This window comes from Jannaschia rubra, from assembly GCF_001403735.1.
Classification (GTDB): Bacteria; Pseudomonadota; Alphaproteobacteria; order Rhodobacterales; family Rhodobacteraceae; genus Jannaschia; species Jannaschia rubra.
The window spans coordinates 500,840-556,106 of the sequence record NZ_CXPG01000020.1; the positions used below are offsets into that span (position 1 = coordinate 500,840).

General features: G+C 68.6%; 54 protein-coding genes, 1 tRNA gene and 1 other RNA gene (2 of these 56 cut by a window edge). 28 read left to right on the forward strand and 28 right to left on the reverse strand.

Going from position 1 to position 55,267, the window contains the following annotated elements:
• Positions 1–2,236, forward strand: the 3' portion of a protein-coding gene (gene gcvP, locus JAN5088_RS12120) for an aminomethyl-transferring glycine dehydrogenase (protein WP_055683060.1). It extends 599 nt beyond the left edge of the window; 2,236 of the gene's 2,835 nt are visible here — the last part of the coding sequence; its start codon lies off the left edge, out of view; the stop codon is at positions 2,234–2,236.
• Here the strand turns inward: gcvP and JAN5088_RS12125 are convergent, their stop codons facing one another.
• Positions 2,237–3,469: a DUF2254 domain-containing protein gene (locus tag JAN5088_RS12125; RefSeq protein ID WP_055683061.1), complete on the reverse strand. Its 1,233-nt coding sequence runs from the start codon at positions 3,467–3,469 to the stop codon at positions 2,237–2,239.
• Between the two features lie 109 nt (positions 3,470–3,578).
• Here JAN5088_RS12125 and JAN5088_RS12130 point away from each other — a divergent pair.
• Together JAN5088_RS12130 and parA are read left to right on the forward strand one after the other, a co-directional pair.
• A tRNA-Ala gene (locus JAN5088_RS12130) sits at positions 3,579–3,654 on the forward strand.
• 95 nt (positions 3,655–3,749) lie between these two features.
• On the forward strand, positions 3,750–4,388 hold the full coding sequence (gene parA, locus JAN5088_RS12135) for a ParA family partition ATPase (RefSeq protein ID WP_055683062.1): 639 nt from the start codon (positions 3,750–3,752) through the stop codon (positions 4,386–4,388).
• Here the strand turns inward: parA and JAN5088_RS12140 are convergent.
• The 3 genes from JAN5088_RS12140 to JAN5088_RS12150 form a co-directional block, all read right to left on the reverse strand.
• Positions 4,385–6,460 (reverse strand): capsule polysaccharide biogenesis protein, encoded by a 2,076-nt coding sequence (locus JAN5088_RS12140; RefSeq protein WP_082429985.1) that lies wholly within the window; start codon positions 6,458–6,460, stop codon positions 4,385–4,387. The genes parA and JAN5088_RS12140 overlap by 4 nt on opposite strands.
• Positions 6,357–7,475 carry a polysaccharide biosynthesis/export family protein gene (locus JAN5088_RS12145; protein WP_055683064.1) on the reverse strand — a complete coding sequence of 373 codons (1,119 nt, stop codon included), beginning with the start codon at positions 7,473–7,475 and terminating at the stop codon, positions 6,357–6,359. Before JAN5088_RS12145 ends, JAN5088_RS12140 begins: the two co-directional genes overlap by 104 nt.
• A gap of 122 nt (positions 7,476–7,597) precedes the next feature.
• Positions 7,598–8,899 (reverse strand): capsule polysaccharide biogenesis protein, encoded by a 1,302-nt coding sequence (locus tag JAN5088_RS12150; RefSeq protein WP_055683065.1) that lies wholly within the window; start codon positions 8,897–8,899, stop codon positions 7,598–7,600.
• A gap of 118 nt (positions 8,900–9,017) precedes the next feature.
• On the opposite strand from JAN5088_RS12150, the gene JAN5088_RS12155 reads away from it, so the two are divergent.
• The 5 genes from JAN5088_RS12155 (at position 9,018) to nusB (ending at position 12,728) form a co-directional block, all read left to right on the forward strand.
• Positions 9,018–9,617 carry a riboflavin synthase gene (locus JAN5088_RS12155; protein WP_055683066.1) on the forward strand — a complete coding sequence of 200 codons (600 nt, stop codon included), beginning with the start codon at positions 9,018–9,020 and terminating at the stop codon, positions 9,615–9,617.
• A 102-nt stretch (positions 9,618–9,719) separates the two neighbouring features.
• Positions 9,720–10,523, forward strand: coding sequence for an SDR family NAD(P)-dependent oxidoreductase (locus tag JAN5088_RS12160; protein WP_055683345.1), 804 nt, complete (start codon positions 9,720–9,722; stop codon positions 10,521–10,523).
• Between the two features lie 25 nt (positions 10,524–10,548).
• Complete coding sequence (ribB, locus tag JAN5088_RS12165) at positions 10,549–11,670, forward strand: 3,4-dihydroxy-2-butanone-4-phosphate synthase (RefSeq protein WP_055683067.1); 1,122 nt, start codon at positions 10,549–10,551, stop codon at positions 11,668–11,670.
• Between the two features lies 1 nt (position 11,671).
• Positions 11,672–12,214, forward strand: a complete 543-nt coding sequence (locus JAN5088_RS12170) for a 6,7-dimethyl-8-ribityllumazine synthase (RefSeq protein ID WP_055683068.1) — start codon at positions 11,672–11,674, stop codon at positions 12,212–12,214.
• A gap of 31 nt (positions 12,215–12,245) precedes the next feature.
• Positions 12,246–12,728, forward strand: coding sequence for a transcription antitermination factor NusB (gene nusB / locus JAN5088_RS12175; RefSeq protein WP_055683069.1), 483 nt, complete (start codon positions 12,246–12,248; stop codon positions 12,726–12,728).
• On the opposite strand, the gene JAN5088_RS12180 is transcribed toward nusB, so the two are convergent.
• The 5 genes from JAN5088_RS12180 to JAN5088_RS12200 all read right to left on the reverse strand — a co-directional run bounded on the left by JAN5088_RS12180 (position 12,729) and on the right by JAN5088_RS12200 (position 19,811).
• Positions 12,729–16,091 (reverse strand): efflux RND transporter permease subunit, encoded by a 3,363-nt coding sequence (locus JAN5088_RS12180; protein ID WP_055683070.1) that lies wholly within the window; start codon positions 16,089–16,091, stop codon positions 12,729–12,731.
• Positions 16,092–16,095: 4 nt separating this feature from the next.
• Positions 16,096–17,550 carry an efflux RND transporter periplasmic adaptor subunit gene (locus tag JAN5088_RS12185; RefSeq protein ID WP_055683071.1) on the reverse strand — a complete coding sequence of 485 codons (1,455 nt, stop codon included), beginning with the start codon at positions 17,548–17,550 and terminating at the stop codon, positions 16,096–16,098.
• A gap of 70 nt (positions 17,551–17,620) precedes the next feature.
• Positions 17,621–18,151 carry a molybdenum cofactor biosynthesis protein B gene (moaB, locus tag JAN5088_RS12190; RefSeq protein WP_055683072.1) on the reverse strand — a complete coding sequence of 177 codons (531 nt, stop codon included), beginning with the start codon at positions 18,149–18,151 and terminating at the stop codon, positions 17,621–17,623.
• Positions 18,148–18,963: a glutathione-dependent disulfide-bond oxidoreductase gene (gene yghU, locus JAN5088_RS12195; RefSeq protein WP_055683073.1), complete on the reverse strand. Its 816-nt coding sequence runs from the start codon at positions 18,961–18,963 to the stop codon at positions 18,148–18,150. The genes moaB and yghU overlap by 4 nt, the downstream gene beginning before the upstream one ends.
• Positions 18,964–19,031: 68 nt before the next feature.
• A complete protein-coding gene (locus JAN5088_RS12200; protein WP_055683074.1) occupies positions 19,032–19,811 on the reverse strand; it encodes a uracil-DNA glycosylase in 780 nt (259 codons plus the stop codon).
• Positions 19,812–19,905: 94 nt separating this feature from the next.
• Here JAN5088_RS12200 and JAN5088_RS12205 point away from each other — a divergent pair, with 94 nt between their 5' ends.
• The 5 genes from JAN5088_RS12205 to JAN5088_RS12225 all read left to right on the forward strand — a co-directional run bounded on the left by JAN5088_RS12205 (position 19,906) and on the right by JAN5088_RS12225 (position 23,699).
• Entirely contained in the window at positions 19,906–20,838 is a 933-nt protein-coding gene (locus JAN5088_RS12205) for an aspartate carbamoyltransferase catalytic subunit (protein WP_055683075.1), read from the forward strand.
• A 73-nt stretch (positions 20,839–20,911) separates the two neighbouring features.
• Complete coding sequence (locus JAN5088_RS12210) at positions 20,912–21,448, forward strand: hypothetical protein (RefSeq protein WP_055683076.1); 537 nt, start codon at positions 20,912–20,914, stop codon at positions 21,446–21,448.
• A 59-nt stretch (positions 21,449–21,507) separates the two neighbouring features.
• Positions 21,508–22,791, forward strand: a complete 1,284-nt coding sequence (pyrC, locus tag JAN5088_RS12215; RefSeq protein WP_055683077.1) for a dihydroorotase — start codon at positions 21,508–21,510, stop codon at positions 22,789–22,791.
• 33 nt (positions 22,792–22,824) lie between these two features.
• Entirely contained in the window at positions 22,825–23,427 is a 603-nt protein-coding gene (gene plsY / locus JAN5088_RS12220; RefSeq protein WP_055683346.1) for a glycerol-3-phosphate 1-O-acyltransferase PlsY, read from the forward strand.
• Complete coding sequence (locus JAN5088_RS12225) at positions 23,427–23,699, forward strand: hypothetical protein (protein ID WP_055683078.1); 273 nt, start codon at positions 23,427–23,429, stop codon at positions 23,697–23,699. The genes plsY and JAN5088_RS12225 overlap by 1 nt, the downstream gene beginning before the upstream one ends.
• A gap of 2 nt (positions 23,700–23,701) precedes the next feature.
• Here JAN5088_RS12225 and JAN5088_RS12230 read toward each other — a convergent pair whose 3' ends face one another.
• The 5 genes from JAN5088_RS12230 to JAN5088_RS12250 all read right to left on the reverse strand — a co-directional run bounded on the left by JAN5088_RS12230 (position 23,702) and on the right by JAN5088_RS12250 (position 27,566).
• The gene (locus JAN5088_RS12230) at positions 23,702–23,944 is read right to left on the reverse strand and encodes a hypothetical protein (RefSeq protein WP_055683079.1); all 243 of its coding nucleotides are present in this window, start codon (positions 23,942–23,944) and stop codon (positions 23,702–23,704) included.
• A gap of 133 nt (positions 23,945–24,077) precedes the next feature.
• Positions 24,078–25,448, reverse strand: coding sequence for a glutamate--cysteine ligase (locus tag JAN5088_RS12235; RefSeq protein WP_055683080.1), 1,371 nt, complete (start codon positions 25,446–25,448; stop codon positions 24,078–24,080).
• 50 nt (positions 25,449–25,498) lie between these two features.
• Positions 25,499–26,011, reverse strand: coding sequence for a hypothetical protein (locus tag JAN5088_RS12240; RefSeq protein ID WP_055683081.1), 513 nt, complete (start codon positions 26,009–26,011; stop codon positions 25,499–25,501).
• Entirely contained in the window at positions 26,008–26,832 is an 825-nt protein-coding gene (locus JAN5088_RS12245) for a GNAT family N-acetyltransferase (protein WP_074962512.1), read from the reverse strand. The genes JAN5088_RS12240 and JAN5088_RS12245 overlap by 4 nt, the downstream gene beginning before the upstream one ends.
• A complete protein-coding gene (locus JAN5088_RS12250; protein WP_055683082.1) occupies positions 26,829–27,566 on the reverse strand; it encodes a 16S rRNA (uracil(1498)-N(3))-methyltransferase in 738 nt (245 codons plus the stop codon). Before JAN5088_RS12250 ends, JAN5088_RS12245 begins: the two co-directional genes overlap by 4 nt.
• Positions 27,567–27,579: 13 nt before the next feature.
• Between JAN5088_RS12250 and ubiA the strand changes: the two genes are divergently transcribed.
• The 4 genes from ubiA to JAN5088_RS12270 all read left to right on the forward strand — a co-directional run bounded on the left by ubiA (position 27,580) and on the right by JAN5088_RS12270 (position 31,582).
• On the forward strand, positions 27,580–28,521 hold the full coding sequence (ubiA, locus tag JAN5088_RS12255; protein ID WP_055683348.1) for a 4-hydroxybenzoate octaprenyltransferase: 942 nt from the start codon (positions 27,580–27,582) through the stop codon (positions 28,519–28,521).
• Between the two features lie 54 nt (positions 28,522–28,575).
• Positions 28,576–30,507 carry an OmpA family protein gene (locus JAN5088_RS12260; RefSeq protein WP_055683083.1) on the forward strand — a complete coding sequence of 644 codons (1,932 nt, stop codon included), beginning with the start codon at positions 28,576–28,578 and terminating at the stop codon, positions 30,505–30,507.
• On the forward strand, positions 30,504–30,827 hold the full coding sequence (locus tag JAN5088_RS12265; RefSeq protein WP_055683084.1) for a hypothetical protein: 324 nt from the start codon (positions 30,504–30,506) through the stop codon (positions 30,825–30,827). Before JAN5088_RS12260 ends, JAN5088_RS12265 begins: the two co-directional genes overlap by 4 nt.
• A 122-nt stretch (positions 30,828–30,949) precedes the next feature.
• On the forward strand, positions 30,950–31,582 hold the full coding sequence (locus JAN5088_RS12270) for a GNAT family N-acetyltransferase (protein ID WP_055683085.1): 633 nt from the start codon (positions 30,950–30,952) through the stop codon (positions 31,580–31,582).
• Positions 31,583–31,665: 83 nt separating this feature from the next.
• On the opposite strand, the gene JAN5088_RS12275 is transcribed toward JAN5088_RS12270, so the two are convergent.
• Complete coding sequence (locus tag JAN5088_RS12275) at positions 31,666–32,412, reverse strand: DUF1013 domain-containing protein (RefSeq protein WP_055683086.1); 747 nt, start codon at positions 32,410–32,412, stop codon at positions 31,666–31,668.
• A 130-nt stretch (positions 32,413–32,542) separates the two neighbouring features.
• On the opposite strand from JAN5088_RS12275, the gene JAN5088_RS12280 reads away from it, so the two are divergent.
• Complete coding sequence (locus JAN5088_RS12280; protein WP_055683087.1) at positions 32,543–33,175, forward strand: ribonuclease T2 family protein; 633 nt, start codon at positions 32,543–32,545, stop codon at positions 33,173–33,175.
• A gap of 6 nt (positions 33,176–33,181) precedes the next feature.
• Here JAN5088_RS12280 and JAN5088_RS12285 read toward each other — a convergent pair whose 3' ends face one another.
• The 7 genes from JAN5088_RS12285 to ffs form a co-directional block, all read right to left on the reverse strand.
• The gene (locus tag JAN5088_RS12285; protein WP_143114653.1) at positions 33,182–34,498 is read right to left on the reverse strand and encodes an EAL domain-containing protein; all 1,317 of its coding nucleotides are present in this window, start codon (positions 34,496–34,498) and stop codon (positions 33,182–33,184) included.
• 13 nt (positions 34,499–34,511) lie between these two features.
• On the reverse strand, positions 34,512–35,108 hold the full coding sequence (gene recR / locus JAN5088_RS12290; protein ID WP_143114655.1) for a recombination mediator RecR: 597 nt from the start codon (positions 35,106–35,108) through the stop codon (positions 34,512–34,514).
• Positions 35,109–35,453 (reverse strand): YbaB/EbfC family nucleoid-associated protein, encoded by a 345-nt coding sequence (locus JAN5088_RS12295; protein ID WP_055683089.1) that lies wholly within the window; start codon positions 35,451–35,453, stop codon positions 35,109–35,111. It abuts the gene before it with no gap.
• Between the two features lie 124 nt (positions 35,454–35,577).
• A complete protein-coding gene (gene dps / locus JAN5088_RS12300; RefSeq protein ID WP_055683090.1) occupies positions 35,578–36,057 on the reverse strand; it encodes a DNA starvation/stationary phase protection protein Dps in 480 nt (159 codons plus the stop codon).
• Between the two features lie 104 nt (positions 36,058–36,161).
• Entirely contained in the window at positions 36,162–37,862 is a 1,701-nt protein-coding gene (locus JAN5088_RS12305; RefSeq protein ID WP_055683091.1) for a DNA polymerase III subunit gamma/tau, read from the reverse strand.
• Positions 37,863–37,918: 56 nt separating this feature from the next.
• Positions 37,919–38,311 (reverse strand): DUF202 domain-containing protein, encoded by a 393-nt coding sequence (locus JAN5088_RS12310; RefSeq protein ID WP_055683092.1) that lies wholly within the window; start codon positions 38,309–38,311, stop codon positions 37,919–37,921.
• 93 nt (positions 38,312–38,404) lie between these two features.
• An RNA gene (ffs, locus tag JAN5088_RS18335) (signal recognition particle sRNA small type) lies at positions 38,405–38,503 on the reverse strand.
• A gap of 109 nt (positions 38,504–38,612) precedes the next feature.
• On the opposite strand from ffs, the gene nudC reads away from it, so the two are divergent.
• Together nudC and JAN5088_RS12320 are read left to right on the forward strand one after the other, a co-directional pair.
• Positions 38,613–39,554 carry an NAD(+) diphosphatase gene (nudC, locus tag JAN5088_RS12315; RefSeq protein WP_055683093.1) on the forward strand — a complete coding sequence of 314 codons (942 nt, stop codon included), beginning with the start codon at positions 38,613–38,615 and terminating at the stop codon, positions 39,552–39,554.
• A 57-nt stretch (positions 39,555–39,611) separates the two neighbouring features.
• Positions 39,612–40,067: an SRPBCC family protein gene (locus tag JAN5088_RS12320; protein WP_055683094.1), complete on the forward strand. Its 456-nt coding sequence runs from the start codon at positions 39,612–39,614 to the stop codon at positions 40,065–40,067.
• A gap of 4 nt (positions 40,068–40,071) precedes the next feature.
• On the opposite strand, the gene JAN5088_RS12325 is transcribed toward JAN5088_RS12320, so the two are convergent.
• Complete coding sequence (locus JAN5088_RS12325) at positions 40,072–40,920, reverse strand: prephenate dehydratase (RefSeq protein WP_055683350.1); 849 nt, start codon at positions 40,918–40,920, stop codon at positions 40,072–40,074.
• Positions 40,921–41,045: 125 nt separating this feature from the next.
• Here JAN5088_RS12325 and JAN5088_RS12330 point away from each other — a divergent pair, with 125 nt between their 5' ends.
• The 5 genes from JAN5088_RS12330 to JAN5088_RS12350 all read left to right on the forward strand — a co-directional run bounded on the left by JAN5088_RS12330 (position 41,046) and on the right by JAN5088_RS12350 (position 47,325).
• Positions 41,046–41,570 carry a c-type cytochrome gene (locus JAN5088_RS12330; RefSeq protein ID WP_055683095.1) on the forward strand — a complete coding sequence of 175 codons (525 nt, stop codon included), beginning with the start codon at positions 41,046–41,048 and terminating at the stop codon, positions 41,568–41,570.
• A 114-nt stretch (positions 41,571–41,684) separates the two neighbouring features.
• Positions 41,685–43,526, forward strand: a complete 1,842-nt coding sequence (locus tag JAN5088_RS12335; RefSeq protein WP_055683096.1) for an extracellular solute-binding protein — start codon at positions 41,685–41,687, stop codon at positions 43,524–43,526.
• A complete protein-coding gene (locus JAN5088_RS12340) occupies positions 43,527–44,612 on the forward strand; it encodes a microcin C ABC transporter permease YejB (protein WP_055683097.1) in 1,086 nt (361 codons plus the stop codon).
• Positions 44,609–45,718: an ABC transporter permease gene (locus JAN5088_RS19310; RefSeq protein ID WP_055683098.1), complete on the forward strand. Its 1,110-nt coding sequence runs from the start codon at positions 44,609–44,611 to the stop codon at positions 45,716–45,718. Before JAN5088_RS12340 ends, JAN5088_RS19310 begins: the two co-directional genes overlap by 4 nt.
• Complete coding sequence (locus tag JAN5088_RS12350; RefSeq protein ID WP_055683099.1) at positions 45,715–47,325, forward strand: ABC transporter ATP-binding protein; 1,611 nt, start codon at positions 45,715–45,717, stop codon at positions 47,323–47,325. Before JAN5088_RS19310 ends, JAN5088_RS12350 begins: the two co-directional genes overlap by 4 nt.
• A 7-nt stretch (positions 47,326–47,332) precedes the next feature.
• Here the strand turns inward: JAN5088_RS12350 and JAN5088_RS12355 are convergent, their stop codons facing one another.
• Positions 47,333–48,592 carry a D-alanyl-D-alanine carboxypeptidase family protein gene (locus tag JAN5088_RS12355; RefSeq protein WP_055683351.1) on the reverse strand — a complete coding sequence of 420 codons (1,260 nt, stop codon included), beginning with the start codon at positions 48,590–48,592 and terminating at the stop codon, positions 47,333–47,335.
• Positions 48,593–48,861: 269 nt separating this feature from the next.
• On the opposite strand from JAN5088_RS12355, the gene hemF reads away from it, so the two are divergent.
• Complete coding sequence (gene hemF / locus JAN5088_RS12360) at positions 48,862–49,752, forward strand: oxygen-dependent coproporphyrinogen oxidase (protein ID WP_055683100.1); 891 nt, start codon at positions 48,862–48,864, stop codon at positions 49,750–49,752.
• A gap of 3 nt (positions 49,753–49,755) precedes the next feature.
• On the opposite strand, the gene hemE is transcribed toward hemF, so the two are convergent.
• Positions 49,756–50,784: a uroporphyrinogen decarboxylase gene (gene hemE / locus JAN5088_RS12365; RefSeq protein WP_055683101.1), complete on the reverse strand. Its 1,029-nt coding sequence runs from the start codon at positions 50,782–50,784 to the stop codon at positions 49,756–49,758.
• Positions 50,785–50,865: 81 nt separating this feature from the next.
• Here hemE and hemC point away from each other — a divergent pair, with 81 nt between their 5' ends.
• Complete coding sequence (hemC, locus tag JAN5088_RS12370; RefSeq protein ID WP_055683102.1) at positions 50,866–51,810, forward strand: hydroxymethylbilane synthase; 945 nt, start codon at positions 50,866–50,868, stop codon at positions 51,808–51,810.
• Between the two features lie 7 nt (positions 51,811–51,817).
• Here the strand turns inward: hemC and gnd are convergent, their stop codons facing one another.
• The 3 genes from gnd to JAN5088_RS12385 all read right to left on the reverse strand — a co-directional run bounded on the left by gnd (position 51,818) and on the right by JAN5088_RS12385 (position 54,801).
• Positions 51,818–53,233 (reverse strand): NADP-dependent phosphogluconate dehydrogenase, encoded by a 1,416-nt coding sequence (gene gnd / locus JAN5088_RS12375; RefSeq protein WP_055683103.1) that lies wholly within the window; start codon positions 53,231–53,233, stop codon positions 51,818–51,820.
• Between the two features lie 64 nt (positions 53,234–53,297).
• The gene (locus JAN5088_RS12380; RefSeq protein WP_055683104.1) at positions 53,298–53,828 is read right to left on the reverse strand and encodes a heme oxygenase-like domain-containing protein; all 531 of its coding nucleotides are present in this window, start codon (positions 53,826–53,828) and stop codon (positions 53,298–53,300) included.
• Between the two features lie 61 nt (positions 53,829–53,889).
• On the reverse strand, positions 53,890–54,801 hold the full coding sequence (locus JAN5088_RS12385; protein ID WP_055683105.1) for a LysR substrate-binding domain-containing protein: 912 nt from the start codon (positions 54,799–54,801) through the stop codon (positions 53,890–53,892).
• A gap of 158 nt (positions 54,802–54,959) precedes the next feature.
• On the opposite strand from JAN5088_RS12385, the gene JAN5088_RS12390 reads away from it, so the two are divergent.
• A protein-coding gene (locus JAN5088_RS12390) for an aromatic ring-hydroxylating oxygenase subunit alpha (protein WP_199502154.1) crosses the window boundary here: on the forward strand, positions 54,960–55,267 show its 5' portion. It continues 958 nt past the right edge of the window; only the first 308 of its 1,266 coding nucleotides appear in the window; it begins with the start codon at positions 54,960–54,962; its stop codon lies beyond the right edge, outside the window.

Genomic DNA, 55,267 nt, shown 5'->3' on the forward strand with positions numbered 1-55,267 from the left:
CGCGCTGGATGCGGATGCGGTTTTCGGCGCGATCTTCCAGTATCCCGACACCTACGGCGGGTTGCGCGACCTGACGCCGCAGATCGAGGCGTTGCACGGCACGGGCGCATTGGGCATCGTCGCCACGGATCTTCTGGCGCTTTGCCTGCTCAAGGAGCCCGGGGCCATGGGCGCCGACATCGCGGTGGGCAGCGCGCAACGCTTCGGCGTGCCGCTGGGATATGGCGGCCCCCATGCCGCGTTCTTCGCCTGCGCCGACGCCTACAAGCGGTCGATGCCTGGACGGCTGGTGGGTGTCTCCGTCGACAGCCATGGCAACAAGGCCTACCGCCTCGCCCTTCAGACGCGCGAGCAGCATATCCGGCGCGAGAAGGCCACCTCCAACGTCTGCACCGCGCAGGCGCTGCTGGCCGTGATGGCGAGCTTCTATGCCGTGTTCCACGGGCCGAAGGGCCTTCACCACATCGCCACGCATGTCCATTCCCATGCCGTCGCGCTGCGCGACGCGCTGAAGGGGGCGGGATTCGCCGTGGAACCCGACCATGTGTTCGACACGCTCACAGTAAACGTGGGCGCGATGCAGGGCGTGATCTGGCGGTCCGCCCGGGCCGAGGGGATCACGCTGCGGCGTCTCGGTCACGACCGCATCGGCATCGCCTGCGACGAGCTGACGGATGCGGACGTCCTGACCCGTCTGCTGCGCGCCTTCGGGATCGAGGCACAGGTGGCCGCGATGCGGACCGACATCCCCGATGCGCTCAAGCGGCAGTCGGACTATCTCACCCATCCGATCTTCCACATGAACCGCGCCGAGGCCGAGATGATGCGCTACATGCGCCGCTTGGCCGACCGCGATCTGGCGCTCGACCGCTCGATGATTCCGCTGGGAAGCTGCACGATGAAGCTGAACGCGGCGGTCGAAATGATGCCGGTAACCTTCCCGGAGTTCGGGCGTCTGCATCCCTTCGCGCCGGTGGAAGACGCGGAAGGCTACGCCGAGATGATCGGGGAGCTGTCCGACAGGCTCTGCGTGATCACCGGCTATGACGCCATGTCGATGCAGCCCAATTCGGGCGCGCAGGGCGAATACGCGGGCCTTCTGACCATCGCCGCCTATCACCGCGCGAACGGGCAGGAAAACCGCCGTGTCTGCCTCATCCCGACCAGCGCGCATGGTACGAATCCGGCGTCGGCGCAGATGGCGGGAATGAAGGTCGTGATCGTCAAGGCGGCCGACAACGGCGATGTGGACCTCGACGATTTCCGCACCAAGGCCGAGGCGGCGGGCGACGATCTCGCCGCCTGCATGATCACCTATCCCAGCACCCACGGCGTGTTCGAGGACACCGTGCGCGAGGTCTGCGAGATCACCCACCGTCATGGCGGGCAGGTCTATCTCGACGGTGCCAACCTGAATGCGTTGGTGGGCCTGGCCAAGCCCGGCGAGATCGGGGCGGATGTGAGCCACCTGAACCTGCACAAGACGTTCTGCATCCCCCATGGGGGCGGCGGTCCCGGCATGGGCCCGATCGGCGTCAAGGCGCATCTGGCGCCCTATCTGCCCGGCCACCCCGAGACGGGGGGCGAGACGGGGCCGGTGTCGGCCGCGCCCTACGGCAGCGCGTCGATCCTGCCCATCAGCTATGCCTATGTGATGATGATGGGCGGCTCCGGCCTGACGCAGGCGACACGGGTGGCGATCCTGTCGGCGAACTATATCGCGAAGCGGCTGGAAGGGGCGTTCGACGTCCTGTTCACCGGCCAGAACGGGCGCGTGGCGCATGAATGCATCCTCGACACCCGGCCCTTTGCCGACAGCGCGGGAGTGACCGTGGACGACGTGGCCAAGCGGCTGATCGACAACGGCTTCCACGCGCCGACGATGTCCTGGCCGGTGGCCGGCACGCTGATGGTGGAGCCCACGGAGTCGGAGCCCAAGCCCGAACTCGACCGGTTTATCGCGGCCATGCTCGCCATCCGCGAGGAGATCCGGCAAGTCGAGAGCGGAGATGCCGATCGGGAGGACAATCCGCTCAGGAATGCGCCGCATACGATGGAAGACCTCGTGCGCGACTGGACTCACCCCTATTCGCGCGAAGCGGCCTGTTTTCCGCCGGGGGCCTTCCGGGTCGACAAGTACTGGCCGCCGGTCAACCGCGTCGACAACGTGGCGGGCGACCGCAACCTGATCTGCACCTGCCCGCCGGTCGAGGAATACCTGGAGGCCGCGGAGTAGTCAGTCGTCGGGCGCCGCGGCGCGGACGCGGTCCTTGTCCTCCTGCAGCAGAAGGCTCTGGTCCGCACGGTCGAGCGCGCGGCGCGACAACCAGCGCGCCGCCTCGCGCATCTCGGGGTGGTCGTGGGTTGCCAGGCGCGCGAGCGTCTCCTGCACCGCCAATTGGATCTCGACCATGGCCGCCCCGTCGCGCGCGATGGGGTCGAGGGCCACCTCCACCGCCTGGTGCGCCGACAGCGGGCGGACGTGCAGCCGGGGGAACTCGGGCTCCTCCGACGTCGAATCCCACAGGTGCAGAAGGCGGGACTGTCGGGAGAGGACGTCGATCGCCGTCCCCGGATCGTTGATGCCGGGCGACAGGGCACGTTCCGCGATCTCGCACATCACCGACAGGCCGAAGATGGGATCCTGATCGAAGGATCGCAGGTCGCCCGTCAGGACGGCGTCCCGAAGCTCCTCCTCGACTTCCGGGCCCACGGGCGGGCCGACCACGTGCAACGCGGGATCGCCCGGTCCGACCCAGTCGCCGGGCTGGACGGCCACGTCGATTTCGGCGCCCAACCGTTCCGCAAGGTCGGAGAGTGCCTCCATGTCGATATGGCGGACATAGCCGAAGCTGTGCGTCGTGACCGGCCATCCCATCGGTTCGCGGTCGAGCGGCCGGCCGCCGAGATAGGGCGAGGCCATCCGTTCCTTCATCGCAAGGGTCGCGGCCTCGTCGACGCGGCCCGTGGTCTTCTCGATCGACCCGAGACCGGCCAATTGGTCCACCCAGCGGATCAACGCGACGATCACCAGTGCGATCACCGCCATCGTCGTGGCGTAGACGACGAGGAAGTCGCGGCCGTCATAGAAGCCCGCGTTGATGATGACATCGGACACCAGCGCATAGACGAAGGCGCCGATGAAGGTCGAGATGACCGATTGCGTCCGCCCGTCCGACCGCAGCAGGCGGTGGGACCGGGGCGTCACCTGGCTCGACGCGAAATGATGCGCGGCGACCATCACGGACAGCGAGAAGGTCGCGACCGTCAGCATCGAATTGTTCAGGATCGACAGCAGGGCCAGCGCCGCGGCCTCGTCGATGCGGTCGCGCAGGGATTCCGGCAGGAGCCAGGAGATCAGCGGCGCCACCGCGGCCGAGACGAGCGCCAGCGTCGAGATCAGCGCGACACGGATCCAGACCTTCCGCGCGAGGTCACGCAGCTTCCAGAAGGTCCTGCCGAGATTCATTGCCGCATCACCCGTTCCGACGCGCGTTCGCGGCGCCTTACGGGCGGTGACATAGCGCATCCGGCGCCGCTTGACACGCCCCGGACCCCCCGCCATATGAGGCGCCGTTGGGGTCGTAGCTCAGTTGGTAGAGCGCGTCGTTCGCAATGACGAGGTCAGGGGTTCGATTCCCCTCGGCTCCACCAGTTTTCCATTTGCATGTCGTGGGGCTGCCGCCTTCCGATTGACGACGCTGGCTTTCTGACGCATGGTCATGCCGCACCGCAGCATGAGGGTCGCCATGGCTTCCGTAATTACCGTCTGCCAGCAAAAGGGCGGGTCGGGAAAGACCACTCTGACGGCCCACCTGGCATGCGAACTGGCCAGTCGCGGCCTGCGCGTTGCATTGCTCGACGTCGATCCGCAAGGCAGCCTGGGGCGATGGTTCATGATGCGCTATGACCGGCAGGGCGGATTGAAGGGCGACATCACCTTCTCGACATCCTCTGCCTGGGGCGTCAGTTTCGAATGTTCGAAATACGCCGAAGACTATGATTTCGTGCTGATCGACACACCGCCCAAGATCGACAGCGACCTGAAGCCCGCGCTGCGCGTGGCCGACATGGTGATCGTGCCCGTCTCGGCGTCCGAGGTCGACCTCTGGGCCACGGAAGGGGTGCTGGACCTTGCCGCGCGGGAAGGAAAGCGGCCGCTGGTGGTCCTCAACCGCGCGCGGACCGGAACGAAGCTGACCGGGCGGGTCCTGGCGGCGCTGTCTGACCTCGATGCGGATGCGGCCAAGACGGTGCTGGGCCAGCGTGTCGCCTATGCCGAGGCCTTGGGGGTGGGACAGGGCGTCTGCGAGTTTCCGGGGGCGCAGGCGGCGGCAAACGAAATCTCGGAATTGGCCGATGAGGTTCTGCGCCGGCTCGACCGCTAGCGCCAGAGCCAGGCCTGGCTGGCAAGAGCGCCCTGCGTCTTGGCCAGCAGGCGATTGGCGGGGCCTGGCGTCGGCACGGTGCCCTTGGCAAGACGGTCGATTACGACTTCGGGCGGACAGGCCGCGCCGGTGACGGGGTCGAGATACCTTGGGTAGTCGATCAGGGCGGCGTGGACCAATGCGTCGAGGCTAGGCCGTGCGGCGCGGCGGCGGGCGGGCGTGCGCCCCAGATCGCGGGTCAGGCCCCAGCCGGCATAGAAGGGCGCGCCAAAAGTGATGACGGGCCGGTCGCGGATCAAAGCCTCGAACCCCAGCAGGCTTGTCATCGTCCAGACCTCGCTGGCCCGGTCGATCAGGGCGATCGGGTCGGCGCGATCTGCCACGAGGTCGGCGTCGGCGGCGTCGATGGCCCCGTCGCGCAATCCAGCCTCGACGTCGGGGTGGGGCTTGTAGACGATGAAGGCGTCCGGGTTCTGTCGGCGCACGGCCGCGAGGAGCGCGGCGTTGTCGGAAACGTCCGTCGTGCCCAGCCGGATCGACGCGTCGTCGGCCACCTGACCGGGCACAAGGATCACGTCGCCCGCAGGCAGATCGGGCGTGGCACCGGTCAGGTTGTATTTCGACAGCCGCGACGCGACGACTGCCGCGCGCAGGTGGCGGGCACGTTCCAGCGCCTCGGGCGGCAGGGCCGCGGCGCGGACTACCGCATCCTCCAGGTCGGAGGGACGGGTCGGGTCGAAATACATCCCCTGCCGGTCGAGGACGAGCGACAGGGGCGCGATGAGGTCGGCGCCCAGACCGCGGGACCGCAGGAAGCCGTCTTCGATCCGGGTGGCCGCGGGGCCCTCGCCCTCCCTGACCGCACCCCAGGTCAGGCGGCGCCGCGCAGGATCGTCGCGGAACTTGACCTTGCCTGACAGGAACCGCCGCAGCGGCGCGCGTTTCCACAGCCGCATCCCCGGGGCCGACCAGCCCGCGCGGTCATCGCGCCAGGCGCGGGCGCGGGCGTCGAGCATGCGGACGACATCCACCGGATCGCACAGCCGGTCGCGGTGCGGATCGTACCACCGGGGATAAAGGACCATCGCGCCGGCGAACATCTGCGTCCGGGTCAGGCGCCGCTGCCGTCGGTCGAGCGGGTTCCTATCGTCGTCCAATCCCCAGCCGGAATAGAAGGGCTGCCCGAAGGTGACGGGGCGATGGCCATGCAGGATCGCCTCGAACCCGAGCTGGCTCGACACCGTATAGACGCGGGTGGCACCGGCAAGCAGGGCCGCCGGGGGCAGGGGGCGGGCTTCAAGAGTGGCGCCGAAGACGGCGTCCGCGTCGGAGAAATGACCCGCGCGATGGCCGACCGCGGTCTCAGGGTGCGTCTTGATGACGATGCGCGCGCCGGGGTTTTCCTCCCGCGCGATCAGGAGCATCTCACGGAAGGTCGCAGCGGAGGCATTGCTCAGGGCGATGGAGGCATCGCCCCGCGTCTGGTCGATGACCAGCACATAGCCCGGATGGGGGGGCGGCAAGTCGGTGCGGGTGGCATTGTACTTCGTCACGCCGGCACGGACCATCTCCTCCATCGCGGTGCGTGCGCGGGCGATGAGGTCGCCGTCGTCGAAGGGATGGGTGGCGAGCAGGACCTCCAGATCGGAGGGGGCGCGGCTGTCGAAATGGGCACCCCGGCGGTCGATGACGAGACCCAGCGTATCCTCTCCGGACCGACCGGGGTGGAGCGAGCGCAGGAAGGCATCTTCGATCCGCAGGACGGGCGCGCCGCGCCAGCGGGCGACCCGGTCGGCCCGGACGGAGGTTCCGGCATGGCCCCAAGCCGCGACCCATTCGCCCGGTCGGGGCAGGCCGGGCCGCAGGTCGATGCCGGAAAGCCCCGCGATGCGCCGGATGCGCCGATTGAAGAACCCGCCGGAGACGTAGCGTGCGGTCAGGCGGCCCCCGTCGGGGGCTGCCTTGTCGTCATTCGACCCCAAGGGCGCGACCGGTGGATCCGACTTGTCCGAGCGATCCGAACAGTGCCGCGACCGATCGGTTCCACGCCACGATGGGCGCCTCGGTGACATAGATCGTGTCCTCGCTGCGGATCACGAAATCCCGGGCGTCGAACATGCCGTTGGGTTCGGTCAGGTCCAGCACATAGACCATCCGCTGCGCACCGATCAGGTCGTCACGGCCCATGACGGCGCGGGCGATCTCCTGCGGTTCGTTGCGGAAGACGAAGACGCCGGTGGGGTTGGCGAGGTTTGCGTTCAATCCGCCGACCTGCGCCAGCGCCTCGATCGCCGAGATCACCTCGGTCTGGAATTCGAGCCGGTTCTGCGCGCCCGTGGCCCCCAGGATGGTGAAAGACCGGGTGTCCTCCTCGACGAAGATGGTGTCGCCGTCGCGCAGCGCGATGTCGAGCATCGGGTTCTTGTAGAGGTCGGCGAGATATGCGGTTTCGGAACGGCCGCCGCGAACGACCGTCACCAGTGCGATGTCCGGCTTGATCGCCACGCCGCCCGCCGCCGCGATCATCGCCGTCAGCGTGCGGGTCGGCCGTTCGATGGGATAGACGCCCTGCGCCCCGGTTCCGCCCACGACGCTGACCGTTGCGCCGTCGCCGGCCAGCCGGCGGATCAGCACCTGCGGATCGGGTGTCTGTTCGTCCAGACGCTGCGTGATGATCTGGCGCAGTGCCTCGGGCGTGTTGTCGGCGGCCCGGATGCGGCCGGCGTAGGGTATGAAGATCATGCCCGACGAATCGACCTGCACCTCGTCTATGAGGGAAGCGGACGTGCCGGCATTGGCCAGAAGCCCGTCCTCGACGTTCTCGTAGATGATGAGGCCGAGCGTGTCGCCCGGACGGATCGTATCGGCGCCGATTTCGGCCGCGTTGCGGAAGGCTTCCGAAAATCCGAGGGCTGGCGTGACCGAGGTGGCCGCCGTGACGCGGGGATTGACGCTGACGACGAAGGCGTCGCCGTCGCGCAGGACCGATCCCGCATAGATCTCGCGTTTGCTGGGGCCCGACCGGGGAAGCGCCCCGCAGGATGCCACCAGCGTCACGGCGACGATCGCGGCGATGGACCGCGCCATCCGTGTTGCCTGTCTGCTCACTTGCTCTGCCTTTCAATCCTGGTCTGCATGCGGAGGTGTGCCCCCGTCCTGCGAAATGTCAGTTCCGTCGCGTGAATGGCCGCAACCTAACGCGATTCGTCCTAGCCCGAAACAAGTTTGAACGTCCGGCGCGGTGCGGGCCTGCCGGACGCCAGCCTGTCGTAGGGATCGAGGTCCGACAGCATCATGTCCACCACCTGCCGAAGCAGCTGCCGTCGCCCGCGGGAGGAATAGAAGCCCCCCGCGACCTGGGAGGTTTCGAGGAGATAATGGCGGTAGTCGCGGTAGGCGCGGCTGTCGGGGCGCTGCGGATCCGCGAAGAATTCGGCGATGGGCTGGTCACTGACGAACTCGGGCTTGGAATAGACCGACCGCCCGAGCGCCTTGACCGGCAGGCCCCGCCAGAGCGCCTGCTGCGCCGCGGTGGAATTGACGGTGATGGCGCTGCGCGCCTCGTTCATGAGCGACGCGAGCTTGCCGCCCCCCAGGTAATGTACCCGCCCGTCGAGACCGTAGTGATCGATCAGCCGCCGGATCGTCGCGCGGACCGGCGCACGGCCGTCCTCCAGCGGATGAGCCTTGAGGACGAGATGGTGATGGGTCGGCGCGCCGCGGGCGAAGCCGCCGATCACCTCCTCGAGAAAGTCGGTCATCGAGGCGTAGGGCGAATGGGCGCGGAAGCTGGCGTCGTGTTCGAGCTGCATCAGGCACAGGTGATAGGGAAACCCCCCGTGGGTGATGCGCCAGGTCGAGATCCGCCGCTGGACCGCCGTCGCGGGCATGGTCAGGAGCCGGCGGAGATACAAGCGGAACTCCGCCAGCACGCCGACGCCACGATGCGGGCGATAGGCGGGATATCGCCCCCGCCGGGCCATCACGAGCCAGTGATAGAGCATTCCGTAGAAGACGTGATGCCGCATGTCGCCCCAATGCGCCGGCGCATCCGGCAGGTCGAGGTCCAGCGCCGCGAGCGCCTCCTGCATGTCGGCCACGGACTTGTCCATCAGGCGGGAGTGGGCATTCGATCCGCCACGCTCGTAGCTGACCCACCAGGGGCGCAGGTATCCTTCCTCGAACACATGGACGGTCAGGCCCTGCGCCCGCGCCATGGCGATGGCCTGCGCGTGGATGTCGCGCACGTCGCCATAGAGCACGAGGTCGGTTATCCCCTTGTCGCCTACCAGCCCCGCGAAGGTATCGGGCCAGTCCTCGGGCGTGCCGGTATAGGGAACGTAGCTGTCGCGATCGGGCCAGAAGGCCTGATCCCCGTTGTTGAACCCCACGCGCCACACCTCGGCCCCCGCCGAACGGAGCAGGCGCCCCAGCCGGTGGAAAAAGGGACCATGCGGACCCTGCAGGAACATGAAGCGACGATCGGGGCGCATCGGGACCCTCTGGTTCATTGGATGCCCCTTATCCGCCTTTGAACCGGCATGGAAAAGGCGCGTTTGTGACGCCAATGGGGCACTTGCGGCGCATTTGCCACGGCGTTAGCTGATTCCTGCCACTTTGGGGGATTCAATGTTCACAGGTATCGTTACCGACATCGGCCGCGTGCGCGCGCTGGAGCATCGCGGCGACCTGCGTGCGCGCATAGGCACGGCCTATGACCCGGCGACCATCGACCTCGGCGCCTCCATCGCCTGCGACGGCTGCTGCCTCACCGTGGTGGACCGGGGGGCGGATGCCGAAGGCGCCTGGTTCGACGTGGACGTCAGCGCGGAGTCGCTGTCGAAGACCGCGCTGGGCAACTGGCAGGTAGGCCGCCGCGTGAACCTGGAGCGGTCCCTGCGGGTCGGCGACGAGTTGGGTGGACACATCGTGTCGGGCCATGTCGACGGCACCGCGCGCATCGTGTCGATCACGCCGGAGGGAGATTCGCTGCGCTACGTCCTGGAGGCCCCGGCAGACCTCGCGCGGTTCATCGCGCCCAAAGGCTCGGTCGCGCTGAACGGCACGTCGCTCACGGTGAACGAGGTGGACGGCGCAACCTTCGGCGTGAACCTCATCCCCCATACGCAGGCCGTCACCTCCTGGGGCGATGCGGCGCCGGGCGATCGCGTCAACCTCGAGATCGACACCCTGGCACGGTACGTCGCGCGGCTGGCCGAAGCCCGATAGGGGTTGCCAGCGCGGTCGGGCCGCGTCCACCCTGTCGGTGCCGCCACAGGATGCGCCCATGACCCCTTGCAGAACCACCGCCCGCGACCGCGGGGCAACGACATGACGCTGGCCCTCGTCACCGGCGCATCGGGCGGGATCGGCCGCGCTTTCGCCGAATACCATGCCGCGAAAGGCGGCGACCTGATCATCGCCGCCCGGCGGGCCGACGCGCTGGAGGCGCTGCGGGACGAACTGGAGGCGCGGCACGGCGTCTCCGTCACGCCCGTTGCCTGCGACCTGGGCACACCCGAGGGGCTCGCCACCCTGATCGTCGCCACCGAAGGGCGGGACATCGGCATCCTTATCAACAACGCGGGGTTCGGCGGGCGGGGTGAGTTCCTGTCCCGTCCGCTGACCGACGATCTGGCGATGATCGACCTCAACATTGGCGCCGTGGTGACGCTCTGTCATGCCATCGCACCGAGCATGGTGTCGCGCGGCGGGGGGCGCATCCTGAATGTCGGCTCGTCGGCCGGTATGATGCCGGGGCCGCTTCAGGCAACCTATTTCGCGTCCAAGGCCTTCATCGACAGCTTCAGCCAGGCCCTGGACGAGGAGTTGCGCGGCCAAGGCGTCACCGTCACCCTGCTCGCGCCCGGCTACGTCGAGACGGACTTTGCCGAGCGGGCCGACATGCACGGCATCCCGCTCACGAAATCCGGCCGGTCGGCCAAGGCCACGGCCAAGGTAGGCTATGACGCCATGATGGCCGGCCGCCTGCATGTGGTGAGCGAGGCCGGGCTGTCGCTTGCGGCGAACTGGATCCTCCCCCTGATGCCCCGCCGGGTGGTCCTGAAGGTCGTGCGCCGGATGCAGACGCGGCAGGATGGCGCGGCACTGGCATCGCGGGGCCGCAACCGCTAGATGCCGTGACAAACAGGAGGCACCGATGGCCGATCCCATCCCGTTCGAACAGCCCGGCCCGGTCGAGGAGGAATTCCGCGACGTGATCTCCCCGGTCGAGGACATCATCGAGGATGCGCGCAACGGGCGCATGTTCATCCTTGTCGACCATGAGGACCGGGAGAACGAGGGCGATCTCGTCATCCCCGCGCAGATGGCCACGCCCGACGCGATCAACTTCATGGCCACCCACGGGCGCGGCCTGATCTGCCTGACCCTGCCGGGCGAGCGGATCGACGCGCTGGGCCTGCCGCTGATGGCGTCGCAGAACTCCTCGCGCCACGAGACCGCCTTCACCGTCTCGATCGAGGCGCGGGAGGGGGTCAGCACCGGCATTTCCGCCCATGACCGCGCCCGCACCGTGTCGGTCGCCATCGATGCCACCAAGGGCGCGACCGACATCGCCACGCCCGGCCACGTCTTTCCGCTGCGCGCGCGCGACGGCGGCGTACTGGTGCGCGCGGGTCATACCGAGGCGGCGACCGACATCGCGCGGCTGGCCGGGCTGAACCCGTCCGGCGTGATCTGCGAGATCATGAACGACGACGGCTCGATGGCGCGGCTGCCCCACCTGATCGCCTTCGCGCAGCGACATGGCCTGAAGATCGGCACGATCAGCGACCTGATCAGCTATCGCCGCCGCCACGACAATCTGGTCAACCAGACCGACTCCCGACCCGTCAGCAGCCGCGTGGGGGGGGAATGGCTGATGCGGGTCTTCACCGACGAGACGCAGGGCGCCGAACACATCGTCCTGACCAAGGGCGATCTGGATGCGCCCGGCCCGGTTCTGGTGCGGATGCATGCCATGAACCCGCTGGAGGATGCGCTTGGGGTGGGCGACAGCGACCTTGCCGGTGCCATGAAGGTGATCGCGGAGGCGGGGCGCGGCGTGGTCGTCCTGTTGCGCGACACCGAGATGAAGATCGACCACGACGGCATCAGCCCGCAGAAGCTGCGGCAGTACGGGCTGGGGGCGCAGATCTTGGCCGCGCTCAACATCCACGAGATGGAGCTGGTGACGAATTCCGGCACGCCGCACGTCGTGGGGCTGGAGGCTTACGGCCTGACCATCACGGGCACGCGCCCCATTCCGAAGGACATCTGACATGGCGGGCCATTCCGACAACGTGCTGGCGCTGCCGACCTTCGACCGCCCGACCCGCGTCCTTATCGTGATCGCGCCTTATTATGGCGCGATCTCCGCCGCCCAACTCGCCTCGGCCCGAGCCGTTCTGGACGGGGCCGGCGTCGCGCATGAGACGGTCGAGATGCCGGGCTCGCTGGAAATTCCCACGGCCATCGGCATCGCCCACCGTCAGACGGATTTCGACGGCTACGTCGCACTCGGTTGCGTGATCCGGGGGCGGACCTCGCACTACGACGTGGTGGTGAACGAAAGCGCGCGTGCCATCGCCACGCTTGGGCTTGCCGGGGCCTGCATCGGCAACGGGATCATCACCGTCGAGAACATGGAGCAGGCCGAGGAGCGCGCCGATGCCGACCGGCTCGACACGGCGGGCGGGGCGGCGGCGGCGGCGCTGCACCTGATCGCGCTGGCGCGGACGATGCGGAAGGCCGACACCGGCGTGGGGTTCAAGCCGGGCAGCTTTCATCACGATGCCGCCACGAAGGGTCCGACGGTCGCTTGACCGCGCCGCGCAGCCCCCATAGGTCGCGCGCATGGATCCGTTGACCCCCGACGAAAAGCGCCTTCTGAAGCGCCGGATGAAGTCCGCCGCGCGTCTGCACGCCGTGCAGGCCCTGTTCCAGATGGAAGCGATGGGCCAGACCGTCGACCGCGTGCGGGCGGAGTTCGAGAACCACCGCTTCGGCATGGTCACCGAGGAAGGCGAAGTATCGGAGGCCAACGTCGACCTGTTCCGGTCGCTGCTCGAATCGGCGGTGGCGCACCAGTCGCGGATCGACAAGCTGACCGATCGCGCGCTGGTCGCGAAATGGCCGTTGGGTCGCATCGACCCGACCCTGCGCGCCCTGTTCCGCGCGGCCGGCGGCGAGATGGTCGACAGCGCCACCCCGCCCCGCGTCGTCATCAACGAGTTCGTAGAGGTCGCCCGCGCCTTCTTTCCCGAAGGCAAGGAAGCAGGCTTCGTCAACGCCGTGCTGGACCACATGGCGCGCGAGGCGAAGCCGGACGCCTTCTGATCAGGCCGCCCGGCGCCGCGCCCCGGCCAGCGCCGCCGCGACCCAGACCGCCAGCAGAATCGCCGCCGTTCCCGCGGCGAACAGGCCGAAGGCCCCGGGCACCGTGTCGACCGGCAGGCCCGCCAGCGGCGGCGGGAGCGTGCCGGCCACCAGCATCCAGCCCAGCGTGACGCCACCCCAGAGCGCGACCGCCATGACCAGACCCAGGGCAAGGAAGCCGGCGCTTCGTCCCCTGTCCTGCGTCGCAAGGCCCAGCATCCGGCGCAGCGCCGCAGTCATCCGCCCCATGTCGTGCCCGATGGCCAGCACGGCGGGCACCAGGATCAGCACAAGGACGATCCCGAACCCGAGACCGTAGGACAGGGTGATGACCGTCGGCCGCAGGAACTGGGCGTCGCTCGACGTCTCGTAGAGAAGCGGCGCGAGGCCCAGCACGGTCGTCAGCGTAGTGAGCAGGATGGGCCGCAGCCGGTCGCTCACCGCGTCGACGATGGCCGGGAGAAGCGCGCGGTCCTTCGCGTATTCGTCGACCGTCGAAATGAGGACGATGGAATCGTTGATGATGATGCCGGTCATGCCGATCAGCCCCACCACCGAAAACATCGACAGTGGCACGTCCCACCAGGCATGGCCCCAGATCGCGCCGATCAGGCCGAAGGGGATGATCGCCATGATGGCGGCAGGGCGCGACCAGCTCGAAAAGATCCACGCCAGCACGAGGTAGATGCCCAGAAGGGCGCCCGCGAACCCCAGGAAGGCATCGGTCAGGAAGTCGCGTTCCTCCTCCGCCAGGCCGCCTTGGCGGAACGACACCTGATAGGTCCGGGCGATGTCGGGCAGGATGCTCTCGGTCAGTTCCCGCCGGATGTCGGCCGCGCGCGCGGCGTCGTCCTGTGCGATGTCGCCCGAGACGGTGACCACCTGCACCCCGTTGTCCCGCCGGACCGTGCCGAACCCCGACCGGACCGTCGCCGTCACGATGTCCGACAGGGCCACGTCGCCCCCCGCAGGCGACGTCAGGCGCAGCGTGTCGAGGAAATCGGAGCGCATTTCGCCCTTTGGCAGTTCGACCCGGATGGTGCCGGTGCGGGGGCCGGCGGGAAAGGTCGCCGCCTCGATCCCGTTCAGGCGGTTGCGGACGATCCGGCCCAGGGCGTCGATGTCGAAGCCGAGCGCCTCGCCCTGCGGCGTCAACTCCAGGATGATCTCGTCCTTGTCGTAGGGCAGGCTGTCCTCGACCCCCGATACTTCGGGGAACTTCAGCACGGCGGTCCGCAGCGCCTCCGCCGCGGTCTTGAGGGTCGTCGAATCTGCGCCGTAGAAGTCCACCGACAGGGCATCGCCGCCCGGACCGGACCGCCAGCCCCGAAAGCTGATCTCCTCGGTCAGGGGCATCTGCACGGCGAGGGCCTGAAGCTCCGCCACGAAGTCGAAGCTGGAATAGGGGCGCAGGTCCGCCTCGATCAATTCTATCGAGATGGCGCCGAGCTGCTCGGGTTCCTTGTCGTCGGCCGAGGACAGCGGCCGGCCGGAGTTGCCGCCGATCTCGGCCAACACATGCACGAGGGGGTTCACGCCGTGCTCCGCTTCGTAGCGCGCCCCGAGCTCCAGCGTCGCGCGCTGCAACTCGCGCATCTGGGTCAGCGCATCTGCGCGAGTCGCCCCGTCGACCATGGCGAAGTTGCCGGTGACGGATCCCTGTTCCGGCGCATTGAACAGCCGCCACTGCACGTCGCCCCGCACCACCGCCGCCGCCTGCGTCATCAAAAGCAGGATGCACGCCGCCACCACAGGATAGCGCGCGCGAAGCGCAACGCGCACCAGGGGCCGGAACGCGCGCGTCCGCAGCCACTCGAAACCCCGGTTCACGACGCGCGACGGGCTATCATACCAATGCCCCCGCCCGACGTGCTGCAGCGCGCCCGCCATGTGATGCGGCAGGATCAGGAAGCACTCCACCAGCGAGGCGACGAGAACCGCAATGACGGTGAACGGAATGTCCACGATCAGGCTGCCGAAATTGCCGCCGATGGCGACCAGTCCGAAGAAGGCGATCACCGTCGTGACGGTGGCCGAGACGACGGCGGGGAACATGCGGCGGGCGGCGTTTCCGGCGGCGACCATCGGCGGCTCGCCCAGGCGGCGGGCGCGGAAATCGGCATGCTCGCCCACGACGATGGCGTCGTCCACCACGATGCCCAGCGTGATGATGAGCGCGAAGAGCGAGATCATGTTGAGCGTGATGCCGGCCGCCCACATGAACGCGATGGCTGTCAGCATCGCCACCGGGATGCCGGCCGCCACCCAGAAGGCCGTGCGCGCGTTGAGGAACAGGAAGAGCAGCCCCACCACCAGCGCCAGCCCGATCAGCGCGTTGTCGAGCAGCAGGTCGATACGCCCGGTGATGGCCTCGGTCCGGCTGCGGATCAGGTCGATCCGGGTTCCCTCGGGCGCATCGCGCAGCAGGTCGTCGGCGACGTCCTCCACGGTTCTCTGCAGCGCGATGGCGTCGCCCTCGGCCGAGCGGTCGACCCGCAGGCTGATGGCCGGGTCGTCGCCCACGAAATACGCCCGCTCCCGGTCCACGCCGCCTGCGGTGACGCGCGCCACGTCGCCCACGGTCAGGGCCGTGCCGTCCGCCTGCCGCCGCAGGACGATCGCCTCGATGTCGGCGGCGTCGCGGCGGGCGGTGCCGGTGCGGACACGGGCGTTGGCCCCGCTCACGTCGCCCGCAGGGTCCGCCTGCGCCTGCGCGCCGATGGCCTGGGCGACATCGGCCATGGTCAGATCATGGCGGAGGAGGTTCATGGTCGGGATCTCGACCAGTACCTCCGGGTCGGCGACCCCCCGCAGTGTCGTCCGCGTGACCCCGGCCGCGAACAGGCGCGTGACGAAGTCGTCCGACAGGCGGGCAAGCTGGTCCACCCCGATCGGCCCGGTGATGATGACGTCGGTCACGCGGTCGCGCCAACGGCCCTGCTGCACCTCGGGGTCGTCGATGCCGTCGGGCAGGCCGGTCACGCCGTCGATTGCAGTCTGGACATCGTCCGCCGCCGCCGCCACGTCGCGGCCCGGTTCGAACTCGAGCTGGATCGTGGTCCCCCCCTCGCGCGAGGTCGCGGAGCTTTCGGTCACCCCCTCCACGGCCAACAGCGCGGGTTCCAGCAGTTGCACGACGCCACGGTCCAGATCTTCGGGCCCCGCCCCGTCCCAGCGGACCGAGACCGAGACGCTTTCGACGATGATGTCGGGGAAGAACTGCGCCCGCATGTTGGGCAGCGCCATCGCCCCAGCCGCGACCATAAGGACCAGAAGCAGGTTGGCCGCCGTCCGGTGACGGGTGAAATACTCGATCAGGCCCATCGCATCAGCCGCTCGTCCGCGCTTCGATGCGGTCGATCAGGGCGGCCGGGACGGTCTCGGCCTCCAGCTGGTCCAGCATCCGGGTCTTGACGGCCGCCGGGATGCGGCCACTCGCCTCGACAATGGCGCGAAGGCGGGCGCGCCGTTCCGGAGCCAGGGTCACGACCGACGGCTCCGTCGCGTCCAGGGCCGCCTGCGGGCGCAGGGGGCTGACCTTTATGCCGGACCCGAGCGCCGGCGTGCGTTCGGCCACGACTTCCTGCCCGGCGATATCGCCCGTCACAAGAACGTCGTCGCCCTGGCGGCGCAGCAGGGTTACGGGAGTCTCGACCAACCGGTCGTCGGACCCCAGCACGAGAACCGTATCGCGCGACGACAGGGCGCGCGCGGGCAAGCGGATGGCGTCGGCGAGCGTCGGCTCCTCCACTTCGACGCGCACGAAATCGCCCGGCCGCAGGCCGCGCGCAGTGTCGAGCGTGGCAAAGACCAGCCGTCCGGTCTGGCCCGTGCCGACCGATGCGGCCTCTCGCGTGACGGTGCCGCCGGCCTCGATCTCCAGCCCCTCGACGTCGAGAACGACACGAACGGGCGCGCCCGTCAGGTCGCCGGATCCATCGAGCAGGCGCGCGTGCTGCGCGGCCGACAGGCGGAACGCCACTTCGAGCGCGTCGGGGTCGATCAGTGTGCCCAGCATCTCGTTGGGCGACACCAGCCCGCCCATCAGCACCGAGACATCGCCAAGCTGCCCGTCGAATGCGGCGGTCAGGATCCGGTCGTCCAGATCGCGCTCCGCCAAGGAGACGGCGATCCGCGCGCGCTCGATGGCCAGTTCGGCGGAGTCGATGCGTGCCTGCGCCTGATCGACCGCCCCGCGGCGGGTCAGGATGGTCTGGTCCGCCGACGACAGCGCCAGTTCGGCGGTCTCGACCTGTGCGTCCGAGCCCACGCCGCGGTTCGCGAGATCGCGTTGGCGGGCAAGGGACGACGCCTGAAGGTCGCGCTGCGCCTCGGCCCCGGCAAGCTCCGCCTGCGACAGATCCAGCCCTCGCCGCGCCTCGCGCAGCTCCGCCTCCGCACCGGCGAGGTCGGCACGGGCGACGGCAAGGTCGGCCTCGGCCTGTTCGGGGTCGATCCGCACCAGGACCTGACCTTCGGCGACCCTGCCGCCTTCCTCGAACCCGGCGGCGAGTTCGACGATCCGGCCACCGACAGGGGCGCGGATTTCCAGCGCGCGACGGGCGCGGATCTCGCCGAAGGTGGTCAGAAGGGGGGCCGCCGCTTCCTCGGCCGCGCGCACGACGTTGACGGCCAGCACCCGCTCGGCCGCGGGCGGCCCCCCGGCATCGCGGGCGGCCCGTTCCTGCACCGCCGACAAGGTGATCTGCGCGGCCCAGGCCAGAAGGCCCGCCGTCAGGGCGAACAGGAAGATGGCGAGCAGGCTTCGGCCGAGAAAACGCATGGATACTCCGGTGCCGGGGCACGATAGCTATGCAAGATAAGCCCTTCGGACCCGCCCGCCAACGTCGGCCTCACTTGCGCCGCAGATGCTCGTCCAGCCGCGGCATGATCTCGACGAAGTTGCAGGGCCCGTGCCGGAGGTCGAGCTGATGGACCAGGATCTCGTCCCAGGCGTCCCGACAGGCCGAGGGAGAGCCCGGCAGAGCGAACAGATACGTGCCCTTCGCCACCCCGGCGCAGGCCCGCGACTGGATGGCCGAGGTGCCGATTTTCTTCCATGAGACCATGGTGAAGACCGTCCCGAAGGCGTCGATCTCCTTCTCGTAGACGTCGCGGTGCGCCTCGACCGTCACGTCGCGCCCGGTCAGGCCGGTGCCCCCGGTGCTGATGACCACGTCGATGTCCGGGTCCGCGCACCACGCGCGCAGACGGTCGGCGATCTCTGCGCGCTCGTCGGGCAGGATCGCCCGATCCGCCAGCGCGTGTCCCGCCGTCGTCAGGCGGTCCACCAGCGTATCGCCCGACCGGTCGTCCCCGGACGTTCGCGTATCGCTGACCGTCAGCACGGCGATCCGGCAAGGCAGAAAAGTCCGGTCGGTCATTTCGTGAAGTCGTCCCGCGAATGGCGTTCGCGCAGCGCGCCGGGGTCGTCGGAATTGCGGTTGACCATGCGGCCCCGTTGCACCGCCGGGCGCGCGTCGATGCGTTTCGCCCATTCCATGACGTTGCCATAGCTCGTCACGTCGAGAAACTCGCCTGCCTCGTAGAGCCTGCCCAGCACGAGCTGTCCGTACCAGGGCCAGATCGCGATGTCGGCGATGGTATAGGCGTCGCCCGCCACCCACTCGACCTCCTCCAGCCGACGGTCCAGCACGTCGAGCTGACGCTTCGCCTCCATAGCGTAGCGGTTGATGGGGTATTCGAGCTTTTCGGGCGCGTAGGCGTAGAAATGGCCGAAGCCGCCGCCCAGGAACGGCGCGCTGCCCATCTGCCAGAACAGCCACGACAGCATCTCGGGCCGGTCGTCGCCCAGGAAGGCGCCGTAGCGTTCGGCCAGGTGCATCAGGATCGCGCCCGATTCGAAGACCCGCGCGTTCAGCCCGTCGGTCCGGTCGAACAGGGCGGGGATCTTGGAATTCGGGTTCACGTCCACGAAGCCCGATCCGAACTGGTCGCCCTCGCCGATCTGGATGAGCCAGGCATCGTATTCCACAGGATGCCCGGCCTCGATCAGTTCCTCGAACATCACGGTGACCTTCACCCCGTTCGGCGTGGCCAGGGAATAGAGCTGGTAGGGATGCTTGCCCACCGGCAGATCCTCGTCGTGCGTCGGCCCGGCCACGGGACGGTTGGTGCTGGCGAACGTCCCGCCGGAGGACGTGGGCGTCCAGACGCGGGGTGGGGTATAGGTCATCGTTTCGGTCCTCGTTGCGCGACGCCCGGAAGGCGCCTCTCGGATGGGCGACATCGGAGCGGAGGCAATCAGCCTTCGAGCCTGGCCGCAAGGTCCAGAAGGTCCGCCCAGGTGTCGCGTTTGGCGTGGGGCTGACGCAGCAGATAGGCCGGATGCAGCAGCGGCAAAGCCGGGCGCCCGAACCCGTCGGTCCAACTGCCCCGCAACCGCGTGATGCCCCGCTGGCCCAGGACCGCGTTGCAGGCATGGTTTCCCGTCAGGACCAGCAGGTCGGGGTTTGCCAGTTCGACATGGCGGCGCAAGAACGGCAGCATCATCGCCACCTCGTCGGGCGCCGGGTCGCGGTTCGACGGCGGCCGCCAAGGCAGGATGTTGGTGATATAGACGGCGCGGGAGGGATCGGCGTGGTCGCGCGCCAGCCCGATGGCGGCCAGCATCCGGTCCAGAAGCTGCCCCGCCTGGCCCACGAAGGGGCGGCCCGCGCGGTCCTCCTCGCGCCCCGGCGCCTCGCCGATGATCATGACGCGGGCCGCCGGATTGCCGTCGCTGAAGACCAGCGACTTGGCCCCCCGCCGCAGGTCGCAATGCGGATAGGCGTCGAGCGCGGCGCGCAATTCCTCCAGCGTTCCGGCGCGGGCAGCCATCGTCTCGGCCTCCGTCACCGGATCGACCGGCGCGGGAGCGTCGCCGGGGGCTAGCGACAGGGGTGGCGGGGCGGCGGGCGGGGCCGCCCTCTCGACCAGGGCGAAGCGGTTCACGGGGTGGTCGCCGATAGCCTCGTCGCAGCCCATCTCGACCAGCCATTCGAGGGCGGCGCGGGCGGCGTGGGGGTCCATCTCGTCGAGCATGATCCGTGGATAGCCTGCGGGCGGGGGCAGGGGAAGGCCGCCGCGATGCCGACGGGGACTTGATCGCACGGCCCGCGCGGCCCATGAGACGGCCATGAGCTTCACCCGACGCCACCTTCTGGGCATCGAGCCCCTGCACCCGTCAGAGATCGTGACGCTTCTCGACCTCGCTGACGATTACGCCGAGGCCACCCGGCGCGGGGAACGTCACGGCCAGGCACTGCGCGGCCTCACCCAGATCAACATGTTCTTCGAGAACTCCACCCGCACGCAGGCCAGCTTCGAGATCGCGGGCAAGCGGCTGGGCGCCGAGGTGATGAACATGGCGATGCAGGCGTCCAGCGTGAAGAAGGGCGAGACGCTGATCGACACGGCGCTGACGCTGAATGCCATGCGCCCCGACCTGCTGGTGGTGCGTCATCCCCATTCCGGCGCGGTGAACCTGCTGGCCGAGAAGGTGAACTGCGCCGTCCTGAACGCGGGCGACGGGCGGCACGAACACCCGACGCAGGCGCTGCTCGACGCCCTGACGATCCGGCGGGCGAAGGGGCGGCTGCACCGGCTGACCGTGGCGATCTGCGGCGACATCGCGCATTCCCGCGTCGCGCGGTCGAACCTGATCCTGCTGGGGAAGATGGAGAACCGCGTTCGGCTGGTCGGTCCGCCCACGCTGATGCCCGCGCAGGTCGCCGAACTGGGTGTCGAGGTCACGGACGACATGGCCGAGGGACTGCGCGACGCCGACGTCGTGATGATGCTGCGCCTCCAGAAGGAGCGGATGGACGGCGCCTTCATCCCGTCGGAGCGCGAATACTACCATCGCTTCGGCCTTGACGCGGCAAAGCTGGCGCATGCGAAACCCGACGCCATCGTCATGCATCCAGGCCCGATGAACCGCGGGGTGGAGATCGACGGGACGCTGGCCGACGACATCAACCGCAGCGTCATCCAGGAGCAGGTCGAGATGGGCGTGGCCGTCCGCATGGCCGCCATGGATCTTCTGGTCCGGAACCTTCGCGCCGCCTGATGCGCGGGCTTCGGACCCATCCGGCCCCAAGATCGTTGTATCCGGCACAACCGCCATCAGCCGGAGACCCGAGATGACCTTTGCCCTGACCCCCCGCGACCGACGCATCCACGTGTTCTCGGTCAGCGACGGCACCGTGAAGCTGGCGCACCAGACCTATCTGTCGCGCCTTGCCTCCGAGCCGGAGGGAAACTCGCTGGCCGATGCGGTCGGAGCCGAGATCGACCCGACCTATGCCGAGGTCTTTTCTGTCCACGACGTGGAGCCTATGGGCCTGCGCGCCTATCTGGCGCAGGCGCACGACATCCCCGACGCAACCCTTGCCGCCGACGCGGCACGGCTCGACGCGCTGTCGGGCGATGTCGTCGTGCTGGCCCCCGGGGCGGTCGAGGGCGTGGAGGAACTGCACCCCCGGCCCGAACTGACGCACATCGGCAGCTATGCCCCTGCCGAGGTCGACGACAGCCCGCGCGAGTTGCCCAAGGCCGCGCATACGCCGAGCGCGGCGGCCGAACCGCCGCGTGCGACGGGTCGGCCGATGGCGAACCGCACCATCGTGCTCGTCGTCGTGGCGGCGCTGGTGATCGCGGCGCTGCTGTTCCTGCTCTGACGGCCGTCGCGACCGGGATCGCGATTTACTTGATTGCGCGTGGCGGCTAGTCGGTTGGCATGACCGCGACCCTGTTTCAGAACGCCCGCCTGATCGACCCCGTTGCGGGGGTCGAGACGCTGGGCGATCTGCGCATCGAGAATGGCCGCATCGCCGGGCCGGGACCGGCGGAGGCAGTCGTCGATTGTCGCGGCAAGTGCCTTGCGCCCGGAATCGTGGACGTGGGCGTCAAGGTGGGCGAGCCGGGAGAGCGCCACAAGGAGAGTTTCCGCACCGCCGGTCTGGCCGCCGCACGCGGGGGCGTGACGACCATGGTCTGCCGCCCGGACACCACCCCCGTGATCGACAGCCCCGAGATGCTGGAACATGCCCGCGCCCGTGCGAAACAGGCCGCCGTCCGCGTGCATCACATGGCGTCGCTGACCAAAGGTGCGCGGGGGACCGAGATGGTCGAGATCGGCTTTCTGCGCGATGCGGGCGCCGTGGCCTTCAGCGACGGGCACCACGTCGTCGCCGATACGCGGGTGTTGTCGCGGTGTTTGACCTATGCGCGGTCGCTGGGCGCGCTGGTCATCGGCCATCCACAGGATCCCGGACTGTCGGTCGGCGCCTGCATCACCGCGGGCAAGTTCGCCTCGCTTCGGGGTCTGCCGGGCGTGTCGCCTTTGGCGGAGCGCTTGGGGCTCGACCGGGATCTCGCCTTGGCCGAGGCCACGGGCGTGGCCTACCACCTGGATCAGATCACCACGGCTGCCGCCCTTCCGGCGCTGAGGCGCGCACGGGAGTCCGGCGTGGATGTGACGGCCGGGACGTCGATCCACCACCTGACGCTGAACGTCCTGGACGTCGCGGATTACCGCACCTTCTTCAAGGTCACGCCCCCTTTGCGTGACGAGGACGACCGTATCGCCGTCGCCGAGGCACTGGCCGAGGGGCTGATCGACGTGGTCTGTTCGATGCACACGCCGCAGGACGAGGAATCGAAGCGCCTGCCGTTCGAGCAGGCCGCCGCCGGGGCCGTGGGGCTGGAGACCCTGCTGCCTGCCGCCATGCGGCTGGTGCATGCGGGGCATGTCACTCTCCCGATGCTGTGGCGGACGCTGTCGCTCAATCCCGCCCGCAGGCTGGGACTGGAGGGGGGTACCCTGCAACCGGGCGCGCCCGCCGATCTGGTGCTGTTCGACCCGAATGCGCCCTTCGTGCTGGATCGCTGGCAGATGGCGTCCAAATCGAAGAACACACCCTTCGACGGCGCACGGATGGAGGGGCGGGTGCTGGGAACCTGGGTCGGTGGTGAGCGCGTCTGGGATGCCGAGAAGGACCGGGCATGCGCGCCCGGATGATGCGCCGCATCCTTCGGATTGGAGATCCATGCCATGCCTGAGCTTGTCACCTCTTATGCATTGCTGGCCCTGACGGGCGTGCTGTCCTATCTTCTGGGGTCCGTGTCCTTCGGCATCGTCGTGACGCGCCTGTTCCGAATGGACGATCTGCGGACCATAGGATCGGGCAACATCGGTGCGACCAACGTCCTGCGGACGGGCAACCGGACCGCGGCTTTCCTGACCCTGGTGGGGGATGCGGGAAAGGGGGCGCTGGCGGTTCTGCTGGCGCGCTGGCTCCTCGCGGAGGATGCGGCGCAACTCGCCGGGCTCATGGCTTTCGTAGGGCACAGTTTTCCGGTTTTCCTGCGGTTTCGCGGGGGCAAGGGCGTCGCGACGGCTTTGGGCACCCTCCTCGCCCTGTCGCCGGTTTTGGGTATCTGCGTTTGCCTGACATGGCTCGCGACCGCCGCCGTCACGCGCATCTCGTCGGTGGCGGCCCTCCTGGCGGCGGCGTCCTCCCCCCTCTGGGCGCTGTGGCTGCGGCCGCAGGCGGCGCTTCTGTGCCTCGTTCTCGCCGGGCTGATCATCTGGTGGCACGCCCCCAACATCCGCCGCCTCAGGGCCGGGATGGAGCCGCGCATCGGGCAGAAGTGATGTCGGGCGACCGGGCCCGGGCGGTGGCGGATGCCCTCCTCGATCTGCCTCTGGGCACCTTCCGCGGCCGGTCGCTGGGATGCGACTGGATCGTGACGCGATCGCTGTTCGCGGACGGGGCCTCGGAAAAGCTGGTCGCCCGGTCGCTGGACGGGGCAGGCTATGTCAGCCTGAACCTCTACCGGCTGGCCAGCGGCCCCAGGCTGCGCCCCTGCGAGATGCCCGCGGCACGGGTCGCGGCCTTCGTGGCCGACCTCGTGCCGCGGGACTGACCTCAGCGGCGTTCGAGCGCCTCGGCGGTCCGCTTGGTATTCGCGTAGATGCCGAGGAACAGGTAGAGCATTCCGCCAGTCACCAGCAGATAGAGCGTGCCGCCGATCAGGAGGCCCAGTGCCGGCAGGATACCGCCACCCTGGCCGAACAAGGTGGTGATCGTCCCGATCAGAACGGCGATCGCGCCCAGGATGACGATGACGCCGACGATCTTGTCGAGGGCGTTGATGAAGAAGTCGCGCATGGTTCTGTCCCTTTCGGCGATACGGCATGGGTGCCGAGGGGCAAGGTCCACAAGATGGAAGTCCTGCCAAGACGCCATGCGGAACATCCGCGCGTTGCGTTACCCTTGGGTCACGCCTCGATCGGGAGTCGGGTCAATAACTGTGATCGCCGTAGATGCGCGTCAGGTCGCCGCCCCAGGGCCCATGGTATTCCTCCAGAAGCTCGTCCGACAGGGTGCGGCCCGTTTCGACCGATTCCTTGAGGGCATTGAGGAAATGCGTCTCGTCCGGCACCAGACCGCCCGCGCCGGGCATGGCGCGGGCGCGCAGGCCGGCATCGGAGATCGCCACCAGTTCCCGCGCGAGGTCCAGCATGGCGATGTCGCCGACCTTGGCCTGCAATCCCTCCACGCTCGCCGCGACGCGAAGGGCGAGGCGCGTCTCCTGATCCCACCCCTTCGCCAGATCCCAGGCCGCGTCGAGCGACGTCTGATCATAGAGGATGCCGACCCAGAACGCGGGCAGCGCGCAGAGACGCCGCCAGGGGCCACCGTCCGCGCCCCGCATCTCCATGTATTTCTTGATCCGCGCCTCGGGGAACAGGGTCGTCAGGTGATCGGCCCAATCCGACAGCGTGGGCGTCTCGCCCGGCAGGGCGGGCAGGCGGCCGTCCAGGAAATCGCGGAACGACTGGCCCAGGGCGTCGATGTAGCGCCCGTCACGATAGACGAAATACATCGGCGTATCGAGCGCGTATTGCACCCAGCGTTCGAATCCGAAGCCGTCCTCGAAGACGAAGGCCGGGATGCCCGTGCGGCTTTCGTCGAGGTCGCGCCAGACGCGGCTGCGCCAGGATTTGTGCCCGTTCGGCGCCCCGTCTATGAAAGGCGACGAGGCGAACAACGCCGTGGCGACCGACTGCAGCGCCATGGCCACGCGCAGCTTCTGCACCATGTCAGGCTCGGAGGCGAAATCGACGTTGACCTGCACGGTGCAGGTCCGCCGCATCATGGTCTTTCCCATGGTGCCCACCTTGTCCATGTAGGCATCCATCAGCTTGTAGCGCCCCTTGGGCATCAGGGGCATGTCCTCGTGCCGCCAGATGGGGGCCGCACCCAGGCCGATGAAGCGCACGCCGATCTCGTCGGCAACGGATTTCACCTCGCGCAGGTGGTCGTTCACCTCGTCGCAGGTCTGGTGGATCGTCTCCAGCGGCGCGCCCGACAGCTCCAGCTGGCCGCCGGGTTCCAGCGAGACGTTGGCGCCGTCCTTGGTCAGGCCGATCAGATGGCCCCCTTCCTCGACCGGGGACCAGCCGAAACGGTCGCGCAGCCCGGACAGGACCGCGTGGATCGACCGCTCACCCTCATACGGCAAAGGCTTCAGGCTATCCTCGCAGTAGCCGAACTTCTCGTGCTCGGTGCCGATGCGCCAGTCCGCCTTCGGCTTGCACCCGGATTCCAGGTATTCCGCCAGTTGCGAATGGTCGGTGATCTTGCCGCCGCCGGACTGGGGAATGGACATGGGGCAGGCTCCTTCGCAGGTATCCGGTCGTGAGTGAGCGCCGCGCGCGGTCAAGTCAAGGCGCGGAGGGGTCGGCGGCGCCAGACGGTGATCGTGGCGGGACCCTGCCCCCGGACCGCGCGCACCATGGCCCCCGTGTCGAGACCGGGAAGCGGCGCCAGCGCGTCGAGCAGCAGGTCCGCCCCGGCCGCACCTTCGGGGATGACCATGGGGCGTCCTGCAATGTGCGACAGGCGCCAGAATGCCTCGCCCTGGGCAGTGCGGCGGAAGGTGATTTCCGTGATGTCGTCCAGCGCGACCATCCCGCCCAGGATCGGCCCCATGTAGGTGATGCGTCCTTCGTCCACCTCGACCACGCCGGGGGCGGTGATCGCGCTGTGGAACAGGGCGTGACGCACGCCCGACAGCAGCAGCACCGCGCCCACAGCGAACGCCACCGCCCCGAACAGGGCGATCAGGCCGGATGAGGAAAACCAGAGCACCGAACCGGTTGCCACGGCCAGCGCACCGATCAGCGCCTCGCGCCATCGGGTCAGCATCCGGGCCACCTCCGGGCGGATCATGGCGTCACCTCTCCGTCGAACAGGATCAGCGTGAAGGTGCCGACCCGGCGGAACCCCAGCGGGCGATAGCAGGCCGTCGCCGCTTCGCTGGCGGCGAACAGCGTGGCGCGGGTGGCGCCGTCCTGCCGCGCCTGCGCCAAGTGCAGCGCCACCGCGCGACGGGCGTGTCCGCGATTGCGGGCCGCAGGGGGCGTATAGACGCCGCCCACCTGCACGATTCCGGGCAGCGCCGCATTGAAGCCCGTCATCGCGACCGGCCGGCCGTCCACGACCAGGACGCGGTGGCTGTCGCCGGCGATCCAGCTGTCGACCCTGGCGGTGGCCATGGCGGCGTCGGGCTCCCCGGTTCCGGTCTCGCGTTCATAGGCCATGAGCCATTCGGCGACCTCCTCCCGAAAGGCCGCGATTGGGGCCAGGTCGCCCGGCCCGTCCGGCACGGACAGACCGTCCAGCGACAGAAGGAACTGCGGCTCGTCCCGGTCCAGCCGGGCCACCGCGCCGTCCAGCCCCGTCGCGGACATCAGCGCGCGGACCGGGCCGGCCAGACCGGCCATGCCGCAGATCCGCTGCCCGTCAAGGCAGGGTGCGGCGTCTTCCACGTCAAACCCTTCGTCCCAGACCGGCAGGACCATGCCGCGGCGGGTCAGGCCGAGGACGGCGGTCGGCGCTACGGAGTCGTCGATCCAGAAGGCTGTCGCGTTGTCGTGACCACCCGCCATGCCGTGTCGCACCAGGTTCGCCAGCGGGAACATCGCCCGTTCCGGTTGGCGGGACAGGACCGCCTCGATGGCCTGCCGATGGGTGCCGTCGGCGCGGATCACGACCAGTCGCCCCGCGCCGCCTGCCACAGCGTCAGCGCCGCGACCGCCGCCGTATCCGCCCGCAGGATGCGCGGGCCGAGGCCGACGGGCACGGCACCGGGATGCCCGCGCAGGCGGTCGCGTTCCTCGGGGGCGAAACCGCCTTCGGGTCCGATGAGGATGGTCGCGGGCGCGGGCGGCATCGCGCCGCCGTGCCCGCCCTTCGCCCAGACCGGATCGTCGGACAGCGTCTCGTCGCAGAAGACCAGCGCCCGGCCCTGGGGCCAGTCGTGCAGCAGCCGGTCGAGCGGCACGATGTCTTCCACCTGCGGCACGAAGGTGCCGCCGCATTGTTCCGCCGCCTCGACCGCATGGGCCTGAAGCCGGTCGCGGCGTATGCGTTCGGAATTGGTGAACCGTGTCGCCACCGGCAGGATGCGCGCGGCGCCCAGTTCGGTCGCCTTCTCGACGATGAAGTCCGTCCGCGCCTTCTTGATCGGCGCGAAGGCCAGCCAGACGTCGGGCGGATCGCGCTGTGGTGCCACGCGGTCCAGCACCGTCAGATCACCGCCCCGCTTGGACGCCGTCTCGATCCGCGCCAGCCACGCGCCCGAGACGCCGTCGAACACCGTGATCGTATCGCCCGGCGACAGGCGCATCACCCCCGACAGGTAATGCGCCTGATCGCGCGTCACCCCGGCAGGTTGCCCGGACGCCAGCGGACCGGCTATGTGCAGCCTCACCTTGCTGTCCATGGGATCTCCTTCGATGACCGACACGACCGATCAAGGGCAGGTGGCCGACGCCGTCAAGGGCAACTGGGTCGACAGGCACGCGCCGGGCTCCTTGCGTCCCTATCTGCGGCTGTCGCGGGCGGATCGGCCCATCGGCACCTGGCTGCTGCTGCTGCCCTGCTGGTGGGGGCTGGCCCTGGCGGTCGCGGCCACGGGGTTCCGCGCCTTCGACCTCTGGATCGCGCTGGGCTGCGCCTTGGGGGCCTTCCTGATGCGGGGAGCGGGCTGCACCTGGAACGACGTGACCGACCGGCATATCGACGGCGCCGTGGCGCGCACCCGGTCGCGGCCGATCCCTTCGGGGCAGGTCAGCCTGCGGCAGGCGCTGGTCTGGATGGCGGGGCAGGCGGCCGTGGCGACCCTCATCCTGCTCAGCTTCAACGCCGCCGCCATCGCGCTGGGGGTGCTGTCACTGCTGCCGGTCGCGATCTATCCCTTCGCCAAACGGTTCACATGGTGGCCGCAGGTCTTCCTCGGGCTTGCCTTCAACTGGGGCGCGCTGCTCGCCTGGGCCGCGCATACCGGCGGATTGGGGTGGCCGCCGATCCTGCTGTATCTGGGAGGTATCGCCTGGACGCTGTTCTACGACACGATCTACGCCTATCAGGACGTCGAGGACGATGCGCTGATCGGCGTGAAATCCACCGCCCGCCGCTTCGGCGATGCGCCTACCCCCTGGTTGCGCGCTTTCGCCGCGGCGACGGTGATCCTGCTTTCGGCCGCCGTCGTGACCGCCCTGCCGGTGCTGCCTGCGATGGCGGCGCTTCTGGGCGTCTGGGCGATGGGCTGGCATCTGGCCTGGCAAATGGCCGCGCTCGACATCCACGATACCGGCACCTGCCTGCGGCTGTTTCGCGCCAACCGGACGACCGGGCTGATCCCCCTGCCGTTTTTCGCCGTTGCCGCCCTCCTCTGATTGCCCCGGCCGAACGGGGAGGATAGTCAGGCGGCGAGGGGTTTCTGGATACGCATGTCTCGCAAACGATCTTTCGCCACGGTCGCCGCCTTCGGTCTGGCCGCGCTCGCAGCGACCGCCGGGGCTTGGTTCGGCGCGGGCTACATCGAACGGACGTCGCAGGCGGCGGTGACGCGGACGCTGGCGGATGCCTCGCTCGGCTGGGCCGAGGTCGAGACCGATGGCCTGCAGCTGATCCTGTCGGGCACCGCCCCGGATGAGCCTGCCCGCTTCCGCGCCATTACCCGCGCGGGCGGCGTGGTCGACCCGAACCGCATCATCGACCGGATGGACGTCGCGGCGAGCCGGCCCGTCAGCGCGCCGCGCTTCTCGCTCGAGATGCTGCGGAACGAGGCGGGCGTCTCGGTCATCGGCCTGATGCCCGCGGACGTCGGCCCCGACCTGCTCGACACCCTTCTGTCGCGGGCGGACGGCGGCGATCTTACAGTCACCAACATGGTCGAGACTTCGGATCATCCCGTTCCCGACACCTGGGAGGAGACGCTGCGCTTCGCCATCAGCGCGCTTTCCGACCTTCCCCGTTCCAAGATCTCGGTCGAGGCCGGGCGCATCACCGTGACCGCCGTGGCCGACAGCGACGAGCAGAAGCACGATCTGGAACGCACCCTGCACCGCGCCAAGCCCGATGCGGTCGCGATGACGCTCGACATCGCGGCACCGCGGCCGGTCATTACCCCCTTCACCCTCCGCTTCGTCATCCCGGTCGAGGGCAATCCCCGGTTCGAGGCCTGCGCCGTCGACACCGAACGCGCCCGCGCCCGCGTGCTGGAGGCGGCGGCCGAGGCCGGGTTCTCGGGGCGGGCCAACTGCGTGATCGGACTGGGCGTTCCTTCGGCCAGCTGGGCGGAGGCTTCGGCGCAGGGCATCGCCGCGCTGTCCCGGCTGGGGGGCGGGGCGGTGACGCTGTCGGATGCCGATGTCTCGCTCATCGCGCGGGACGGAACCTCGCCCGAACTGTTCGACACGGTGGTGGCCGAACTGGATGCCTCGCTGCCGGACCTGTTCGTCCTCTCCGCCGTCCTGCCGGAAGCCGCGCAGGTGGACGGCACCGGGGATGCCGAGACCGGCCCGCCCGAATTCGTCGCCACCCGCGCGCCGGAGGGGCAAGTCCAGCTTCGCGGACGCCTGTTCGACGAGGCGCAGCAGGCCGCCGTCGTCAGCTATGGCCGGGCGCTGTTCGGGGTGTCGAACACCTACATCGCCACGCGCGAGGATGCGACGCTGCCTCAGGGCTGGCCCACGCGGGTGCTGGCAGGGCTCGACGCGCTGTCGCGGCTCGAGTCGGGGTCGGTCGTGGTGCAGCCGGACCTCGTCGTTCTGCGCGGCCGGACCGGCAACGCGCAGGCCGAGGCGCAGATTTCGGGGCTTCTGTCGTCCAAGCTGGGGGCGGAGGCCGATTTCCGCGTCGAGGTCACCTATGACGAGGAACTCGATCCGCTGCTGAACATCCCCACGCCCGAGGAATGCGCCGAGGAGTTGAACGAGATCCTCGTCGCGCAGAAGCTGTCGTTCGCGCCGGGCGAGCCGGTGATCGACGAAGCCGGGGACGGGCCGCTGGGGCGGCTGAAGGAAAAGCTCGACGCCTGCGACCGGGCCGTCTTCGAGATCGGTGGCCACACCGACAGCCAGGGCAGCGAGGGCGGCAACCAGCGCCTGTCGCTCGCGCGGGCGGAAGCCGTTCGCTCGGCGCTGATCTCGCGCGGTGTCTCGCCTGGCCAGTTGATCGCCGAAGGCTACGGCGAGGCGCAGCCCATCGCAGACAACGAGACCGAAGAGGGCCGGGAGGCGAACCGGCGCATCACCTTTACCCTGCTCGGCAGGCGCGACCGGGATGAGCCCGTGGTGGCGCCCCCGCCTGCGGAAGATGCGCCGACGGAAGCCGCCGAGCCGGACGACGACACGCCATCCGAGGAGGCCACGGAATGAACCGGACGGAATTCGTGATCGGGATCGCGGTCATCCTCTTCGTCGCCTTCGCCCTCGGATGGTTCGCCTCCTGGCTGGTCTATCGGTTCAGCCGGGTCACGGTCTCGGATGTGGCCGAACTGGAGGACATGGCCAAGGCGCTGCACGATGCCGAGGAACAGCGCGACGAGGCGATCACCTACCTGCAATACCGCGAGCAGGAGCTTTCGACCAAGCTGACGCAATCGGAGGCGGAACTGCGCGCCGCCATGGACGGCCTGCGCGAGGCGCGCCAGGAAGCCGGCGAATTGCGTGCTTATATCGAGAAGATGAACGCCTGATCCTGCTCTGGTGACGGGGAACAGGGCTTCGGCGCGCCGCCGCCGAAGGACGGAAGGGCTGTGAGCCGCCGTTTGCATCAGGCCCGCGCCGCCCCCACGTGACTAGCGAAGGTGAGGGGGCCATGACACCGACCGAACCGCACGGGCCACGATACCTTGTCGAGCCGGGGCTGCGTCCCGATCACCGGCCCCAAGCCGCCATGGACTACTGGCAGGCCTTTTCCCGCAAGCTGCGCTATCCGCTCGGGCCCCGTCGCAAGGCCGTGGCCTTTCTGGAGCGTGTTCTGGACCCGGACCACGCGATAAGTGCGGTGGGTTCCGATGGCGAGTTTCTGGGCGTCGCGGGGTTCAAGTCACCGCAGGGAGCCTTCGTCGGGGGCGGCATCCGCGACATGATCGAGGTCTATGGCTGGATCGGCGGCCTGGCGCGGAGCCTGCTCGTCGCGACATTGGAGCGGGAGTGCGAGGGCGGCGTTTTGCTGATGGACGGCATCTTCGTGCGGAACGCGGCGCGCGGTCTGGGTATCGGCACCGCGCTGCTCGCCGCGGTCGAGCAGCGCGCGGCGGACTGCGGTCTGCAGCAGGTCCGCCTCGATGTCATCGACACCAATCCGCGGGCGCGGGCGCTCTACGAACGGCTGGGGTTCCGGGAGACGTCGACGGTTTCCATGGGAGTCCTCGGGCACATCTTCGGCTTCGAGAGCGCGACGACGATGACGAAGGAGGCGCGCGACGCCGGGTGCGAACGGCCATGACGGAGCGGAAGCACCATCGGCCGCAAGCCGGTTTTCAACGAAGAAGGGGCCGCCCGAGGGGCAGCCCCGACCGTGATGGCGGATCAATCCTCGTCTTCGTCGTCGTCCTTGTCGGGCAGGTTGAAGAAGCTGTCGGCATTGCGGACGTCCCGGCGGTCGCGCGGCGCTTCGTCGTCGTTGCCCGACAGGCTGAAGTTCTCCAGCCCGGCCATGTTCGATGGCATCCGGTCGTCATCCGTCCCGAGCGACTGTTCGGTCGAGACGAGCTTGCGACGCTCATCGTCCGACATGACCTCGCCCGTGGCGGCGCTCTTGCTGGCGGCCTTCTGCACGGCGGCGTCGAGCTCGGTCTGCTTGCAGAGGCCCAGGGCGACGGGGTCGATCGGCTGGATGTTCTGGACGTTCCAGTGCGTCCGCTCGCGGATGGCCTGGATTGTGGGCTTGGTCGTGCCGATCAGCTTGCTGATCTGCGCGTCCGACAGCTCCGGGTGGAACTTCACCAGCCACAGGATCGACGCAGGCCGGTCCTGGCGCTTCGAAAGGGGAGTATAGCGTGGACCGCGGCGTTTCTCCTCGCCCACGGCGGCGGCATTGAACTTGAGCTGGAGCTTGTGCTGCGGGTTCTGCTCGGCCTTGCGGATCTCTTCGGCGGTCAGCTGGTTGTTGCTGACGGGGTCGAACCCCTTGACGCCCACGGCCACGTCGCCGTCGGCGATGCCCTGGACCTCCAGCTCGTGCAGGTCGCAGAAATCGCCGATCTGCTTGAAGCTGAGGGTGGTGTTGTCCACCAGCCAGACGGCGGTGGCCTTTGCCATGATCGGCTTGTTCATCGATGTGCCTCCTTCAGGCATGGCTCGGGCGCGGCCCGGGTCAGGGGTTTGCGGCTGGGCCGCCTGGTCTCGCTTTCGGGGAACCTTGACGGCTGTATAAGGAAATCCGCGACGATGCGAAAGACCCTAGATGACCCGTCTCATTGTCCTGCTGGCCCTGCTCGCCACACCGCTTCACGCCCGTCAGGACCGGGCGGGCGACTTCGACTACTACATCCTCGCGCTATCCTGGACGCCGACCTGGTGCGCGCTGGAGGGCGACAACCGCGCGTCGCCGCAGTGCGACGAAGGGCGGGGGCACGGCTTCACGCTGCACGGTCTCTGGCCGCAATACGAACGCGGCTGGCCGGCCGATTGCCCCACGGTCGAGCGTCCGCCCACGCGGGGCGAGACGGGGGCGATGGCCGACATCATGGGCAGCGCGGGACTGGCCTTCCACCAGTGGCGCAAGCATGGCGCCTGCTCCGGCCTGTCCGCGCCCGCTTACTTCGCCGCAGCGCGCAGGGCCTACGACGCCGTGAACCGGCCGCAGGTGCTCCGCGACCTCGGCCGCGAGGTGACGCTCCCCGCCCTTCTGGTCGAGGAAGCGTTCCTCGACGCCAATCCGGCCCTTGGGCCGCGCGGGCTGACCGTGACCTGCAAGTCCGGGCATGTGCAGGAGGTGCGCATCTGCCTGACCAAGGACCTCGCCCCCCGCGATTGCGGGGCCGACGTGGCGCGTGACTGCGATCTCGACCGGGCCCGACTGCCGCCCGTCCGCTGATGGGGGTCAGATGGAATGACCGCCCGCGATCCGGGCCGCCCATTCGGTCGCCGGCGCGGGCCGCCCGAGGTAAAACCCCTGCGCGAAGCCGATGCCCAGGTCGCGGCAGGTCCGGACCTGTTCCGCCGTCTCGACGCCTTCGACCACCATGGCGATGTCGAGCCCGCTGGTCAGCGCGACGAGACTGGCCAATACGGCTTCCTCCCGTCCCGCACCGCCCAGGCCCTCGACGAAGGCGCGGTCGATCTTGAGGATGTCGACCGGATAGCGCCTCAGCCGCTCCAGGTTCGACAGGCCCGACCCGAAGTCGTCCAGCGCGATGCGGATGCCGCGTGCGCGCATCTGCTCAAGCAGCTTCTCCGCGCGGGCCGGACAGACGATGACGGCCGATTCGACGATTTCCAACACCAGGTTCTCGGGCGGCAGACGCTCCGTCACTTCGTCCAGCCAGCGTCCCGCGGGCATGCCCGCGCCATCGAGTACGGCGCCGGTGATGTTGAAGGTCGCATAGATTGGCGCAGGCCCGGTCACGAAGGCGGTGGCGGCCTCGACCGCGAGGTCGGGGAACAGTTCGGCCCCGGCCTCGGGGATGCGGTCGAGCGTGTCCATGAACCCGCCGGGCCCCATGATCGATCCATCGGGGCGGTTCCAGCGCAGAAGCGCCTCGACCCCGGCGGCCGTGTTCGTGCGCAGATCGAAGATGGGCTGGACGTGGTATTCGAGCGCGCGGGTCGCGATCGCCGTCTCGATCACCTCTCGCGGGGGGGTGAGGGACGGCATCGGCAGGTCGCGCTCCGCCTCGGTCCGGCCGCCGCCGAGCCCCTTTGCCTGTGTCAGCGCGACATCGGCCCGCAGGATGGCGCGCGCGCGGCTCTCGCCCGGCATGGTTGAGATGACACCGGCCGAAAGGCTGCGCCAGACCAGCCCGGACGGCGCCTCCACGACGGTCTGCGAGGCCAGGTTCCGTAGCCGCTCGGCCGCTTCCGTCGCGAGGTCGAGCGTCATGTCCGGCATCCAGGCGAGGAACCGCCCGCTTTCCAGCCGCTCCAGCCCGGCGCCGGTCGGCAGCGCCCGCCGTAACGTGTCGCCCACCGCATTCAGCAGGCGGTCCCCGGTGTCGAAGTCGTTCCCGGTGTTCACGCCCTTGAGATCGTCCAGATCGAAGAGCGCCAGGGTCGGCGCCTGCGGGCGGGGGATTCCTGCCGGAAAGGGAAGGGGCGCCGGCGGCGGAACCGGCGTCCACCGGCTGCGCCGTCCGGCAAGCCAACCCAGGGCGCCGGCCGCCAGGGCAGCGGACCCCACTGCAAGCGTGAAGGCGATCACCGGGTCCACGGCATCAGAACGGCTTGCGCGACGACAGCGCGGCGCGCAGCGTCCCGTCGTCCAGATAGTCGAGTTCCCCGCCCACCGGGACGCCCTGCGCCAGGCTGCTGACCGTGACCCCGGTGGGGGCCAGTTCGCGGGCGACGTAATGCGCGGTCGTCTGTCCGTCGACGGTGGCGTTCAAGGCCAGGATGACCTCCCGCAGCCCCTCGGCCGCGATCCGGTCGCGCAGCTTCGGGATGTGCAGGTCATCAGGCCCGATGTCGTCGAGCGGCGACAGCGTCCCGCCCAGAACGTGATACCGCCCCGAGAAGACCTGCGCGCGTTCCATCGCCCAGAGATCGGCCACATCCTCGACCACGCAAACCTGGCCGTTCGCGCGTTTCTCGCTGTTGCAGATGTTGCAGATGTCTCCGGTCGAGAGGTTGCCGCAGTTCAGGCATGTCCGCACCGACCGGCCCACGTCGGACATGAGCTGCGCCAGCGGCAGAAGCTGGCTGTCGCGCTTCTTCATCAGGTGCAGCACCGCGCGCCGCGCCGACCGCGGCCCCAGCCCCGGCAGGCGCGCCATCAGCCCGATCAGGGCCTCGATGTCGCGGTGGCCGTCCACTCAGAACGGAAGCTTCATTCCGGCGGGCAGGCCCAGTTCCTCGGCCATGCGGCCCATTTCCTGCTGGGACCGTTCGGTCGCACGGGTCTGGGCGTCCTTGATGGCGGCCAGGATCAGATCCTCCACCATCTCCTTCTCGGAGGCGACGAAGATCGAAGGGTCGATGTCCAGCCCGACGAGGTCGCCCTTGGCAGTCGCCGTGGCCTTGACCAGCCCCGCTCCGGATTCGCCCGTGACGGTGACGGACGACAGGCTGTCCTGCATCTCGCCCATCTTCTCCTGCATCTCCTGCGCCTTCTTCATCATCCCGGCCATGTCGCCGAGGCCGCCCAGTCCCTTGAACATTCCATCTCTCCACAGGATCGCCTCCCTTTCAGGTAGCGGTCCATCCCCGCGCCCGCAACCGAGGCGCACAAGGAAAAGGGGCCGCCCCGAAGGACGGCCCCGATGAAAGTCTACCATGCAAGGATTACCGCGCTGCGTTGGCGCCGATGAACCAGGCATCCTTGTCGACGATCCGGCTCACCTCGGTGAACAGGTCGGCGGCATCCTCGTCGCCTGCCTCGCCGGCGGCGTCGATGGCTTTGCGCAGCGCCTCGCCATAGGCCTTGAAGCGCTGGACCAGTTCGTCGACGTGATCCTGCAGATCGGTCAGTTCGACCGGATAGGGCTTCAGCGAGGTGTTCTCGGCCACGGCCTGCGTCGTGCCACGGGCAAACCCGCCCATGATGGCGACACGCTCGGCCATGGTGTCGTTCGTTTCGCCAAGACGGTCCGCGACCTCATCGAGCAGTTCGTGGACACCGATGTATCCCCGTCCGCGCAGGTTCCAGTGCGCCTGCTTGACGGCAAGCCGCAGGTCGCTTCCATCCGCCAGCCGCGCATTGAGCAGCTCGCACATCTGCTCCTGGGTCTGCTGGTCCAATCCAGTGACAAAGCTCTCGGGCATCGTATCCTCCGGTCTGGTTATGAATTCGAAGGATCAACGACAGGCGCAGGCATTCGGTTTCATGCGCCCCGTGCAAGCCCGCTACCCACCTCCGGCGCAGCGTCTCATCCCTCGTCGAAGGGATCCCATTCGCCTTCGACCTCGGCCAGGGCCTCCTCGGCCGCTTCGCGGGTGATCGCCTCGCGTGTGCGGACCTCGACCAGTTCGGCACCGGGGAACGCCTGCAGCACGGCCTGCGTCATCGGATGGGCCATGGCGTCCGTCTCGGCTTGCCGCACCTCGCCGTCGCGCACCTCGGCCAGTGTCGGGGCGCCGCCGCCAGACACGACGGACACGCCCCAGTCGGCGCCGGTCCATCCCTTCAGTCGCCCGCGCAAACGGCCGGCCAGATCGGCGGCTGCGCCCGGCGCAGGCTCGAATTCGATCCGGCCGGGGGAGTATCGGACCAATCGCACTCCGGTCTCGACCTCGACCAGCAGTTTCACGTCGCGGTTGGCCCGGATCAGCTCGACGACTTGGAGAAAGGTCTGGAACCGTGCCAGCGCCGTGTCCGGCTGCTGTGCGACGGCGGGCTGTGCGCTGCCCCGCGCGACCGGGCCGGCGCCACCCTGCGGGGCGAGGCGGGGCGCGGGAGCGGCCTGCGCAGGCGGGGCGTCGCGCAACTTGCGGACCAGATCGTCGGGACTGGGCAGATCGGCCACATGGGTCAGGCGGATCACGGCCATCTCGGCGGCCATCATGGCGTTCGGCGCGTTGGCCACCTCCTCCAGCGCCTTGAGCAGCATCTGCCACATCCGCGTCAGCGACCGCATCTGCAGCCCCTGGGCGAAGGACTGGCCGCGCGCGCGTTCGTCGGGGGTCACGGTCGGGTCTTCGGCGGCATCGGGCGTGATCTGGATGACGCTGACCCAATGGGTCAGTTCCGCCAGGTCGCGCAGCACCGCCATCGGGTCGGCACCGTCGGAATATTGCGACCCGAGTTCCAACAGCGCACCCGCCGCCTCGCCCCGCATGATGAGGTCGAACAGGTCCATCACCCGGCCCCGATCGGCGAGCCCGAGCATGGCGCGCACCTGATCGGCCGTGGTCTCGCCCGCGCCGTGGGAAATGGCCTGGTCGAGCAGGGACATCGCGTCGCGCACCGATCCTTCGGCCGCGCGGGCGATCAGCGCCAGCGCATCGTCGGCGATCTGCGCGCCTTCCCTGGCCGCGATGCGCCGAAGGTGGTCGATCATCACCTCCGGTTCGATCCGGCGCAGGTCGAACCGCTGGCAGCGGGACAGGACGGTCACGGGGACCTTGCGGATTTCGGTCGTGGCGAAGATGAACTTCACATGCGCCGGCGGCTCCTCCAGGGTCTTGAGCAGCGCGTTGAACGCGCTGTTCGACAGCATGTGGACCTCGTCGATGATGTAGATCTTGTAGCGTGCGGAAGCCGCCCGGTAATGCACCGAATCGATGATCTCGCGCATATCGCCCACGCCGGTGTTCGACGCTGCGTCCATTTCCAGCACGTCGACATGCCGTCCCTCGGCGATGGCCACGCAGGGTTCGCAGACGCCGCAGGGGTCGGTCGTGGGGCCGCCGGTCCCGTCGGGACCGACGCAGTTCAGGCCCTTGGCCACGATGCGCGCGGTCGTCGTCTTGCCGGTGCCACGGATGCCCGTCAGGATGAAGGCCTGCGCGATGCGGTCCGCGGCGAAGGCGTTCCGCAGCGTACGCACCATGGCGTCCTGGCCGATCAGGTCGGCGAATGTGGCCGGGCGATACTTGCGCGCCAGCACCTGGTATTCGGTCGTGGTCATCGGGCCTCCGGGGTCGGGCGCAATCTAGGCGTCCGGGCCGCCCGGGTCCACCGCCGTCAGAGGGTCCAGAGGACCACGCCGGTCGCGACCGACCCGATGCTGAACGTGACGGTCAGCAGGGTGAAGACCCGCGCCGACTGCGCCTTGGCCTCATGGGTGCTGAGCCGGTCGTGCGCCTTGCCCGCGTTGTTTCGTGCCGTCCAGAAGATCACGAGCGCGGCGACGATGAAGATCGTGGCAATGGACTTGGGCACCCAGGTCGGCTCCGCCGCGCTGAAGACGGCGCGCAGACCGATGGCGACCGCCAGCGCGGCCATGCCCGTCCGCATCCAGCCCGCGAAGGTCCGCTCGTTCGACAGCGCGGTGCGATCCTCCGACCAGCGGGTGCGCTCCTCGGCCATGTCGGTCTTGTCGGCGGAGTTCCTGCCGCTGTCGTCGTCTTTGCTCATGTCCGTCAGATAGCATATCGCGCGCCGCTGCCCATGGGGCCCGAAAGCAAGATCGGCGACTGTCGGAAAACCGCAACGCGAACCCGGCGGCTGGGGTGAGAGGCTGGACGACGACCCAAGTGGGACTCGTTGTGGCTGCTTCCTTCCGGACCTGACCAGGTTGGCGAGGCACTTGCCCGCGCCAACCTCTCACCCCGTCAGATAGGGAAAGCGGCCGCCGGATGCAACACCCCGCACGGCCACTGGACAGCGCCGTGCCATTGTTCCAGACCCTTCCGCGTATCGGGCCCGGGGGGAGCATATGAAGATCGCGGAGAGCGTCACCTTCGGCGGCGGCGGCCTCGACCGGGCCGAGGATCTGCGCCGCCATCCTGACATGCTGGACGACCTGACCGCCATGACCCTGCCGCTCTGGCGCGGCAAGCCGCTGACGGCGCCGTCGCGCGACGCGCTGTCCTTCCTCGACGGGCATGCCTTCGACGGCCACGGCACGCCCGTCCTGGTCGGGCGGCTGGGAGAGAGGGCGCTGTTCGCGCGCGACGTGTCCGCGCTGGAGGTCGATGGCGTGGACGACGACCTGGGGGCCTTCCGCGACTCGTCGGAGCAGACCCATGCCGACCTGCCGGCAGGCAGCGCCTTCGTCGAGCTTCGGCAGACGATGACGCGCCTCTCGCCCCTCGATGCGGAAATCGCCGTCTGCGCCAAGGGGATGCTGGAATGGCACCGCACGAACGGCCACTGCGCCAACTGCGGTACGCCCACCCAGCCGGGCAAGGCGGGATGGATGCGCGGCTGCGCGGGCTGCGGGCGGATGCATTTCCCGCGTACCGATCCGGTGGTCATCATGCTCGTCACGCGCGGCAACGACGTTCTGCTGGGGCGGTCGCATGGCTGGCCCGAGGGGTTCTTCTCCTGCCTCGCAGGCTTCATGGAGCCGGGCGAGACCCTGGAGAGTGCGGTCCGGCGCGAGGTCTGGGAGGAGACGGGCGTGCGCGTGGGGCCGGTGCGCTATCTGTCCAGCCAGCCCTGGCCCTTCCCCGGCAGCCTGATGCTGGGCGCACAGGCCGAGGCGATCACCGACCGCATCGAGATCGACCCCGAGGAGATCGCGGAGGCCGTCTGGCTGAGCCGGGAGGAGGTGATGGAGGTCTTCGCCGGCACCCATCCCCGCATCCTGCCCGCGCGCGACGGGGCCATCGCCCACTTCCTGCTTCGCGCCTGGCTGGCGGACCGACTGGACTGATTGACGCGGCGTGCGCGCCGGGTCAATCAGGTCACGCCCAGCAGGAAAGACCCGCCCATGAAGTTCGTCGCCACCGAGGATATCTCAGCCCCCATCGACCGCGTCTGGTCGCGCGTGTCCGATATCGAAGGGTTCGAGATGCGGCTGCGATCCCGCGTCGACGGACTGACCCGCACGCCGCCCGGCCCGCCGGCCGAAGGGACAACATGGACCGGCCGTGCGGACGTGATGGGCAAGAAGCGCGAGATGAAGGTGGTGCTGGGCCAGATGCAGGCGCCCGCACGGCTGGAGGCGGAGGCCGCGACCGACGGCATGGCCGTCACGCTCGACGTGGAGCTGGCGGAACTGGGGCCGCGTCTGACGCGCATGACCGTCACGACCGAAGCCCGCGCCCGCAGCCTGACGGCGCGGCTGATGCTTCAGTCGGCCAAGATGGCCCGGCAGTCCATGGCGAAGCGCTATCGCACCCGTGTCGCCGACTTCGCCGCCAAGGTGGAAAAGGGCGCGGCCTGATCCGTCAGCCGTCGGTGCCGCCGTCGAAGTGGTCCGGATCGGCGGGATAGACCCCGAGGATGTCGAGCGAGGAGGTGAAATACTCCAGCTCCTCCAGCGCGCGGGCCACGGGGGCGTCGTCGGGATGGCCCTCGATATCGGCATAGAACTGCGTCGCGGTGAACTGGCCGTCCACCATGTAGCTTTCGAGCTTGGTCATGTTCACCCCGTTCGTCGCAAACCCGCCCATGGCCTTGTAGAGCGCGGCGGGAATGTTTCGCACGCGAAACACGAAGGTCGTCTTGACCGGCCCCGCGCCTGCGGCCGGGCGCACCGGGTCGCGGGACATGATGAGGAACCGCGTGGTGTTGCGGTCGTGATCCTCGATATGGCGGGACAGCACGTCGAGGTCGTAGATCTTGCCCGCCATCTCGGAGGCCAGCGCCGCGACCGACGGATCGCCCGCCTGCGCCACCTGCATCGCCGACCCGGCGGTATCGGCGCCTATGCGGGGGGTGATGCCGTGACGCGACAGGAACTCCCGACACTGACCCAGCAGCACGGTATGCGACTGCGCCACCTTCACGTCGGCGAGCGCGGTGCCCGGGATCGCCAGCAGGTTGATGTGCACCCGCACGAAGGCTTCGGCCACGATATGCAGGCCGGACCGGGGCAGCAGGGAATGGATGTCGGCCACCCGGCCATAGGTCGAATTCTCGACCGGCAGCATGGCCAGATCGGCACGCCCGTCGCGGACGCTGTCGATCACGTGCTCGAAGGTGGGGCAGGGCAGGGGGTCGTGGCCGGGACGGGCGTCATGGCACGCCTGATGGGAATAGGCGCCCAGCTCCCCCTGGAAGGCGATCGTTGCCATATGCGCGAAACCCTCCTTGCGGTGATGCGTATCGTCGCAGTCTGTATCCCTTGCGTCGGACGCGTGAAACCACATACATGTCCGCGACCCGAAACGGGACCCGGGACGACGGAGAGGGAACTCAGATGGACACGATGACGATCACCAAGGCGGGCGGAGCCTTCTGCGGCGCTCTTCTGGTGCTGCTTCTGGGGGCCTGGGCCGCGGAGGGGCTGTACCACGTCGGAAGTGAATCGCACGGCGACGAGATCGTGCAGGGCTTCGCCATCGAGGTCGAGGGCGGCGACGAAGGCGATGCGGCCGCCGAGGCCGAGCCCGAGGTTCCGTTCGAGGAAGTCTACGTCAGCGCCTCCGCCGCCGACGGCGAGAAGCTGTGGCGCCAGTGCGCCTCGTGCCACAAACTCGACGGAACGAACGCCACCGGTCCCCATCTGGACGGCATCGTCGACCGGGCCAAGCATGCGGTCGACGGCTTCGCCTATTCCGACGGTCTGCTTGCGCTGGAAGGCGACTGGACGCCGGAGAACCTGAGCGGGTTCCTGCACAACCCCAAGGAATACGCGCCGGGCACCAAGATGGCGTATCGCGGCATGGACGACGTGACCGACCGGGCGAACCTGATCGCCTATCTGGCGACGCAGGGCGGCTGACCGGTCGCTGGCGGACCGTCCCGCCCGCATCTCACCCGAACGTGCATGCGGCGCCCCTTGATCATCGGGCGCCGCCTTCGTTACCTGCGTCGAACGCCTGAGGGAGGATACGCCATGTTCGCACGGATCGCGCTTGCCGCGACGATGATCTCCGCGCCCGCCTTCGCGCAGGACGACGTGACGGTCAGCCACGGCTACAGCAATTTCGGCGAGCTGAAATATGGCCCGGACGAGCCGTTTTCCTATGTGAACCTGGACGCGCCGAAGGAGGGCGAGGCGAGCTTTGCCGCTCTGGGTACTTTCGACAGCTTCAGCATCTATACCCGCAAGGGCGTGCCAGCCGCGAACACCGAGCTTCTGTATGAGAACCTGATGATCGTCGCCGCGGACGATCCCTATGCGATCTACTGCAACCTCTGCACCACGGTCGAATATCCCGCGGACCTGTCCTGGGCCGTGGTGAACCTGCGGGAGGACGTAACATTCTCGGACGGCACGCCGATGACGGCCGAGGACGTCAAGTTCACCGTGGACCTGTTCCTGGAGCAGGGCATCGCGGAATTCCGCAACGTGGTCGACGGCTTCTTCAAGTCGGTCGAGGTGACGGGCCCTCATCAGGTGAAGTTCGAGTTCAACGAGGCGGCACCGATGCGCGACCGCATGGGGCTGGTGGGCATCTGGAACCCCTTTTCCAAGGCGTGGTTCGAGGAAACGGGGACGCGTCTGGACGAAGGAACGGCCCGGCCGTTCCTCGGCACCGGGCCTTATGTCCTGGACGAGGTCGACATGGGGCGCAGCGTGGTCTACGCCAAGAACACCGACTGGTGGGGCGCGGACCTGCCGATCAACCGGGGCCGGTTCAACTTCGACCGCATCCGCATCGAGTACTTCGGCGACTCCTCCGCCGCGATGGAGGGGTTCAAGTCCGGCGAATACACGATCCGGGTCGAGTCGTCGTCGAAGGAATGGGCGACCGCCTACGACTTCCCCGCCGTCGACCGCGGCTGGGTGGTGCGCGAAAGCCTGCCTGACGGCAACATCAGCACCGCGCAGGGCTTCGTCTTCAACCTGAGCCGCGAGAAATGGCAGGACCCGCGCGTGCGCGACGCCATCTCGATGATGTTCAACTTCGAATGGTCGAACGACACTTTGTTCTACGGCCTCTACGACCGGCCCTATTCCTTCTGGGGCGGCTCCGACCTCGCTGCCGAAGGCGTGCCGACCGAGGGTGAGCGCGCGACTTTGCAGCCGCTAGTCGAGGCGGGCCTTCTGGACGAGGGCATCCTGACCGACGAGGCGCGAATGCCCTACGTCAACGAGGCCGCCCGCAACCAGCCGCCGCGCGGCACCCGGCGCGAGGCGCTGCGCCTCATGGCCGACGCCGGCTGGACGCCCGGCAGCGGCGGCCTTTTGCGCGATGCGGACGGCAAGACGCTGGAGCTGGTCATCATCCAGTTCAATCCGACCCTGGACCGCATCATCAACCCCTTCATCGAGAACCTGCGGGATCTCGGCGTCGATGCCCGGCTGGAGCGGATCGACAGTAGCCAGTACGTCGAGCGCCGGCGCAAGGGCGACTGGGACCTGACCAATCAGGCCCTGGGTCAGGAATTCGAGCCGAGCCTCGGGCTGCGCCAGTGGTTCGACAGCTCCACCGCCGAGGACAGTTCGCGCAACATCATGGGCTTGCGCGACCCGGCGATCGACCGCCTGATTACCGAGGTCATCGCGTCCGACAGCCTCGACCTGCTGCGCGACCGGGTACGCGCGCTGGACCGGGTGCTGCGGGCCTATGGGTTCTGGATTCCGCAATGGGGGAACAAGGAACACTGGGTCGCCTATTGGGACCAGTACCGCCACCCCGAGACGCTGCCGCCGCTGGAGTTGGGCATCCTCGATTTCTGGTGGTTCGACGCCGAGGCCGCGGAACGTCTGCAGAAGGCCGGTGCGCTGTAGATGGGCGCCTATATCCTTAGACGCCTGCTGCTGATGATCCCCACCTTGCTGGGGATCATGATCATCAACTTCACGCTGGTGCAGTTCGTCCCCGGCGGGCCGGTCGAGCAGATCATCGCCCGCATCGAAGGCAGCGGCGACAGCTTCGCCGGGTTCGCCGGCGGCGGCAGCGAGTTGCAGTCGCAATCCTCGGGCGAGGGGTCGGGCTATATCGGCGCGCGGGGCCTGCCGGAGGAGTTCATCCGTGAGCTGGAGGCCCAGTTCGGCTTCGACAAGCCGCCACTGGAGCGGTTCCTCAACATGATGTGGGACTATGCCCGCTTCGACTTCGGGGAAAGCTACTTCCGGTCGATCTCGGTTGTGGATCTCGTGCTGGAGAAGATGCCCGTATCGATCACGCTGGGTCTCTGGTCCACCTTGCTGGCCTATTTCATCTCGATCCCGCTGGGCATCCGGAAGGCGGTGCGTGACGGCACGGCCTTCGACACCTGGACCTCCGGCATCGTGATCGTGGCCTATGCCATCCCGGCTTTCCTGTTCGCGATCATGCTGCTGGTGCTGTTCGCCGGCGGGTCGTTCTGGAAGATCTTTCCGCTGCGCGGCCTGACGTCTTCCGATTTCGACCAGATGGGGCCGATCCGACAGGCTCTCGACTACCTGTGGCACATTACCCTGCCGGTGCTGGCGCTGACGATTTCGGCCTTCGCGGGGCTGACGCTGCTGACAAAGAACAGCTTTCTCGACGAGATCCGCAAGCAATACGTCACCACTGCCCGCGCGAAGGGCCTGAGCGAAAGTGGCGTCCTCTATGGCCACGTCTTCCGCAACGCCATGCTGATCGTGATCTCGGGCTTTCCGGCGCTGTTCGTATCGGTCTTCTTCGGCGGATCGCTCATCATCGAGACGATCTTCTCGCTCGACGGGCTGGGTCGGATGGGCTTCGATGCGGCGGTCGGCCGGGATTATCCGGTGATGTTCGGCACGCTCTACACCTTCGCGCTGATCGGGTTGGTCATGGGGCTCATCACCGACCTGACCTATATCTGGGTCGATCCGCGCATCGACTTCGAGAGCCGCGAGACATGACGCTCTCGCCTCTCAACGCCCGCCGCTGGCGCAACTTCCGGCGCAATCGCCGCGCCGTGTGGTCGCTGTGGATCTTCGGTGTGTTGTTCGGCCTTTCGCTCTTTGCCGAGTTCATCGCCAACGAACGGCCCATCCTCGTGAACTACCGGGGCGACCTGCACGTGCCGATCTTCAACTTCTATCCCGAGACGGTCTTCGGCGGCGACTTCCAGACCGAAGCGGCCTACCGCGATGCGGAGGTGCAGTGCCTGATTGTGTCAGGCGGGCTGGAGGATTGTTTCGACGACCCCGACACCGTGATGTCCGAGGTGCGCGAAACCGGCAGCTTCGCGGGCGCGGAGGTCGCGCAGGGATGGCTGCTCTGGCCGCCAATCCCCTACAAGTACAACACCGTCAGCAACATCGAAGGCGCTGCGCCATCGGCGCCCGACGCGCAGCACTGGCTGGGCACCGACGATACCGCGCGCGACGTGCTGGCGCGGGTCATCTACGGCTTTCGACTGTCGGTGGCCTTCGCGCTGATCGTAACGGCGCTGACCTCTGTGCTCGGGATCGCGGCGGGGGCGGTGCAGGGCTACTTCGGCGGTTGGACCGACCTCGTCTTCCAGCGGATCATCGAGATCTGGGGGTCCACGCCGGAACTCTACATCATCATTATCGTGGCGGCGATCATCCCGATGAACTTCTGGTTGCTGGTGGGGCTGATGGTCCTGTTCGGCTGGACCAAGCTGGTCGGTGTGGTCCGCGCCGAATTCCTGCGCGCGCGCAACTTCGAATACGTCCGCGCCGCGCGGGCGCTCGGGGTGGGCGATGCCACGATCATGTTCCGCCACGTTCTGCCCAATGCCATGGTGGCGACGGTGACGTTCCTGCCGTTCATCGTGACGGGCACGATCGGCGCGCTTGCCGTGCTCGACTTTCTGGGCTTCGGCCTGCCGTCGTCGTCGCCGTCGCTGGGCGAGTTGACGCTTCAGGCCAAGCAGAACCTGCAGGCGCCCTGGCTCGCCTTCACCGCCTTCATCACCTTTGCGCTGATGCTGTCGCTGCTCGTCTTCATTTTCGAGGGCATCCGCGACGCTTTCGACCCCCGAAAGACCTTCTCGTGACCCCGCTCCTGCAAGTCCGCGACCTGACCATCGCCTTCCGGCAGGACGGTGTCGAGACGCCCGCCGTGCGCGGTGTCGGCTTTGACGTGAACCGCGGCGAGACGGTCGCCATCGTGGGCGAATCCGGGTCGGGAAAGTCGGTCACGGCGCTCAGTACCGTGGCCCTGCTCCCCGATTCCGCGGTCGTGCGCGGGTCTGTCATCTATGACGGCACGCAGATGATCGGCGCGCCCGAGGCCGACCTGCGCCGGGTGCGAGGCAACGACATCAGCTTCATCTTTCAGGAGCCGATGACCTCGCTCAACCCGCTCCACACCATCGAGAAACAATTGGGCGAGAGCCTGGCCCTGCACCAGAACCTGCGCGGCGACGCGGCGCGCGCGCGTATCCTCGACCTGCTCGACAAGGTGGGCATCAACGACGCGGAAAGCCGGCTGTCCGCCTATCCTCACCAGCTGTCGGGCGGTCAGCGGCAGCGGGTGATGATCGCCATGGCGCTTGCCAACGGCCCCGATCTTCTGATCGCGGATGAGCCGACGACCGCGCTTGACGTCACCATCCAGGCGCAAATCCTGGAACTGCTGGCCGACCTCAAGCGCCGGGAGGGGATGTCGCTGTTGTTCATCACGCACGACCTGACCATCGTGCGCCGCATCGCCGACCGCGTCTGCGTGATGAAGCAGGGCGAGATCGTCGAGACGGGGCCGGTTGCCGAGATCTTCGACAACCCGCAGCACCCCTATACCCGGATGCTGCTGGAGGCCGAATCCACCGGCCTGCCCGATCCGGTCGCCCCCGATGCCCCGCAGATCGTCGGAACAGCGCACCTGAAGGTCTGGTTTCCGATCACGCGCGGCTTGCTCAAGCGGACGGCCGGATACGTCAAGGCCGTGAACGATGCAACGCTCGCCGTGCGGGCGGGCGAGACGGTCGGGATCGTGGGTGAATCCGGGTCCGGCAAGACGACGCTGGCGCTCGCGATCATGCGGCTCATTTCTTCCGAAGGGCCGATCAGCCTGGAAGGGCGGCGCATCGACGGGGTGAAATCACGCGCCTTGCGGCCCTTGCGGCAGGACATGCAGATCGTGTTCCAGGACCCCTACGGCAGCCTGTCGCCGCGGATGACTGTGGCCGAGATCGTGGCCGAGGGCCTGCGCCTGCACGACACCGGCGACGACCGCCCGCACCGCGAACAGGTGGCAGACATGCTGACCGAGACCGGCATCGACCCCGCGTCGATGGACCGCTATCCGCACGAATTCTCCGGCGGTCAGCGTCAGCGCATCGCCATCGCGCGGGCCATGATCCTGCGGCCGAAACTGGTGGTGCTGGATGAGCCGACGTCGGCGCTCGACCAGACGGTGCAGGTGCAGATCGTGGAGCTTCTGCGCGACCTTCAGCGGCGTCACGGGCTGGCCTATCTGTTCATCAGCCACGACCTCAAGGTGGTGCGCGCCATGTCCCACAAGGTCATCGTGATGAAGCGCGGCGATGTGGTCGAGGCAGGCGAGGCGGCGCAGATCTTCGATACGCCCGCCACGCCCTATACCCGTGCTCTGATGGCGGCGGCCTTCGACCTGAAAGCCGACCGGGCCGCCGCCGTCTGAGGGCGGGTCAGCCGCCCATCGAGACCTGACATTCCACGTCCCGCGCGCGAAGTCGGGTGCAGGCGCGCTGCGCATCGCGTTCGGACAGGCCGACGAAGCTGGGTGCGAAGCCGCCGCTGGCACGGTCGATCTGGCGCAACGCACCGTCGAGCGCGTCGAGTTCCTGAAGCGCCGTCCGCAGCAGCAGTTTGTCCGCCGCCGACCGGGACGGCTGGGGCTGGAGCGAGATGGCGAAGTTCTGGCCGGAGGTGGAGGCACGGGTGACGACGACGCGCGGCGGCTCCGTTCCCGGCCGGGGCGCAGGCACGACCGCAGGGCCCGAAGCCGAAGCGTAGAGCATCATACCGGCTGGCGCTCGGCGCATCTGCGGGCGCATGGATATCGCCGGCGCGCTCGGCCCGGGAGTCGTGCCGACGTTTTCATAGACCGGCGCGGAAGGTCGGCGTTCGGTCACGCTGTCGGGCACCGATTGGAAGCCGATGTCCAGAAGCTCGGCGATGCGGGCGTTGCGGGTGGCGGTGGAGCGTCCGCCGAAGACGGTCGCGATGATGCGCTTGCCGCCCCGATCGGCCGAGGCCACCAGGTTGAAGCCCGCCGCGACGGTATAGCCCGTCTTGATCCCGTCGGCGCCCGGATAGGCGTCGAGAAGGCGGCGGTTGGTGTTGCGCACCTGCGTGACGCCCGCATCCGTGGTCCGGCGCGAGAACAGGTTGTAGTATTCCGGATAGTCGTAGAACAGCCGCCGCCCCATCACCGACATGTCGCGCGCAGTGCTGAGGTGCCCCGACCGCGTCAGGCCGTGCGCGTTGCGGAACGTCGAATCGTTCATGCCCAGGGCCTTGGCGGTGCGGTTCATGCGTTCGGCGAAGGCTTCTTCCGATCCGGCGATGGCCTCGCCGATGGCGGTGGCGGCGTCGTTGGCCGATTTCACCGCCGCCGCGCGGATCAGGTAGCGGAAGGCGATGCGCTGGCCCGACCGCAGGCCCAGCTTGGAAGGCGGCTCGTTCGCGGCATTGCGCGAGATGCGGACCTCGGTGTCGAGCGTGATCTCGCCCCGTCGCACCGCCTCGAAAGCGACGTAGAGCGTGACCATCTTGGTCAGCGACGCGGGATGCAGCCGGGTGTCGATATTGCTGGCCTTGATGATCTCGCCCGTGCGGGCATCCATCACCAGTTCGGCGTAGGGGGCGGCATGGCCGGGGATCGCGAGGATGGCGGCCACGAATAGGGGCACCAGACCCGCGAGGGCCCGTCTGATCTGATTCATGTTCACACGACTGCTCTGTCTGCCTGGGGCGACCCGATCTTGCGCCGGTGACGCCATTTCCGTTCGCGTCCAGCCTAACCCGAATCCGCCGGGGAAATCCATGGTTGACGTGCATGCCTTCAAAATACCCAGATTGCCCCGTGTGGCTGCGATATCTGGTGGTATATGGGCCACCCCCCTACAACTTGCAGGCGGGATCGTGGCAGGAATGGGGCGCCCTCCACGTCAACCCGCCGCAACCCCGCCCTTGCGCCCGAACGGACAGCCCGATGACAGACACCGACGACGACCGGAAACGACGCGCCGCCAATTGGTTCCGCAGCCTGCGGGACCGGATCACCGCAGCCTTCGAGGAGCTGGAGGATGCAGACGCTCCCGGCCCCTTCGCGGACCTTCCGCCCGGCCGGTTCGACGTCACGCCGACCACGCGCACGGCGGAGGATGGATCGGACGCGGGCGGCGGGATCATGTCGGTCATGCGCGGCGGCCGCGTGTTCGAGAAGGTCGGCGTGAACTGGTCGGAGGTCCACGGAACCCTGGCTCCCCGCGCGCAGGCCGCGATGGCGGCGCGGGGGGTGCCGGGCATGGCCGACGATCCCCGCTTCTGGGCCAGCGGCATCAGCCTCGTGGCGCATATGCGCAACCCGCACGTCCCCGCCGTGCACATGAACACGCGGATGTTCTGGACGCCCCATGCCTGGTGGTTCGGCGGTGGCGCCGACCTGAACCCCTGCATCGAATACGGCGAAGACACGGCCCATTTCCATGCCGCGATGCAGGGGGCCTGCGATGCGCACGAGGCCGGGCGGTACGGCCGCTTCAAGGCCTGGGCGGACGAGTATTTCTACATCCCGCACCGGAAGCGCGCACGGGGCGTAGGGGGCATCTTCTACGACGACCTGAACACCGGCAGTTGGGAGGACGACTTCGCCTTCACCCAAGATGTAGGCCGCGCGTTCCTGCCGGCCTTCGTGCCGCTTGTGGAACGCCGCCGGATCCATGAGTGGACCGATGCCGACAAGCAGGTGCAACTGGTGCATCGCGGGCTCTATGCGGAATACAACCTCGTCTACGACCGTGGCACGAAGTTCGGGCTGGAGACGGGACACGACGCGAACGCCGTCCTCATGTCGCTGCCGCCCGAGGCGAAGTGGCCCTGACCGTCAGGCGCCCCGCAGCGTCTCGATCATCAGGGCAACGTTGTCGGGGTCGGCGTCCGGCGTGATGCCGTGGCCGAGGTTGAAGATATGCGGCCCCCCGGACAGAGCGTCGCGGATGCGGCGGACCTCCGACACCATGGCCTCGCCCCCCGTCACCATATGGTGCGACGCGAGGTTGCCCTGGACGCAGCCGTCGGGCTGGACGTTCCGGGCGACCCATTCGGCGCTGACCGAATCGTCGACGGCCACGCAGTCGGCCCCGGTCGCGGCGTGGAAGCCGATGTAGTTGTCGCCGGCCTGACGCGGGAAGGCGATGACGGGGATGCCGGGATGGCGGGTCTTGAGTTCGGCGATGATGGTCTTGGTGGGTGCGACAGCGTAACGCGCGAAATCCTCGCCCGAAAGCGATCCGGCCCAGCTGTCGAACAGCTTGACCACCTCGGCGCCGGCCTCGATCTGCGCCGACAGATATTCGATGGTGGCCTTCGTCAGCAGGTCGATGAGCGCATCGAAGGTCGCGGGGTCGTCCCTTTTCAGCGCATGGGCCGGCCCCTGGTCGGGCGTGCCCTGACCCGCGATCATGTAGGTTGCCACCGTCCATGGCGCGCCCGCAAAGCCGATCAGCGCGACCTCCGGCGGCAGGGCGCCGGACAGGTTCCGCACAGTCTGATAGACCGGCGCCAGCGTGTCGTGGATGTCGTCCACGCCTTTCAGTCGAGCGAAATCGGCGGGGCCGGTGATAGTGGACAGGCGCGGGCCTTCGCCCGTGACGAACCAGAGATCGGCGCCGAGCGCCTGCGGCACGAGCAGGATGTCGGCGAACAGGATGGCCGCGTCGAAGCCGAAACGGCGAAGTGGCTGCAACGTGACTTCGGTCGCGAGATCCGGATTGTAGCAGAGCGACAGGAAATCCCCCGCCTGGGCCCGGGTTGCCTTGTATTCCGGCAGGTAGCGCCCCGCCTGCCGCATCATCCAGACGGGGGGCACGGGCAGGGTCTCACCGGCAAGACTTCGCAGAAGGGGTTTGGTCATGGGGCAAATCTCCGGTGGCGGGGTCTGGACAGCACCTGTCGCGGTGGGCAGGTGGTGTCAACTCGACCGAAAGGCCACGACATGACCGACCTGCCCACGTCCGCCGCCCCCCTGCGCATCGGCACGCGCGGATCGCTCCTCGCGCTCGCCCAAGCGCATGAGACCCGCGACCGCCTGATGGCGGCCTTCGACCTGCGGCGGGACGCCTTCGAGGTCGTCGTCATCAAGACCACCGGCGACCGGGTGCAGGACCGTTCGCTGTCGGAAATCGGCGGCAAGGGCCTGTTCACGCGCGAGATCGAGGATGCGCTGCTTTCGGGCGAGATCGACATCGCGGTCCATTCGATGAAGGACATGCCGACGCTGCAACCCGATGGTTTGCTTATCGACGCCTACCTGCCGCGCGAGGATCCGCGCGATGCCTTCATCACGCTGGACGGCGGCAGCATCGCCGACCTGCCCCGGGGGGCCACCGTCGGCACGTCGAGCCTGCGCCGCCGCGCGCAACTGATGCACCGCCGGCCCGACCTGAACGTGGTGGAATTCCGCGGCAACCTCCAGACCCGCATGACCAAGCTGCGCGACGGCGTGGCACAGGCAACGTTCCTCGCCATGGCAGGGCTGATCCGGCTCGGCATGGACGAGGTGCCGCGCCGGCCGATGGACCTGTCTGACATGCTGCCCGCACTCGCCCAGGGCGCCATCGGGATTGAACGGCGGGCCGACGATGCGCGCATGGCGGAGATGCTGGCCGCGGTCCACGACCGCGAGACGGGGCTGCGGCTGGACTGCGAACGCGCGTTCCTCCTCACGCTCGACGGGTCGTGCCAGACGCCCATCGCGGGGCTTGCCGAACTTGACGGCGGAACGCTCCGCTTTCGCGGGGAGATCCTGAGGCCCGACGGGTCCGAGGTTCTGGCGACCTCGGGCGATTGTCCGGCCGAAGAGGGCGCGGCGCTCGGCACGCGGATGGCGCAGGACCTGCTGGACCGGGCGCCCGATGGGTTCTTCGACTGGCGGAGCTGACCGCCGGTCAAACCTTCGGCGTGGCTGCCGCCTTGGCCCACGGCCCGTGTTGGTCGGCCTTGCCGTTGACGTGCACGAAGCCGTGCAGCCCGAAGAAATCCCGTTGCGCCTGGATCATGTCGGCCGTGCCGCGCGCCGTCCGCATCGCGTCGAAATAGGCCAGCCCCGACGACAGGGCGGGCGTCGGATGGCCATGCAGAGCGGCCTGGGCCACCACCTGCCGCAGCGCGTCGTGGGTGTCGCGCAGGATGGCGGCGAAATGGTCGGTGAACATCAGGTTCACACCAGGCTCCCCGTCCAGGGCGCTGGCCATGGCGTCGAGCATGGTGGATCGGATGATGCAGCCCTCCCGCCAGATCTGGGCGATACGGGCCATGGGCAGGTCCCATCCGAAATCCCGCGTGGCCGCCGATAGCATGGCGAAGCCCTGCGCGTAGCAGAGCACCTTCCCCGCGATCAGCCCCCGTTCCAGCGTTTCGCGGTCGAGCGTGTCGAACCGCTGGGGCGCGGGGCCGAATACCTCCTGCCCCCGCGCGCGCTCCTCCAGCCGTGCCGACAGGTTGCGAGCCACGACCGCGGCTTCGATGGCGGGAACGGGGGCCAGTCGGTGCTGGCTTTCGATGGCGGTCCAGCGGCCCGTGCCCTTTTGCCCGGCGGCATCGACGATCTGCGACAGCAGCGGCTTGCGGGTCGCCACGTCGCGCGCATGGGCGACCTTGCCGGAAATCTCGATGAGGTAGCTCTGGAGCGGACCGCGATTCCAGGCGTCGAAGACGTCGCCGATCTCGTCGGCATCCAGCCCATGCCCGTCGCGCAGGATACCGTAGACTTCGGCGATCATCTGCATGTCGGCGTATTCGATGCCGTTGTGCACCATCTTGACGAAATGTCCGGCGCCCCCCGGCCCCATCAGCGCGGCACAGGGATCGCCCTCGTGCTTGGCGGCGATGGCCAGCATCACGTCCTCGACCCGGGCCCAGAGCTCCGGCGTGCCGCCCGCCATGATCGACGGGCCGTGCCGCGCGCCCTCCTCACCGCCGGAGACGCCGACGCCCATGAAGGGTCCGAACCCTTCGGCCACGCGGCGGTCGGTATCGTGGAAGTTGGCGTTGCCGCAGTCGATGATGAGGTCGTCGTCGTCCAGAAGGGGGGTCAGCGCCGCGATCTGCTGATCCACCGGGTCGCCCGCCGGCACCATCAGGATGATCGCGCGGGGGCGTGCGATGGCGGCGACCAGATCCTCCAGCGTCTCGGCGGGGGTTATGCGGGGGCCCAGGTCGCCCGCCTCGGCCGCGAAGTCGCGCGTCACCTGCGTGGTGCGGTTGAAGACGGCGATGTCGAAGCCCTTTTCGGCAATGTTCGACGCAAGCGCCGCGCCCATCGTGCCCAGGCCGATCAGGCCGATCCGTGCGTCTGCGGACATCGCGCCGCTCCCTGTCGTTTCCGTTCCGCGAAAACCTAGGGGTACCGGCGGGACAAGGAAAGCCTCAGCGTCTGGCGTGGTCGTGGCACAGCGTCTCGAGCAGGGCGAGCCAGTCGTTCGCCGCGGTCAACACCCGGTCGGGCAGGGCGCCGTATCCGGACGTCGTCTCGAGATCGGCGCACAGGCTGCGCCAGGCGTCCGCGTCGCGCGGGGCGAGCAGATAGGCCGTCCCGTCTGCACCGTCTGGAAGCGACCGCGCCAACATTCGCAGCGCGAGACGCTGCCCATGCCAGACATATCCCCGCGCCAGCGCGTCGTCGGTCGCGGGCGGGGTTCGGGGCACCGGCGGAGCGTCGTCCCCCAGAACGGCCAGATCGGCGGCCAGCAGGTCGAGCGCATGGACCAGTGCAGCGTCCAGCGTGCCGTCATCGGCCCGTCGCAGGGTGGCGATCGTGTCGGCCTGCGCCCGGAGAAACCGGCCGCGTCCGTCGCGGGATGACAGGTCGAACCGGCGCTGCGCCCGGTCGAGCGCGTCCTGCGCGGCGCGGGTGCCGAACCGCAGTCGGTCGCGGAGGGTCTGGTTGGCGGAGATCATCGTTTCAGATGCCCCCTCGAACCCCTCCGCCGCAAGGTGTTTTCGACCTTCCGCGCACGCGTCAGCCCGTGGGCCAGGACATTCCCGACAGCCAATCGGTAAAAGCATCCACCGGCTCCGCGAGGGGGCGCCCTTCGGGGACGAGGATGTGATGGCGTTCGGCCGGTCGCAGCGGCGGCACGTCCAGCGCGACGAGGCGGCCGTCCGCCAGCGGCCGTTCCAGAAGGCCCGTCCAGCCCAGTGCCACGCCTTGCCCGTCCATCGCCGCATAGTCCGCATCGCTGTAGCTGCTGAAGCGCAGGCGCGCGCCGTCGAACCCGCCCGCCCACCCCTTCCGTGCGAACCACCCCGCCCAGTCGAGCCAGCTCGGCTCGGGCGAGGCGCTGTCGATCAGCGGAATGTCCCCGCCCCGCGCCAGGCCGCCCATCGTCACCGGGCCAAGGTCCGCGGCCATCGCCGGCGCGCAGACGGGAACGACTGCCTCGCCCAGCGAGGCCGCGACGCGCATGCCGCGGAACGGCGGCCGGCCGTAGCGGACCGCCACGTCGACCTGGCCGTCGTCGGGCGCGTTCCAGGCATCTTCCGAGATGACGCGCAGGTCGATGTCCGGCTCGGTCGCGCGGAACGACGAAAGCGCCGGCAGCAGGCGGAAGTGACCGAAGGCCACGGATACCGCCACCGTCAGCTTGGCCCCCGGCCGGCGGATGGCGTCAACCGTGCGCGTCAGGTCGTCGAAGGCGCGTCCCACCGCCGCCGACAGGTCGCGGCCCGCGTCGGTCAACCGGACGCGGCGGTTTCCACGGTCGAAAAGGGGCTGGCCGATCTCGTCCTCCAGCGCCTTGATCCGGCGGCTGACGGCGGCCTGCGTCACGCCCAGCGCCGCGGCGGCGCGGGTGAAGCTCTCGTATCGCGCGGCGGCCTCGAAAGCGGTGAGGGCGGTCAGCGACGGCAGGGAACGGCGGAGCGGATGCATGACCTCACCTTGCGACCGATCGGCTACGGCTCAACGCTATCAGGATAGCCAGACCCGATCCATTACATGAACGCATGGATGATGCACCTATTTGTGACGTTGCGACGACGGCCTGCCGCCGTATCCTTCTTGCGTGCAATCACGGGGAGGGGGTCGCCATGCTGATGGAACACCGGACGCGCGACGGACTTGGCGCCTGGCTTGCCGCACGGCGGCCGGGGCACAGCCTTCCCGCGCCTCTCTATACCTCCGAGGACGCGTGGCTCGCCGATTGCGACGCCATCTTCTCGCGCCACTGGGTCGCCGTCGGCCTGGCCTGCGACGTGGAGGAGGCGGGCGACGTCATCGCGCTCGACATCGGGCCGTCGTCCATCGTCATCCTGCGCGACGAGGAGGACCGGCTGCGCGCCTTCCACAACGTCTGTTCCCACCGGGGCGCGCGTCTGGTGCCGCCCGGCCGGTCGGT

Excerpts from the sequence above, each read along its gene's own strand:
- hemF (WP_055683100.1), top strand. The coding sequence starts at position 48,862 with ATGACAGACACCGACGACGACCGGAAACGACGCGCCGCCAATTGGTTC.
- nusB (WP_055683069.1), top strand. The coding sequence starts at position 12,246 with ATGGATCCGTTGACCCCCGACGAAAAGCGCCTTCTGAAGCGCCGGATG.
- dps (WP_055683090.1), bottom strand. The coding sequence starts at position 36,057 with ATGCCCGAGAGCTTTGTCACTGGATTGGACCAGCAGACCCAGGAGCAG.
- JAN5088_RS12250 (WP_055683082.1), bottom strand. The coding sequence starts at position 27,566 with ATGGACAGCAAGGTGAGGCTGCACATAGCCGGTCCGCTGGCGTCCGGG.
- JAN5088_RS12230 (WP_055683079.1), bottom strand. The coding sequence starts at position 23,944 with ATGCGCGACTTCTTCATCAACGCCCTCGACAAGATCGTCGGCGTCATC.
- JAN5088_RS12260 (WP_055683083.1), top strand. The coding sequence starts at position 28,576 with ATGTCTCGCAAACGATCTTTCGCCACGGTCGCCGCCTTCGGTCTGGCC.
- JAN5088_RS12240 (WP_055683081.1), bottom strand. The coding sequence starts at position 26,011 with ATGATCCGCCCGGAGGTGGCCCGGATGCTGACCCGATGGCGCGAGGCG.
- JAN5088_RS12385 (WP_055683105.1), bottom strand. The coding sequence starts at position 54,801 with ATGCATCCGCTCCGCCGTTCCCTGCCGTCGCTGACCGCCCTCACCGCT.
- JAN5088_RS12200 (WP_055683074.1), bottom strand. The coding sequence starts at position 19,811 with ATGCTCGACGAGATGGACCCCCACGCCGCCCGCGCCGCCCTCGAATGG.
- moaB (WP_055683072.1), bottom strand. The coding sequence starts at position 18,151 with ATGACCGACCGGACTTTTCTGCCTTGCCGGATCGCCGTGCTGACGGTC.
- JAN5088_RS12170 (WP_055683068.1), top strand. The coding sequence starts at position 11,672 with ATGGCGGGCCATTCCGACAACGTGCTGGCGCTGCCGACCTTCGACCGC.
- JAN5088_RS12235 (WP_055683080.1), bottom strand. The coding sequence starts at position 25,448 with ATGTCCATTCCCCAGTCCGGCGGCGGCAAGATCACCGACCATTCGCAA.
- JAN5088_RS19310 (WP_055683098.1), top strand. The coding sequence starts at position 44,609 with ATGACGCTCTCGCCTCTCAACGCCCGCCGCTGGCGCAACTTCCGGCGC.
- nudC (WP_055683093.1), top strand. The coding sequence starts at position 38,613 with ATGAAGATCGCGGAGAGCGTCACCTTCGGCGGCGGCGGCCTCGACCGG.
- JAN5088_RS12140 (WP_082429985.1), bottom strand. The coding sequence starts at position 6,460 with ATGTCACCGAGGCGCCCATCGTGGCGTGGAACCGATCGGTCGCGGCAC.
- yghU (WP_055683073.1), bottom strand. The coding sequence starts at position 18,963 with ATGACCTATACCCCACCCCGCGTCTGGACGCCCACGTCCTCCGGCGGG.
- JAN5088_RS12180 (WP_055683070.1), bottom strand. The coding sequence starts at position 16,091 with ATGGGCCTGATCGAGTATTTCACCCGTCACCGGACGGCGGCCAACCTG.
- hemE (WP_055683101.1), bottom strand. The coding sequence starts at position 50,784 with ATGACCAAACCCCTTCTGCGAAGTCTTGCCGGTGAGACCCTGCCCGTG.
- ribB (WP_055683067.1), top strand. The coding sequence starts at position 10,549 with ATGGCCGATCCCATCCCGTTCGAACAGCCCGGCCCGGTCGAGGAGGAA.
- JAN5088_RS12295 (WP_055683089.1), bottom strand. The coding sequence starts at position 35,453 with ATGTTCAAGGGACTGGGCGGCCTCGGCGACATGGCCGGGATGATGAAG.
- JAN5088_RS12205 (WP_055683075.1), top strand. The coding sequence starts at position 19,906 with ATGAGCTTCACCCGACGCCACCTTCTGGGCATCGAGCCCCTGCACCCG.
- JAN5088_RS12155 (WP_055683066.1), top strand. The coding sequence starts at position 9,018 with ATGTTCACAGGTATCGTTACCGACATCGGCCGCGTGCGCGCGCTGGAG.
- parA (WP_055683062.1), top strand. The coding sequence starts at position 3,750 with ATGGCTTCCGTAATTACCGTCTGCCAGCAAAAGGGCGGGTCGGGAAAG.
- JAN5088_RS12340 (WP_055683097.1), top strand. The coding sequence starts at position 43,527 with ATGGGCGCCTATATCCTTAGACGCCTGCTGCTGATGATCCCCACCTTG.
- JAN5088_RS12275 (WP_055683086.1), bottom strand. The coding sequence starts at position 32,412 with ATGAACAAGCCGATCATGGCAAAGGCCACCGCCGTCTGGCTGGTGGAC.
- JAN5088_RS12145 (WP_055683064.1), bottom strand. The coding sequence starts at position 7,475 with ATGGCGCGGTCCATCGCCGCGATCGTCGCCGTGACGCTGGTGGCATCC.
- JAN5088_RS12305 (WP_055683091.1), bottom strand. The coding sequence starts at position 37,862 with ATGACCACGACCGAATACCAGGTGCTGGCGCGCAAGTATCGCCCGGCC.
- pyrC (WP_055683077.1), top strand. The coding sequence starts at position 21,508 with ATGACCGCGACCCTGTTTCAGAACGCCCGCCTGATCGACCCCGTTGCG.
- JAN5088_RS12185 (WP_055683071.1), bottom strand. The coding sequence starts at position 17,550 with ATGCGTTTTCTCGGCCGAAGCCTGCTCGCCATCTTCCTGTTCGCCCTG.
- JAN5088_RS12125 (WP_055683061.1), bottom strand. The coding sequence starts at position 3,469 with ATGAATCTCGGCAGGACCTTCTGGAAGCTGCGTGACCTCGCGCGGAAG.
- JAN5088_RS12320 (WP_055683094.1), top strand. The coding sequence starts at position 39,612 with ATGAAGTTCGTCGCCACCGAGGATATCTCAGCCCCCATCGACCGCGTC.
- ubiA (WP_055683348.1), top strand. The coding sequence starts at position 27,580 with ATGACCGACACGACCGATCAAGGGCAGGTGGCCGACGCCGTCAAGGGC.
- JAN5088_RS12330 (WP_055683095.1), top strand. The coding sequence starts at position 41,046 with ATGGACACGATGACGATCACCAAGGCGGGCGGAGCCTTCTGCGGCGCT.
- JAN5088_RS12380 (WP_055683104.1), bottom strand. The coding sequence starts at position 53,828 with ATGATCTCCGCCAACCAGACCCTCCGCGACCGACTGCGGTTCGGCACC.
- JAN5088_RS12150 (WP_055683065.1), bottom strand. The coding sequence starts at position 8,899 with ATGAACCAGAGGGTCCCGATGCGCCCCGATCGTCGCTTCATGTTCCTG.
- gnd (WP_055683103.1), bottom strand. The coding sequence starts at position 53,233 with ATGTCCGCAGACGCACGGATCGGCCTGATCGGCCTGGGCACGATGGGC.
- JAN5088_RS12210 (WP_055683076.1), top strand. The coding sequence starts at position 20,912 with ATGACCTTTGCCCTGACCCCCCGCGACCGACGCATCCACGTGTTCTCG.
- JAN5088_RS12355 (WP_055683351.1), bottom strand. The coding sequence starts at position 48,592 with ATGAATCAGATCAGACGGGCCCTCGCGGGTCTGGTGCCCCTATTCGTG.
- plsY (WP_055683346.1), top strand. The coding sequence starts at position 22,825 with ATGCCTGAGCTTGTCACCTCTTATGCATTGCTGGCCCTGACGGGCGTG.
- hemC (WP_055683102.1), top strand. The coding sequence starts at position 50,866 with ATGACCGACCTGCCCACGTCCGCCGCCCCCCTGCGCATCGGCACGCGC.
- JAN5088_RS12225 (WP_055683078.1), top strand. The coding sequence starts at position 23,427 with ATGTCGGGCGACCGGGCCCGGGCGGTGGCGGATGCCCTCCTCGATCTG.
- JAN5088_RS12265 (WP_055683084.1), top strand. The coding sequence starts at position 30,504 with ATGAACCGGACGGAATTCGTGATCGGGATCGCGGTCATCCTCTTCGTC.
- JAN5088_RS12335 (WP_055683096.1), top strand. The coding sequence starts at position 41,685 with ATGTTCGCACGGATCGCGCTTGCCGCGACGATGATCTCCGCGCCCGCC.
- JAN5088_RS12325 (WP_055683350.1), bottom strand. The coding sequence starts at position 40,920 with ATGGCAACGATCGCCTTCCAGGGGGAGCTGGGCGCCTATTCCCATCAG.
- JAN5088_RS12160 (WP_055683345.1), top strand. The coding sequence starts at position 9,720 with ATGACGCTGGCCCTCGTCACCGGCGCATCGGGCGGGATCGGCCGCGCT.
- JAN5088_RS12280 (WP_055683087.1), top strand. The coding sequence starts at position 32,543 with ATGACCCGTCTCATTGTCCTGCTGGCCCTGCTCGCCACACCGCTTCAC.
- JAN5088_RS12270 (WP_055683085.1), top strand. The coding sequence starts at position 30,950 with ATGACACCGACCGAACCGCACGGGCCACGATACCTTGTCGAGCCGGGG.
- JAN5088_RS12310 (WP_055683092.1), bottom strand. The coding sequence starts at position 38,311 with ATGAGCAAAGACGACGACAGCGGCAGGAACTCCGCCGACAAGACCGAC.